General features: G+C 66.4%; 43 protein-coding genes (1 of these 43 running past the window's edge). 27 read left to right on the plus strand and 16 right to left on the minus strand.

Going from position 1 to position 53,151, the window contains the following annotated elements; all coding sequences use genetic code 11:
* Positions 1 to 1,543, plus strand: partial view of a hypothetical protein gene (locus tag M5J20_RS05175; RefSeq protein ID WP_253577185.1) — the 3' portion only. The gene continues 4,304 nt to the left of window position 1, outside the view; only the last 1,543 of its 5,847 coding nucleotides appear in the window; its start codon lies beyond the left edge, outside the window; it ends in the stop codon at positions 1,541 to 1,543.
* A gap of 69 nt (positions 1,544 to 1,612) precedes the next feature.
* Here the strand turns inward: M5J20_RS05175 and M5J20_RS11425 are convergent, their stop codons facing one another.
* The 6 genes from M5J20_RS11425 to M5J20_RS05205 form a co-directional block, all read right to left on the minus strand.
* On the minus strand, positions 1,613 to 3,865 hold the full coding sequence (locus M5J20_RS11425) for a collagen-like domain-containing protein (RefSeq protein WP_302467798.1): 2,253 nt from the start codon (positions 3,863 to 3,865) through the stop codon (positions 1,613 to 1,615).
* A 396-nt stretch (positions 3,866 to 4,261) separates the two neighbouring features.
* A complete protein-coding gene (locus M5J20_RS05185; RefSeq protein ID WP_256478100.1) occupies positions 4,262 to 5,605 on the minus strand; it encodes a pyridoxal phosphate-dependent aminotransferase in 1,344 nt (447 codons plus the stop codon).
* A 216-nt stretch (positions 5,606 to 5,821) separates the two neighbouring features.
* Positions 5,822 to 6,496 carry a DUF1707 SHOCT-like domain-containing protein gene (locus tag M5J20_RS05190; protein WP_253577187.1) on the minus strand — a complete coding sequence of 225 codons (675 nt, stop codon included), beginning with the start codon at positions 6,494 to 6,496 and terminating at the stop codon, positions 5,822 to 5,824.
* A gap of 23 nt (positions 6,497 to 6,519) precedes the next feature.
* Positions 6,520 to 8,391 (minus strand): ABC transporter ATP-binding protein, encoded by a 1,872-nt coding sequence (locus M5J20_RS05195; protein ID WP_302467799.1) that lies wholly within the window; start codon positions 8,389 to 8,391, stop codon positions 6,520 to 6,522.
* A complete protein-coding gene (locus M5J20_RS05200) occupies positions 8,388 to 10,052 on the minus strand; it encodes an ABC transporter ATP-binding protein (protein ID WP_253577190.1) in 1,665 nt (554 codons plus the stop codon). The genes M5J20_RS05195 and M5J20_RS05200 overlap by 4 nt, the downstream gene beginning before the upstream one ends.
* 127 nt (positions 10,053 to 10,179) lie before the next feature.
* Positions 10,180 to 11,604: an FAD-dependent oxidoreductase gene (locus tag M5J20_RS05205; protein WP_253577193.1), complete on the minus strand. Its 1,425-nt coding sequence runs from the start codon at positions 11,602 to 11,604 to the stop codon at positions 10,180 to 10,182.
* A 279-nt stretch (positions 11,605 to 11,883) separates the two neighbouring features.
* On the opposite strand from M5J20_RS05205, the gene M5J20_RS05210 reads away from it, so the two are divergent.
* Genes M5J20_RS05210 through M5J20_RS05245 form a run of 8 tightly spaced genes read left to right on the plus strand, consistent with a single transcriptional unit; the run spans position 11,884 to position 19,125 of the window.
* Positions 11,884 to 13,548, plus strand: coding sequence for a nitrite/sulfite reductase (locus tag M5J20_RS05210; protein WP_253577195.1), 1,665 nt, complete (start codon positions 11,884 to 11,886; stop codon positions 13,546 to 13,548).
* A complete protein-coding gene (locus M5J20_RS05215; protein WP_253577198.1) occupies positions 13,545 to 13,820 on the plus strand; it encodes a hypothetical protein in 276 nt (91 codons plus the stop codon). The genes M5J20_RS05210 and M5J20_RS05215 overlap by 4 nt, the downstream gene beginning before the upstream one ends.
* Complete coding sequence (locus tag M5J20_RS05220) at positions 13,813 to 14,604, plus strand: phosphoadenylyl-sulfate reductase (protein WP_253577200.1); 792 nt, start codon at positions 13,813 to 13,815, stop codon at positions 14,602 to 14,604. The genes M5J20_RS05215 and M5J20_RS05220 overlap by 8 nt, the downstream gene beginning before the upstream one ends.
* On the plus strand, positions 14,597 to 15,499 hold the full coding sequence (cysD, locus tag M5J20_RS05225) for a sulfate adenylyltransferase subunit CysD (protein ID WP_253577202.1): 903 nt from the start codon (positions 14,597 to 14,599) through the stop codon (positions 15,497 to 15,499). Before M5J20_RS05220 ends, cysD begins: the two co-directional genes overlap by 8 nt.
* On the plus strand, positions 15,499 to 16,812 hold the full coding sequence (locus M5J20_RS05230; RefSeq protein WP_253577205.1) for a sulfate adenylyltransferase subunit 1: 1,314 nt from the start codon (positions 15,499 to 15,501) through the stop codon (positions 16,810 to 16,812). Before cysD ends, M5J20_RS05230 begins: the two co-directional genes overlap by 1 nt.
* A 16-nt stretch (positions 16,813 to 16,828) precedes the next feature.
* Positions 16,829 to 17,503 carry a sirohydrochlorin chelatase gene (locus M5J20_RS05235; protein ID WP_253577208.1) on the plus strand — a complete coding sequence of 225 codons (675 nt, stop codon included), beginning with the start codon at positions 16,829 to 16,831 and terminating at the stop codon, positions 17,501 to 17,503.
* A gap of 1 nt (position 17,504) precedes the next feature.
* Positions 17,505 to 18,437 carry a sulfite exporter TauE/SafE family protein gene (locus tag M5J20_RS05240; protein ID WP_253577327.1) on the plus strand — a complete coding sequence of 311 codons (933 nt, stop codon included), beginning with the start codon at positions 17,505 to 17,507 and terminating at the stop codon, positions 18,435 to 18,437.
* A gap of 4 nt (positions 18,438 to 18,441) precedes the next feature.
* Entirely contained in the window at positions 18,442 to 19,125 is a 684-nt protein-coding gene (locus tag M5J20_RS05245) for a GPP34 family phosphoprotein (protein WP_253577210.1), read from the plus strand.
* 9 nt (positions 19,126 to 19,134) lie between these two features.
* On the opposite strand, the gene M5J20_RS05250 is transcribed toward M5J20_RS05245, so the two are convergent.
* On the minus strand, positions 19,135 to 19,659 hold the full coding sequence (locus M5J20_RS05250; protein ID WP_253577212.1) for a type 1 glutamine amidotransferase domain-containing protein: 525 nt from the start codon (positions 19,657 to 19,659) through the stop codon (positions 19,135 to 19,137).
* 97 nt (positions 19,660 to 19,756) lie between these two features.
* Here M5J20_RS05250 and M5J20_RS05255 point away from each other — a divergent pair, with 97 nt between their 5' ends.
* Positions 19,757 to 20,851, plus strand: a complete 1,095-nt coding sequence (locus M5J20_RS05255; protein WP_253577215.1) for an HNH endonuclease signature motif containing protein — start codon at positions 19,757 to 19,759, stop codon at positions 20,849 to 20,851.
* 41 nt (positions 20,852 to 20,892) lie between these two features.
* On the opposite strand, the gene M5J20_RS05260 is transcribed toward M5J20_RS05255, so the two are convergent.
* Positions 20,893 to 22,299, minus strand: coding sequence for an AI-2E family transporter (locus M5J20_RS05260; RefSeq protein ID WP_253577329.1), 1,407 nt, complete (start codon positions 22,297 to 22,299; stop codon positions 20,893 to 20,895).
* 315 nt (positions 22,300 to 22,614) lie between these two features.
* Between M5J20_RS05260 and dnaK the strand changes: the two genes are divergently transcribed.
* From dnaK to M5J20_RS05280, 4 genes are all read left to right on the plus strand, one after another.
* Entirely contained in the window at positions 22,615 to 24,453 is a 1,839-nt protein-coding gene (gene dnaK / locus M5J20_RS05265; RefSeq protein WP_253577218.1) for a molecular chaperone DnaK, read from the plus strand.
* The gene (grpE, locus tag M5J20_RS05270; protein ID WP_253577220.1) at positions 24,454 to 25,155 is read left to right on the plus strand and encodes a nucleotide exchange factor GrpE; all 702 of its coding nucleotides are present in this window, start codon (positions 24,454 to 24,456) and stop codon (positions 25,153 to 25,155) included.
* Between the two features lie 62 nt (positions 25,156 to 25,217).
* Positions 25,218 to 26,432, plus strand: coding sequence for a molecular chaperone DnaJ (dnaJ, locus tag M5J20_RS05275; RefSeq protein WP_253577222.1), 1,215 nt, complete (start codon positions 25,218 to 25,220; stop codon positions 26,430 to 26,432).
* 15 nt (positions 26,433 to 26,447) lie between these two features.
* Entirely contained in the window at positions 26,448 to 26,852 is a 405-nt protein-coding gene (locus M5J20_RS05280; protein WP_253577224.1) for a heat shock protein transcriptional repressor HspR, read from the plus strand.
* Positions 26,853 to 26,909: 57 nt separating this feature from the next.
* On the opposite strand, the gene M5J20_RS05285 is transcribed toward M5J20_RS05280, so the two are convergent.
* From M5J20_RS05285 to M5J20_RS05300, 4 genes are all read right to left on the minus strand, one after another.
* Positions 26,910 to 27,728 (minus strand): hypothetical protein, encoded by an 819-nt coding sequence (locus M5J20_RS05285; protein ID WP_253577227.1) that lies wholly within the window; start codon positions 27,726 to 27,728, stop codon positions 26,910 to 26,912.
* A 323-nt stretch (positions 27,729 to 28,051) separates the two neighbouring features.
* Positions 28,052 to 29,818, minus strand: a complete 1,767-nt coding sequence (locus M5J20_RS05290) for a pyruvate dehydrogenase (RefSeq protein ID WP_253577330.1) — start codon at positions 29,816 to 29,818, stop codon at positions 28,052 to 28,054.
* 14 nt (positions 29,819 to 29,832) lie between these two features.
* Positions 29,833 to 31,020, minus strand: coding sequence for an alpha/beta hydrolase (locus M5J20_RS11495; RefSeq protein ID WP_253577229.1), 1,188 nt, complete (start codon positions 31,018 to 31,020; stop codon positions 29,833 to 29,835).
* Complete coding sequence (locus tag M5J20_RS05300; RefSeq protein ID WP_253577230.1) at positions 31,013 to 31,273, minus strand: hypothetical protein; 261 nt, start codon at positions 31,271 to 31,273, stop codon at positions 31,013 to 31,015. The genes M5J20_RS11495 and M5J20_RS05300 overlap by 8 nt, the downstream gene beginning before the upstream one ends.
* A gap of 91 nt (positions 31,274 to 31,364) precedes the next feature.
* On the opposite strand from M5J20_RS05300, the gene M5J20_RS05305 reads away from it, so the two are divergent.
* Positions 31,365 to 32,195 (plus strand): carbon-nitrogen hydrolase family protein, encoded by an 831-nt coding sequence (locus tag M5J20_RS05305; protein WP_253577232.1) that lies wholly within the window; start codon positions 31,365 to 31,367, stop codon positions 32,193 to 32,195.
* Here the strand turns inward: M5J20_RS05305 and M5J20_RS05310 are convergent.
* Positions 32,192 to 33,265 carry a ferredoxin reductase domain-containing protein gene (locus M5J20_RS05310; protein ID WP_253577234.1) on the minus strand — a complete coding sequence of 358 codons (1,074 nt, stop codon included), beginning with the start codon at positions 33,263 to 33,265 and terminating at the stop codon, positions 32,192 to 32,194. The two genes, M5J20_RS05305 and M5J20_RS05310, sit on opposite strands and share 4 nt — an antisense overlap.
* 79 nt (positions 33,266 to 33,344) lie before the next feature.
* Between M5J20_RS05310 and M5J20_RS05315 the strand changes: the two genes are divergently transcribed.
* A complete protein-coding gene (locus M5J20_RS05315; RefSeq protein ID WP_253577237.1) occupies positions 33,345 to 34,712 on the plus strand; it encodes a sodium/glutamate symporter in 1,368 nt (455 codons plus the stop codon).
* Here M5J20_RS05315 and M5J20_RS05320 read toward each other — a convergent pair.
* Positions 34,709 to 35,203, minus strand: a complete 495-nt coding sequence (locus M5J20_RS05320; RefSeq protein ID WP_253577240.1) for a helix-turn-helix transcriptional regulator — start codon at positions 35,201 to 35,203, stop codon at positions 34,709 to 34,711. The two genes, M5J20_RS05315 and M5J20_RS05320, sit on opposite strands and share 4 nt — an antisense overlap.
* Positions 35,204 to 35,538: 335 nt before the next feature.
* Here M5J20_RS05320 and clpB point away from each other — a divergent pair, with 335 nt between their 5' ends.
* The 9 genes from clpB to M5J20_RS05365 all read left to right on the plus strand — a co-directional run bounded on the left by clpB (position 35,539) and on the right by M5J20_RS05365 (position 45,991).
* Positions 35,539 to 38,088, plus strand: a complete 2,550-nt coding sequence (gene clpB, locus M5J20_RS05325) for an ATP-dependent chaperone ClpB (protein WP_253577242.1) — start codon at positions 35,539 to 35,541, stop codon at positions 38,086 to 38,088.
* A gap of 42 nt (positions 38,089 to 38,130) precedes the next feature.
* Positions 38,131 to 38,544 carry a DUF4265 domain-containing protein gene (locus M5J20_RS05330; RefSeq protein WP_253577246.1) on the plus strand — a complete coding sequence of 138 codons (414 nt, stop codon included), beginning with the start codon at positions 38,131 to 38,133 and terminating at the stop codon, positions 38,542 to 38,544.
* A 53-nt stretch (positions 38,545 to 38,597) separates the two neighbouring features.
* Entirely contained in the window at positions 38,598 to 39,452 is an 855-nt protein-coding gene (locus M5J20_RS05335; RefSeq protein WP_253577248.1) for a sulfurtransferase, read from the plus strand.
* A gap of 262 nt (positions 39,453 to 39,714) precedes the next feature.
* Positions 39,715 to 41,115 carry a TtfA family protein gene (locus M5J20_RS05340; protein ID WP_253577251.1) on the plus strand — a complete coding sequence of 467 codons (1,401 nt, stop codon included), beginning with the start codon at positions 39,715 to 39,717 and terminating at the stop codon, positions 41,113 to 41,115.
* Positions 41,112 to 41,651 (plus strand): orotate phosphoribosyltransferase, encoded by a 540-nt coding sequence (gene pyrE / locus M5J20_RS05345; protein ID WP_253577254.1) that lies wholly within the window; start codon positions 41,112 to 41,114, stop codon positions 41,649 to 41,651. The genes M5J20_RS05340 and pyrE overlap by 4 nt, the downstream gene beginning before the upstream one ends.
* Complete coding sequence (locus M5J20_RS05350; protein WP_253577257.1) at positions 41,641 to 42,294, plus strand: TrmH family RNA methyltransferase; 654 nt, start codon at positions 41,641 to 41,643, stop codon at positions 42,292 to 42,294. The genes pyrE and M5J20_RS05350 overlap by 11 nt, the downstream gene beginning before the upstream one ends.
* A 10-nt stretch (positions 42,295 to 42,304) precedes the next feature.
* A complete protein-coding gene (locus tag M5J20_RS05355) occupies positions 42,305 to 43,504 on the plus strand; it encodes a glycoside hydrolase family 76 protein (RefSeq protein ID WP_253577260.1) in 1,200 nt (399 codons plus the stop codon).
* A 49-nt stretch (positions 43,505 to 43,553) separates the two neighbouring features.
* Positions 43,554 to 44,588, plus strand: a complete 1,035-nt coding sequence (fbaA, locus tag M5J20_RS05360; RefSeq protein ID WP_253577263.1) for a class II fructose-bisphosphate aldolase — start codon at positions 43,554 to 43,556, stop codon at positions 44,586 to 44,588.
* Between the two features lie 95 nt (positions 44,589 to 44,683).
* Positions 44,684 to 45,991 (plus strand): FUSC family protein, encoded by a 1,308-nt coding sequence (locus M5J20_RS05365; protein WP_253577265.1) that lies wholly within the window; start codon positions 44,684 to 44,686, stop codon positions 45,989 to 45,991.
* Positions 45,992 to 46,397: 406 nt separating this feature from the next.
* Here the strand turns inward: M5J20_RS05365 and M5J20_RS05370 are convergent, their stop codons facing one another.
* Positions 46,398 to 47,336 carry a DUF2382 domain-containing protein gene (locus M5J20_RS05370; RefSeq protein WP_253577268.1) on the minus strand — a complete coding sequence of 313 codons (939 nt, stop codon included), beginning with the start codon at positions 47,334 to 47,336 and terminating at the stop codon, positions 46,398 to 46,400.
* A 311-nt stretch (positions 47,337 to 47,647) separates the two neighbouring features.
* Positions 47,648 to 48,556, minus strand: a complete 909-nt coding sequence (locus tag M5J20_RS05375) for a hypothetical protein (RefSeq protein ID WP_253577270.1) — start codon at positions 48,554 to 48,556, stop codon at positions 47,648 to 47,650.
* A gap of 52 nt (positions 48,557 to 48,608) precedes the next feature.
* Here M5J20_RS05375 and M5J20_RS05380 point away from each other — a divergent pair, with 52 nt between their 5' ends.
* On the plus strand, positions 48,609 to 49,898 hold the full coding sequence (locus M5J20_RS05380; protein WP_253577273.1) for an adenylosuccinate synthase: 1,290 nt from the start codon (positions 48,609 to 48,611) through the stop codon (positions 49,896 to 49,898).
* Between the two features lie 364 nt (positions 49,899 to 50,262).
* Positions 50,263 to 53,151 (plus strand): Rib/alpha-like domain-containing protein (locus M5J20_RS05385; RefSeq protein WP_253577276.1); only part of this gene is annotated, 2,889 nt, incomplete at its 3' end.

Raw genomic sequence — 53,151 nt, forward strand, 5'->3', positions numbered from 1 at the left:
GATTGATCCATCGACGGGTGTGGTCACCTTCACCCCGGCGAAGGACTTCAGCGGCACGCCGGACCCGGTGACCGTGCAGGCCACCACCGCGACGGGTGCTACCAAGACCACCACGTACCAGGTGTCGGTGACCAAGACGACGACCACGACATCCACGGCGACCACCACCAACACCGCCACGACCACCAACACGGCGACGACCACACAGACTGCGACAACCACGCAGACTGCCACCACCACAAACACGGCGACGGCAACCGAGACGGCAACCACGACGGAGAAGACCACCGTGACTCTGACGCCGGAAGTTGTCACCACGACGGTCACGGCCGCTCCGGTCACCGTGACCCCGGCACCGGTGACGGTGACGCCGCCGGCACAGGTCACCACCGTGACCCAGTCCGCAAAGCCGATCACTACTACGTTCACCCCGGCGCCGGTTACCGTCACCCCGGACCCGACCACCATCGTCACGACGATCCCGGCTACCCCGACGGCGATCACCACGACGCTGACGGTCACCCCGGAGCCGACCACGATCACACCGGCACCGGTGACCTCCACTATCCCGGCGGGCACCGAGGTCATCGAGATCACGATCACTCCGGGCCCGGTCACGGTCACGCCGAGCCCTGTGACGGTGACTCCGAACCCGGTGACCATCATCCAGAACGCGACGGTCACCCAGACGGCCCCGGCCGGCACCACCGCCGAGTTCACCCCGGGCGGCGTGAAGATCAACACCACGCAGGGCACGGCGCTGCAGCTTGAGGTGCAGGGAACGAACGTCGACAAGCAGTCGCTCACTCTGCAGCAGGTGCCGGGTGGAACGCTGAGCCCGGACGGCAAGACCCTCGTCATCCCGGGCGAGGGCACGTGGACTATCGACGCAGGCGGCAACATCAACTTCACCCCGCTGCCGGGCTTCACCGGCAACCTCACCGAGGTGAAGGTGAACTACTCGCGTACCGACGGCGTCCCCGTGGCCAACCCGTACGTGATCGGCGGCACCTACCGCTCCGCCGGTGCGACGGTGACTGTGACTGAGCGCCCGGGTTCGAGCTCGGAGGGAACTGTTGTTGAGCGCTGTGTCCAGAACGCGGTGCGCTCGCCGCTGCTGTACCTGATCCCGCTCGGCCTGCTCGGCTACGGTCTCAACCAGGTCGCGGGGCCGGTGATTCAGCAGGCGACGGCTCCGTTCCAAGAGGCGCTGAACCAGCTGAACGGCCAGATCCACAGCCAGCTCAACCAGCAGGTGAAGGATTCGCCGATCGGCCGGATTGGCGACGATTTCAACCGCCGCCTGTGGGAGAACAAGGACTTCGCACGCATCGCCGGTCAGGTCAACGAGATTAATGCACAGGCCAACATGCTGGCGGCGCAGTTCCAGCCGCAGCTGCAGCTGATCGGTCAGGCTGCGGGTGTGATCCTTGCGGTCACCGCCGCGGGCGCCGTGCTCTACGACTGGTGCTCCAACGACGCCGGCCAGGCTTGGACCGCCATCGGCACCGACAAGTGGGCCAACCTGGGCAAGAAGCAGTAGCTTCCCTGGGGTAGCGAAGACCGCCACCTTCTCCTTGAACGGAGAGAGTGGCGGTCTTTCGTCGTAAAGCTAGCGGCCCTGTGCTCGCAGGATTGCGTCGTTAAGGGCGGCGTCGAGGCCGAGCGCCTTAATGATGCCGATCGCTACGACCGGCAGCACCACCAGTGGGACGAGTACCGCGGCCGCGATGGCGCCGGGGGAGGAAAGCAGCTTCGTCTTCTCCCACTTCGGAGCAATGCCGGTGTCCTGGTCGCCGATCCACCACATGCCGTTCGGGCCGACCTTTACCGTGTGGCCGTTAGCTGCGACGATGCGGGTGTCGCGGTTGCCGATCCACCAGTTGCCATTACCGCCGACGTACGGATGGTTGTACACCGTGCGGGTCTCGTACTTTGGCGTCTCCGGGGTGCTCGGCTGCTTGGCACCCGGGTTCTGGGTGCTCGGCTTGCCCTGGGCGTTGATACCGGTGTCCTGGCCGTTGATGAACCAGTTGCCGTTCGAGCCGATCGTGGGCACGACGGTTGCGCCGTCCTTACCCGGGGCACCGTCCTTGCCGTCTTTGCCCGGTTCGCCCTTCGGTCCCTGGTCACCCTTGGGACCCTGATCGCCCTTGGGGCCTTGCTTGCCCTCCGCGCCTTGGTCACCCTTCGGACCCTGCTTGCCCTCGGGGCCCTGTGCGCCGGCAGCGCCATCAACACCAGGGTCGCCCTTGGGGCCCTGGTCGCCCTTGGGGCCCTGGTCGCCCTTGGGGCCGGTTGCAGGGGTACCGGTGTCCTTCTTACCGATCCACCAGTTTCCGTTCTTGCCGATGTGCGGGATCACAATGTTCCCCGAGCCGTTCTGGCCGGGATCAGCCTTCGGGCGGAGGAACTCCCAGAAGTCATCTAGGGTCTTGTTCTCGTTGCCAGGCTGCTCACGCCAAAGGTCGAATGCGCTCTTACCGGGAGCGCCGGCAGTGCCGTCCTTACCGGGGGCACCTTTGTCGCCCTTCGGGCCCTGATCACCCTGATCACCCTTGGGACCTTGATCCCCCTTTGGACCTCGCGGGCCCTCGGGACCCTGGTCGCCCTTGGGACCTCGCGGGCCCTCGGGGCCCTGGTCGCCCTTGGGGCCCTGAGCACCCGGGGCACCGTCTTCACCCTTCAGGCCGGGTTCGCCAGGATCACCCTTGGGGCCCGCAGGGCCAGTTGCCGGCACGCCCAGATCTTGGTCGCCGACCCACCAGTTTCCGTTCTTAATCTCCGGAGCGTTTACAATCTTGCCCGGTTCACCCTGAGGCCCTTGAGCCTTCACATTGGTGTTCGTATCGCCAACCCACCAGTTTCCGTCGGCGCCGATGTAGGGCACGTTGTCGGTTTGCACCGGAACTGCAAATGCATCGCCGATGTTCTGGTTCTGTCCGTAGCGGGCAACGGTCGCACCGTCGGACGACTGGCGCGGCTTGCCCTGAACCTGAACCCTCACGCTCTTCTCAGCGTTGCGGTAACCCTGCGGTAGAGAAATGCTCACTGCGCCGCCGGGATCGACAGTCACGGTTGCACCGTCCACGCGGGTGTCGTTCTGGTCGGTGACGAAACCGGTGAGGCGAGCCGCGTCACCGGTCGACAGGCCATTCACCTTGGCGCCGGTTGCCTGGATCGAGCCATTCGGGATGACAGTCTGTGCTTCTTGGACAGAGACGCTCAGGGGCTGGCAATCGTTGTTCTCGTCCGGCCAGGGTTTGACCGCGGCAGTGGTGTTGATCGAGACGCGTGCAAAGCGGCCGCTTTCATTCAAATTGAATCGAGCGTTCTGGTTACTCGATGCGGTCCAGGCGTAGAGACCAGCCGAAGACGGAGAAACCGTGAACTCGTCGCTAAAGGAACCCGCAACAATCTTGCTGCCGGATGACTTGGAAGGCGGAGTCGTATTGTCCACAGTCCCGCCGGACACAGAAGTTCCGAGCGGCGCAGCAGTGTAAGCGAACCTGGTTCCGGTCGCACCCGCAATGGCGGCTCCACCGGTCTCGACCTTGATCCGTGCTTGGACGTTGTCGCCGAAGAGACGGCCTTCCTCAGCGCTCAGCTTCACCCACGGTGTCGCCGAGTACGGCGCGTTATTCCCCGGGGTGTACTGGGTGTCAATGCCCACAAGCAGGCCACTGGCACCTTGCGGTTCAGCGTTGCGGAGGCCAACAGTTTGCTCTACGGCAGCGCTGATCGAACACGTGCCGGCGTTGGCACCCGCCGGCGGGGACTGCGGGGCGGCGACGGCCGCGGGCACGGCGACAAGGCTCGCGCCGAGCGCCAGCGAGACCGCGCCGGCCACCAGGGTTTTCTTCATAGGGGTGCTCCGATCGTGGAGAGGTACAGACATCTCTCAACGTATCGGCACCGGCCACACGAACGTGACTATTTTTGTTCGTGTCGCGAACCATCTCTGCGCGGGCGAGCGGTTCCATGTACCTGCCTAACCCCTGCCGGCCGAGCCGGCTTTCACAGACCCGCATAGTCATGCCCCCATAGTGGCCCGCTCAAACGCATCACTATGGGGGCATGACTATGCGGGTACGGCGTACCAGCGGGCCCGTCGGGTATCAGCCGAACTGGCCCCTAGCGGCGCACCGGCCTTCCGCCTCCGCACAACTTCATCTGTCGGCAACCCGCATTGGGCGCCGTCGCCACCTCAGCCAACCTGCGGACGGGCGGGAGCAACCAGGCGTCGGCAAGCAGAAAGCCCCTAGTGCTGGTGGTAATCCGCCAGGAAGTTGCCCAGGCGCTCGATCGCGTTCTCCAGCTGGGATGCCCACGGCAGGAACACCACGCGGAAGTGGTCCGGCGTGGGGTAATTGAAGCCCGTGCCCTGCACCATGAGGATCTTCTCGGCCTTGAGCAGGTCGAGCATGAAGCGCTCGTCGTCGTGGATGTTGTACATCTCCGTATCAATCTTGGGGAAGCAGTACATCGCACCCTTCGGCGCGACCACGCTCATGCCCGGGATTTCACGGAGCTTTTCGACGGCAACATCCCTCTGCTTCCGCAGACGCCCGCCCTCGGTGGTGAGTTCGTAAATCGATTGGCGGCCGCCGAGCGCCACCTGGATCGCGTGCTGGCCAGGCACGTTCGCGCACAGGCGGGTGCCGGCGAGCAGGTCGAGGCCCTCGATGAAGCCGGCGGCGCGGCGGCGCGGGCCGGTGATGATCATCCAGCCGGCGCGGTAGCCGCACACGCGGTAGGCCTTGGACAGGCCGTTGAACGTCACCGTGACCAGGTCGGGGGCGACTTCGGCCATCGAGATGTGCTTGGCGTCTTCGTAGAGAACGCGGTCGTAGATTTCGTCGGCAAGTACGAGCAGCTCGTGCTCGCGCGCGATGTCCGCGATCCCGTTGAGCACCTCGCGGGAGTACACCGCGCCCGTCGGGTTGTTCGGGTTGATCACGACGATCGCCTTCGTGCGGTCCGTGATCTTCGAGCGGATGTCCTCCAGCGACGGGTTCCACTCGTCCTCCTCGTCGCACATGTAGTGCACGACTTTGCCGCCCGCGAGCGTGGACGCCGCCGTCCACAGCGGGTAGTCGGGGGCGGGGATGAGGATCTCGTCGCCGTCGTTGAGCAGTGCCTGCGTGACCATGGTGATCAGCTCGGACACGCCGTTGCCCAGGTAGACGTCGTCGATGTCGAACTCGGGGAAGTCCGGAATATCCTGGTAGCGAGTCACCACCGCGCGGCGCGCCGGGATGATGCCCTTGCTCGTGGTGTAGCCCTGCGAGTTCGGCAGGTTAGCGATCATGTCGCGCATAATCACGTCCGGCGCCTCGAAGCCGAAGATCGCCGGGTTGCCGGTGTTCAGCTTGAGAATCGTGTGGCCGTCGCGTTCCATCTGCTCCGCGGTGGCGCTCACCGGGCCGCGGATGTCGTAGAAGACGTCCTTCAGCTTCTCCGCCTGGTCGAAGTGGCGGTGCTTCTTCACGGATTTCGCGCGCTGCTCGCTGCTTTGCTCGCTGCGCTCCGCGGCCTCGCGCGCGGGCGGTTCCGCGATCGGCTCGGCTCCTGCGGTGACCCCGGTTTCTGGGTTGCTGCTCATGCGCATCATTCTAGGCGTCACACCAGTCACACGAAGCACAACGGGGCCAATGCTTGCCGACGCTCAATTGCGTCATTTATTGGATTCCGCGGATCTATGTGTGCGCCGCACAATTATGTGCGCCGATCCCACAATGTGGCGCATTACAAAAAAGCTTTGTGCGACCCCGCGCCCGGGCCTGGCGTCGGCCGGGCATCGGGCACCGAACCGGGGGCGCTAGTTGCCCTTCGGCTTAAAGCGGTCGAGGGTGTCCTGCGCCATGCCGAGGGCGTCGTTGGTCAGGCGGTCAATCTGCGCCTTGCGCTCCAGCTTGCGCTGCGCCTGCTCGTAGGCGTGCGACGCTTCGAGTTCGAGCGCCTTCGCCTTCGCCACTTCGCGGCGGCCGCGCTCGAGCTGGCTCAGCGTGGGCATATACCAGTCGTCGGGGCCGACCTTCATCACGTACAGCAGCACAAACAGCGTCGGAATGAGGAGGACCGCGAAACCGGAAAGAACGGACGCGCCGAGCGCCTCGCCGAGACTAATGAGCCCGACGGCACCGATCGTGCCCAACCAGAACGCGCCCGCGCGCTTGCGCTGGCCAGCGCGGCGGACCTGCATGATCTCCGGCGCGGTGTACACCTGCAGCTCGTTGCCCACGGCCGACGTGTTTGCTTGGGACCACACGGTGGAGCCAGTAGCCGTCGACAAGCTGGAGCCGAAGTCCGGGCGCTGCGGAATGTCCTGGAACAGCGGTGCGAGATCGGCGTGGAAATTCGCGGCGGCGACGGCCTTGCAGCGGGTGTCGTACTCGTCGAGGCTGAGGCGGCCCTCACCGAAGGCCTTGCCGAGGGCACTCATGGCTTCGGTGCGCTCGGCGTCGGACAGGCGGAGATTATGCGGGTGGCTCACGTGGCACATCTTAGCGGGCGCGTCTACTCCTCCTCGGCGAACTGGGTTTGCTGCAGCTCAAAGTAGGCGCCGCGGGCAGCTATCAGCTCCTCGTGGCTGCCCTGCTCGACGATGGTGCCGTCGCGCATGACGATGATCAGGTCGGCGTCCCGGATCGTCGACAAGCGGTGCGCGATGACGAACGACGTCCGGTCCGCGCGCAGCGCCTTCATCGCCTCCTGCACTAGGACCTCGGTGCGGGTGTCCACGGATGAGGTCGCCTCGTCGAGGATCAGCAGCGCCGGCTGCGCCAGGAATGCGCGGGCGATGGTGATCAGCTGGCGTTCGCCGGTGGAAATGGAGCCGCCGTCTTGGTCGATCTCGGTCTGGTAGCCGTCGGGAAGCGCGCGCACGAAGCGGTCCACGTAGGTTGCGCGTGCGGCTTCGATGACTTCCTCGTCGGTGGCGTCGAGGCGGCCGTAGCGGATGTTGTCCATGATCGTGCCCTTGAACAGCACCGCATCCTGCAGCACCATGCCGATCTGTTCGCGCAGCTGGGCGCGGGAAAGGTCGCGTACGTCCGTGCCGTCGAGGAGGATGGCGCCGCCGTCGACCTCGTAGAAACGCATGATGAGGTTCACCAGCGTGGTCTTGCCGGCGCCGGTCGGGCCGACAATCGCGGCCGTCTGGCCCGGCTCCACGCGCAAGTTCAGCCCGCGAATCAGGGGCTCGGTGCCGGGCTCGGGCTCGCCGTACGTGAACTCGACATCGCGGAACTCCACCAGCCCGCGGGCGCGTCCCTCGATGGCAGCGTCGGCCGCGTCGGGCTGCTCTTCGCTTTCGTCGAGAAGCTCGAAAATGCGCTCGGCGCTGGCCACGCCGGACTGCAGCATCTGCATCATGCCGGCGATCTCGCCGAGGGGCTGGTTGAACTGGCGCGAGTATTGGATGAACGCGGTCGCGTCGCCGAGCGTGAGGCGCCCCTGCGCGACTTTCACGCCGCCGAGCACCGCGATGGCCACGTAGCTGAGGTAGGAGATGAACTGCATGATCGGGTGCATGGAGTTCGCCAGGAACTGCCCCTTCTGCGCCGCGTCCGCGAGCTCCGCGTTCCGACGTTCGAATTCCCCGCGCATCGCTTCCGTCCGCCCGAAAATGAGCGCGACATCGTGGCCCGAGAAGCTCTCCTCGATGTGCCCGTTCACGTCGCCGGTGGCCTTCCACTGCGTGCGGAATTGGCGCTGCGACCGCGTGCCGACGATACCCATCACCACACCCGTCAGCGGTATCGCCAGCAATGCCACCAGCGCCAGCTGCGGGGAGATGGCGAACATCATGACGATGATGCCCACGAGCGTGATGATCGCGTTGAACAACGAGCCCAGCGATTGCTGCAGCGCCCGCTCCACGTTGTCCACGTCGTTGGTGGTGCGGCTCATCACGTCGCCGCGCTGGCGGGTGTCGAAGTAACTCAGCGGCAATCGGTGCAGCTTCGCCTCAATATCCTGGCGCAAGCCGTACATCGCGCGCATGGTCAACCGGTTCAGCACCGCGCCCTGCGCCCACATGAGTACGCCGGACACCACGTACAGCGCCAGCACCGCGGTAATCAGCGTGCCCAGGCGTTGAAAATCGACGCCCTCTGCAGCGCCCTGCATGCGGGCGAGCCAACCGTCGAAGATTACGTCCACGGCGAAGCCCATCACCCTCGGCGCGTACACGCCCAGGATCACAGACACCGCGTTCATGACGAACACGGACGTGAGCGCCAGCTTGTACGGCGCGAGCAGCCCGATCAGCCGTTTCGCGGACGGCCAGAAGCGCTTCGCCTTGCGGGGCGCCTTGTTGGAGTAATCATCGCCCGCCATCTTCTCTTCGTACTCGGCGAGCTGCTCGTCGGTCATCTGCTCACTCATGCGTCCACCGCCTCCTGGCTGCGAGCGATCTCGCGGTAGGTCTCGCTGACACGCATCAGCTCCGCGTGGGTGCCGCGGTCCACGATTTCGCCGGCCTCCATCACGAGGATCTGGTCCGCCTCGGTGATGCTGGCCACCCGCTGCGCGACCACGATCTGCGTCATGGTTCCTGTGGCGTCCGCCAGAGCGCCACGCAGATTCGCCTCGGTGAGGGCATCGAGGGCGGAAAAGGAATCGTCGAAAAGCATGATGCTCGGGCGTGCGACCAGTGCGCGCGCGATGCACAAACGCTGCCGCTGCCCGCCGGAGACATTGGTGCCGCCCTGGGAAATGGGCATGTCGAGCGTATCGACGAACGTTGCCTGCGCCGTGCCCAGCGCCGCCCACAGCTCCTCGTCGGTCGCGTCCGGGTTCGCGGTGCGCAAATTACTTGCGACGGTGCCCGAAAACAGCCACGGCTTCTGCGGAACCATAGCGACGCTGCCGCCCACCGCGATGGTGCCGCTAGTAGGGGCGTAGAGCTGGGGGATGAGGCCGAGCAGGGTGGACTTGCCACTGCCCGTCGCGCCAATGATGGCCGTGGTGGTGCCGGGTTTGGCCTCGAAACTGATGTTCTTCAGCACGGGCGCTTCGGCTCCGGGGTATTGGTAAGACACGTCGTCGAAAAGCACGGTGCCCTCGGGGGCAGGGGAGATGGGTGCGGCCTCGCGCGGGGAGTGGGAGAGGACCTCCTGCACGCGGCGGGCGCAGACGATGGCGCGCGGGAGCATCATGAGCATGAACACGCCCATCATCACGGCCATCAGGATCTGCATTAGATACTGCATGAATGCGGTCAGCGCGCCGACCTCGACGAGGCCTTCGTCCACGCGGTGGCCGCCGAACCAGAGGACTGCCGCGGTGGCGACGTTGAGAATCAGCATGATGACGGGGAACATCAGCACGTACACGCGGCCGATGTTCAGGCTCAAGCGCGTAAGGCTGGTGTTCGCCTCTTTGAAGCGCTCGGTTTCGTGCTCCTCGCGGACGAACGCGCGGATGACGCGGATGCCCGCGATCTGCTCGCGCATGATGCCGTTGATGGCGTCCAGACGGGTTTGGAACTGCCGGAACATCGGCATGAGGACGGCCGCGAAAATGGTCACCGCCACGCCCAAGACCAGTACGGCGGCAATGACCAGCCAGCTCATGCCCGCGTCCTGGCGAACCGCCATGATGATGCCGCCGATGGCCATGATCGGCGCCGTGACCATGAAGTTCAGGGCCAGCAGCAGCGTCATCTGGATCTGCTGCACGTCGTTGGTGCCGCGGGTGATCAAGGTGGCGGTGCCGAAGTGGTCCATGTCCTCCTTGTTGAAGGCGGTCACGTGGTCGAACAAGGCCGCGCGAACGTCGCGGCCCGTCGCCATCGCCGCCTTGGAGGCGAACCAGGTCGCGCCGATCGCAGCGATGACCTGCACGAACGCGACCACAAGCATGACGAGGCCGGTCGCCCAGATGTAATCGACATCGCCCTTGGCTACGCCGTTATCGATGATCGCGGCGTTGAGATCCGGCAGGTACAGCGTCGCCAGCGCGGTGATGAGCTGCAGTACCACCACCGCCGCGATCTGCGGGGTGTACCGCCGGGCGTAGCGCCCGATGATGTTGATGAGGTCCACAAGGGGGAGATGGTACTACTGCGCGGGCGGGGCTCATGTCGATGCGATCGACACGTTCGCGCGATATGTCGATTTCGGGCGAGAAAATCGACACGTCGGCGCCCCAACGCCGCCCCCCGAACCGCCCCTAACCCTTGGTGTGGGTGGTGTGGGCAAGCATGTCCTCCCACTCCACGAGCTTCTTGCGCTCGCGCGGGTTGGTGCCGCAGGATTCGCCGGCGGCGCGCTCGGCCTCGTCGAGGCGGTACCAGCCGTCCCAGGTCGCGTAGTCCACGCCGCGGGATTCGAGCAGCTTGAGCACGGCGTCCGGGTCGTCGTTGGTCGGGGCGGCGAGCTTGCCGGCGAGGGCATCGGCGACCAGCATGTCGGTGGTCTCCTTGGCGTCGGACTTGGTGTTGCCGATCAGGCCGACCGGGCCGCGCTTGATCCAGCCGGTGACGTAGAGCTTGTCCACCGGCTGGCCGGCGGCCGACGCACCAGCGTCGCCCGCGCCGGAAAGCTCGGAATCTGCGCCGGTGACAGTGCCGTCGGAAAGCACGTGTCCGCCGTCGTTGGGGATCACGTGGCGCTCGAAGTCGAAGGGCACGCCCTCGACGGGCTCGGAGCGGTAACCCACGGCGTGGTACACCTGCTGGACCGGCCAGTCGGTGAACTCGCCGGTGGCGCGGATGCCGCCCTCGCCGTCGAGCTCCTGGCGCTCGGTGCGGATGCCCACGGTGTTGCCGGCGTCGTCGAGCAGCACCTCGACCGGGTTCTCGAAGAAGTGGATGTAGATCTTGTGCGGGGAATCGTCCGGGTCGCGCATCGCGTACTGCTCCAGCACGGAGCACACGAGGTCGACGGACTTGTCCGCGCGGCGGACTTCCTCGGACAGCGAGTCGTAATCGATGTCCTCCGGGTTGACCAGCACCTGGATGGTGGGGGACTCGTCGAGCTCGCGCAGCTCCTTCGGCGTGAACTTCGCCTGGGCGGGGCCGCGGCGACCGAACATGTGCACCACCTCGGCCTGGTTGGTGCGCAGCGTCTCGTACACGTTGTCCGGGATCTCGGTGACCAAGAGCTCGTCGCCGGTCTTGGCCAAGATGCGGGAAATGTCGAGCGCCACGTTGCCCACGCCCACGACGGCGACTTCCTTGGCGGAGAGGTCCCAGGAGCGCTCGAAGCGCGGGTTGCCGTCGTAGAAGCCGACGAATTCGCCCGCGCCGATGGACTTCTCGCCGCCCGGGATGAGCAGCTCGCGGTCGCGCACGGCGCCCGTGGAGAAAACGACAGCGTCGTACAGCTCGGTGAGCTCCTCGACCGTGATGTCGCGGCCGACGGTGACGTTGCCGATCAGACGCAGGCCGTCCTTGTCCATCACCTGGTGCAGGGACTTCACGATGCCCTTGATGCGCGGGTGGTCCGGCGCGACACCGTAACGGATCAGGCCGAACGGCGCCGGCATCTGCTCAAACAGGTCGACGTGCACGTCCACCTCGGGGTTCTTCAGCAGCAGATCGGAGGCGTAAATCCCGGCAGGGCCGGCACCGACGACGGCGACGCGCAGGCTCATAAGACGATCGTTTCCTTTCATCGCAACAGATACTTCCCGCCAATATAGCCGATAGACCGCATGGTCTGTAAATCGCGGAGAATTTGATGCAGGCGCACCGTTTCGCACGAAAGTGTCGCCTTTCGCGCGCCGACGATCATTTTATGCACCTCTAAACTACAAGCTCACAGCCCATAGCATCGAAACCTTCTTGCGGTAGACAAGGCGGTACGGCAAGCTGCGTTGCAATCGTCGTGAAGCGATAGTGCAGTAGACAGCTAGGTCTAGGAGGAAAAGCCTGTGAGCGCACCAACGGTGAAGCGCACCCGCGCAGCCAAGCCGGAAGGCCAGTGGCTCGTCGACGGCCCCGCGCCCCTGAACCGGGACGAGGAGATCAAGCAGGAATCGGAGATCTGGGCGGTCAAGCAGCGGGTCATCGACACGTACTCCAAGCTCGGCTTCGACGCGATCGACCGCGAGGACCTCTACCCGCGCTTCAAGTGGCTCGGCCTGTACACGCAGCGCAAGCAGAACCTCGGCGGCGAGCACACCGGCGCGGACAACAGCGTGCTCGAGGACAAGTACTTCATGATGCGCGTGCGTTTCGACGGCGGACGCTGCACCACCGCCCAAGCCCGCGCCGTCGGCGAGATCTCGCGCGACTACGCGCGTTCCACCGTGGACCTCACCGACCGCCAGAACATCCAGCTCCACTGGGTGCAGGTGGAGGACGTGCCGGCGATCTGGGAGAAGCTCGAGGCGCACGGCCTGAGTACCTGGGACGCGTGCGGCGATGTGCCGCGCGTGGTGCTGGGCAGCCCGGTGGCGGGCATCGCGAAGGACGAGATCATCGACGCCACCCCGGCCATCGAGCGCATCCAGGAGATCTTCCTCGACGACGAGTTCCAGAACCTCCCGCGCAAGTTCAAATCCGCCATCTCCGGCAACGCGCGCCAGGACGTGGTGCACGAGATCAACGACCTCGCCTTCATCGGCGTCGAGCACCCCGAGCTTGGCCCCGGCTTCGAGTGCTACGTCGGCGGCGGCCTGTCCACTAACCCGATGCTCGCGCAGTCGCTCGGCGCCTTCGTCACCCTCGAGCAGGTGCCGGACGTGTGGGCGAACGTGGTGCGCATCTTCCGCGATTACGGCTACCGACGCCTGCGCAACCGCGCGCGCCTGAAGTTCCTCGTCGCCGAGTGGGGCGTCGAGCGCTTCCGCCAGATCCTCGAGGAGGACTACCTCGGCTACGCGCTTCCCGACGGGCCGCACGCGCCGAACAATCTCGTCGACCGCGACCACATCGGCGTGCACGAGCAGGTCAACGGCAACGTCTACATCGGCGTCAAACCCACGCTCGGCCACATGTCCGGCGAGCAGCTCATCGCCGTCGCGGACACCGCGGAGCGCTTCGGCGTCACCCAGCTGCGCTTCACCCCCTTCAAGGAGCTTTTGCTTATCGACGTTCGGAAAGCAGACGTCGAAAAGCTCAAGCTCGAGCTCGAGGCGCTGGGCCTGACCAGTGAGCCGAGCGAGTTCCGACGCGGCATCATCTCCTGCACCGGCTTGGAGTACTGCAAACTTGCGCACGTGACCACCAAGTCCCGCGCGATCGAGCTTGCCGACGAACTGGAGCAGCGCTTCGGCAACCTCGATTCCCCGATTTCCATTTCGCTCAACGGCTGCCCGAACGCGTGCGCGCGGCACCACGTGTCCGACATCGGGCTGAAAGGCCAGATGGTCGCCGGGCCGGACGGCGAGAAGGTCGAGGGATTCCAGGTACACCTCGGCGGCACGATCGGCGAGGGTGCGAACTTCGGCCGCAAGCTGCGCGGCCACAAGGTGCTGTCCTCCGAGCTCACCGAGTACGTGACCCGCGTGGTGCAGAACTACGTGGACCAGCGTGCCAGCGGCGAGACCTTCCGCGCCTGGGTGCAGCGCGCCGAGGAGGATGACCTGCGATGAGTTTCCGCCGCGCGCCCAACCCCAATCGGAACCACCCCACCTTCTGCCCCTACTGCGGCGGCGAGGACCTGTGGCCCAACGAGGAGACCGATTTCGCCTGGAAATGCGGCGAATGCCTGCGCGTATTCGAGGTGAAGTTCCACGGCCAGGATGACCCTGGACGGGCCCCGGCCGCCGCGCTTTCCACCCCCGATGCCCTGCAGGCATCGCTGTCTCGGGCGGGCCGCACTGCAGTACTGCGAGCAACCGGAGATACTGGCAAGAATGAGTAACACAATCAACCTGCTGCCCTCCGGCGGCGGCGCGAACTACCGCGACCCGGCGGTCAGCCCAGCAGGGCCGACCACCACGGCCCCGCTGGACGAGGCGACCGCGGAGCGCAACGCCGAGTTAGTGGAGCGCTTCGCCGCCGAGCTGTACAACGCCCCCGCCGACACCATCCTCGCCTGGGCCCACGAATACGCCCCGGGCCCGCTCGTGGTGACCCTGTCCATGGAGAACACCGTGCTCGCGGAGCTGGCTGAGCGCCACCTGCCCGGCGCGGACTTTCTCTTCCTCGACACCGAGTACCACTTCCCGGAGACGCTCGACGTCGCCGCCGAGGTGGAGCGCCGTTACCCGGGCCACCGCCTCGTGCGCGCCACCGCGCAGCTGACCCGCGCGGAGCAGGACGAGGTGTACGGCCCGAACCTGTACCTGCGCGAGCCCTCCGCCTGCTGCCGAATGCGCAAGGTGGAGCCGCTGGCGGTGCACATGAGCCCGTACGTCGGCTGGATCACGGGCCTGCGCCGCGCCGACGGCCCGACCCGCGCCGAGGCGCCCGCCCTGTCGCTGGACGCCACCGGCCGGCTCAAGATCTCTCCGCTGGTGACCTGGTCGCTGGAGGATACGGAGGCCTTCGAGCGCGACAACGACTTGATCATTCACCCGCTGACGCGCCAGGGCTACCCGTCGATCGGCTGCGCCACCTGCACCATGCCGGTGGCCGAGGGCGAGGACCCGCGCGCCGGGCGCTGGGCATTTGCAAACAAAACGGAGTGTGGACTGCATGAATAACCAACTTTCCCCGCACCTGAAGGATTTGGAGAACGAGTCGATCCACATCCTGCGCGAGGTGGCCGGCCAATTCGACAAGATCGGGTTGCTGTTCTCCGGCGGCAAGGATTCTTGCGTCGTCTTCGAGCTCGCGCGTCGGGCGTTCCAGCCCGCAGCGATGCCGATTGAACTCCTGCACGTCGATACCGGGCATAACTTCCCGGAAGTTATTGAGTTCCGTGATGCGCTCGTCGCAAAGCATGGTGCCCGGCTGCGCGTGGCGCATGTGCAGGATTGGATCGACCGCGGTGACCTGGTCGAGCGCCCCGACGGCACGCGCAACCCGCTGCAGACCGTGCCGCTGGTGGAGACCATCGCCGAGGTGGGCTACGACGCCGTGCTCGGCGGCGCCCGCCGCGACGAGGAACGCGCCCGCGCGAAGGAGCGCGTCTTCTCCGTGCGCGACTCCTTCGGCGGCTGGGATCCGCGCCGCCAGCGCCCCGAGCTGTGGGATCTGTACAACGGCGGCAAGCTGCCGGGCGAGAACATCCGCGTCTTCCCGATCTCCAACTGGACGGAGGCGGACGTGTGGGAGTACATCGGCGCGCGCGGCATTGAGCTGCCGTCGATCTACTTCGCGCACGACCGCGAGGTGTTCAACCGCGGCGGCATGTGGCTCACCGCGGGTGAGTGGGGCGGCCCGCGCGACGGCGAGGAGCTTCAGACCCGCCGCGTGCGTTACCGCACCGTCGGCGACATGAGCTGCACCGGCGCCGTCGATTCGGACGCCACCACCATCGACGAGGTGCTCGCCGAGATCGCCACGTCCAACCTCACCGAGCGCGGGGCAACGCGTGCCGACGACCGTTTGAGCGAGTCCGCAATGGAGGACCGCAAGAAGGAGGGCTACTTCTGATGGCTACGACTGATTCCGGCGCCGGCGCACGAGCGACGGACGCCCTGGCGCACCGCGAGACGCTGCGCCTGTGCACCGCCGGCAGCGTCGACGACGGCAAGTCCACCTTCGTCGGCCGCCTGCTGCACGACACGAAATCGGTGCTCGCCGACCAGCTCGCCTCCGTCGAGCGCACGTCCGCCGACCGCGGTTTCGACGGCCTCGACCTGTCGCTGCTCGTCGACGGCCTGCGCGCCGAGCGCGAGCAGGGCATCACCATCGACGTGGCGTACCGCTACTTCGCCACCGACAAGCGCACGTTCATCCTCGCGGACACGCCGGGCCACGTGCAGTACACGCGCAACACCGTGACCGGCATGTCGACCTCCCAGGTCGTGGTCCTGCTTGTCGACGCCCGCAACGGCGTCGTCGAGCAGACCATCCGCCACCTCACCGTCGCGCACCTGCTCGGCGTGAAGACGGTGATCCTCGGCGTGAACAAGATCGACCTCGTCGACTACTCCCAGGAGGTCTTCGAGCAGATCCGCGCCGCATTCGAGGCGAAGGCCGCCGAGCTGGGCATCGAAGAGCCGATCGCCGTGCCGATCTCCGCCCTGCGCGGTGACAACATTGCCGAGCGTTCCGCCAACACCGACTGGTACACCGGCCCGACCGTGCTCGAGCTGCTCGAATCCATCCCGGTGCACTCCGGCCGCGCCCTTGAGCTGCCCTTCCGCTTCCCCATCCAGTACGTCCTGCGCGAGCACGCCTCCGACTACCGCGCGTACGCGGGCAAGATCACCGCGGGGAGCATCGCGCTTGACGACGCCATCACCGCGCCGGGTGGCCGCCAGACCACCGTCATCGGCATCGACACCGCCGACGGCGAGGCCGAACGCGCCCAGGCCGGCGACTCCGTGGCGCTGCGGCTTGCCGACGACATCGACCTCACCCGCGGCGACCTCCTCGCCGCCGCCCCGCGCCCGGAGGACGTGCGCGAATTCGCAGCCACCGTCGTGGGGCTGACCGAGAAGGAGCTCACTCCGGGCAAGGCCGTGAAGCTGCGCTACGGCACCTCGCTGGTGCGCGCGCGGCTGGCCAGCGTGGACCGCGTGCTGGACATCGACTCCGCCGCCGACGACGTCGTTGCCGGCGAGACCGAAGCGTCGATCGGTGTCGGCCTCAACGACATCGCCCACGTGACCATCCAGGTCGCCGACGAGCTGCCGGTGGAGGAGTACGCCGCCCGCGGCGCCGTCGGCAGTTTCCTGCTCATCGACCAGGCCAGCGGGAGCACCCTCGCCGCCGGCTTCGTGGGGACCCGCCTGCGCTAAGCAGGGGAGGAAAACGATGGCCGCGCTGATCACGCTCTCGCACGGGTCCCGCCACCCGGCGGCCCGCGCCGGCATCCAGGCGCTCACCGCCGCGGCGGCAACGCGCCTGGGTGTTGCGGGCGTCGATGCGCACCTCGAGTTCACCCGCCCCACCCTCGAGACCGCCGCCCGCGCGCTCGACGGGCCCGCCGTGGTCGTGCCGCTGCTCTTCACCGAGGCGTTCCACGCTACCCACGACGTGCCCGCGCACCTCGCCGCCGCCTCCGCGCACGCGCAGCTCACCCTCGCGCGCGGCCTCGGCATGGGCGAGGACATCGCAGCGCTGCTCGCGGAGCGCCTGCTTCACGACGCCCCTCCCAACGCCCACGCCGTCCTCTATCCCGTCGGCACGTCCGACAGGGCGCAGGCGGAGGGGTATGAGGCGCTGGCTGCGAACGTCGGAAAGCGAAGTGCAAGGGAAGTGAGCGTGGTGTCCGCGACGCGCGGGGACCTCGCCGAGCTGGCGCGGTTGCGCGGTGACCTGCACCTGCTGCCGCTGTTCGTGGCGGAGGGGCTGCTTTTGGATAAGGCGCGGGAGGCTGCCCCGCGCATCGCGGCGGCAACCGGGGCGCGCGTGACGTGCTCCGCGCCGCTCGCAACTGACTTGGCCGCGATCGTGGCCGACCGATTCTTGGAGGGGTGTCATGCGTAACCTGACCACGCTGCTGCTCATTGCTGCCGCCGGTCTTGCCGCCCAGCTTGTCGACGGCGGTCTCGGCATGGGCTTCGGCGTCACCTCCACCACCATGCTGATCATGCTCGCTGGCCTGACCCCGGCGGCGGCGTCCGCGGTCGTGCACACCGCCGAGCTGGGCACGACGCTCGTGTCCGGTGTCGCGCACTGGCGCTTCGGCAACGTGGATTGGCGCACGGCGTTCGCGGTGGGTATCCCGGGTGCGATCGGCGCGTTCACCGGCGCCGTTGTGCTCACACAACTGTCGATGGAGCACGCGCGGCCCATCATGTCGGCCATCCTCGCCGCGATCGGCGTGAATCTGATGCTGCGCTTCGCGCGCGGGTTGACCAGGCGCAAGCTCTCGCCGCAGCCGCACACCAAGCGCTTCCTCGGCGCGCTCGGCCTGTTCGGCGGCTTCGTCGACGCCACCGGCGGCGGAGGCTGGGGGCCGGTGACCACGTCCGCGCTGCTCTCCGCCGGCCGCAGCGAGCCGCGCCGCGTCGTGGGCACCGTGAACACCGCCGAGTTCCTGGTCACGGCCGCTGCGACTGCCGGTTTCGTCGTCGGCATGTGGAACGACCTGCTGGCGAACCTCGCCGCCGTCGTGGCGCTGCTGATCGGCGGCGTGATCGCGGCGCCGATTGCCGCGTGGCTGGTGACGCGCCTGAATCCGATCCTGCTCGGCGGGGTCGTGGGCACCTTGATCACCATGCTGAACCTGCCCGTGGTGCTCGCCGCGCTGGGCCTCGACCACCACTTGTGGATTCCGCGCCTGCTCATCCTCGGCATCGGCGCCGTGCTGTCCTGGCGCGGCGTGATGAAGGCCCGCGCAAACTCGAAGGCTGCCTCCGAAAAGGAGGGCGCGACCGCCGAAACTCCGGTCAGCGTCGCCGCGACCCCCGTAAGCTAAGCGCATGCTGATCTCGGAACAGGTTTTCCTGCTGCTCACCGCCGACGGCGGCGGGGGCGAGGCGTGGGTGTCCAGCTACCGTCGGTACGCACTCGGCGCCGCGGCGCTCGCGGACTTGGCCGTGCTCGGGGCGATCGAGCTTTCCGACGAACGCCGCCCCCGCGTCACCCCACTCCCGCTCGTGCAGCCGCTGCCGACCAAGTTCCTGGCGCACGCCCACGCAATGATTCAGCGCAGGCCGAAGCGCCGCGCGCAGACGTGGATCGGCGACACGCGCTTCGGGCGCATCGACTACGCGGCGGACTCACTGGTTAAACGCGGCGTGCTGGAGGAAAAGTCGCGCGGTTTCCTCTTCGTGCAGTGGCAGCAGTATCCGGTGCGCGACGCGTCCGCCGAGCTGCAGCTGCGCGGCCGTGCCCACCAGATCTTCCGCGGGCAGGCGCACGAGACGGTCAACGAAGGTGTCGCGTTGCTCCTCGTCGACGCCGTCACCGGCACCCGCAACGTGCTGAAACAAGAAACGCGCGACTTGCCCCGCAAGGAGGTCAAGCGCGCGCTGGACGAGATCTACTTTTCGTTGACCTCGCCCGAGCTCAACCGCACACCGCCGGAGGTGGCGGTGGCGATCCGGCGCATCAACGACGCACTTGTGATGGTCGTCCGCGCCGCGCAGAGCTCGTCGTCGTAAGTCGGAGCGTTACTTCGCGAACTCCTCGACGAGCGCCTTGTTGAACGCCGGCAGGTCGTCCGGGGTGCGGGAGGAGATGAAGCCGGAGTCGATGACGACCTCCTCGTCGACCCAGTTCGCGCCGGCGTTAACGAGGTCGGTCTTCACGTTCTCGACGGAGGTGAGCTTCACGCCCTTGAGCACGTCCGCCTCGCAAAGAATCCAGCCGCCGTGGCAGATCACGCCGATCGGCTTGCCTGCGGACTGGAACGCTTTCACCAGCTCGACCGCGTCCTTATCGATGCGGATCGTGTCGGCGTTGACGGTGCCGCCGGGGAGGATAAGAGCGTCGTAAGAAGCGGCATCGGCCTCAGCGGTCGTCGTGTCGACGGCGACCTTCGCGCCCTTCTTGCCCTCAATCTCGCCGGTCTCGGTGGAAATAACGTGGGTGGTGGCACCCGCGGCCTCGACGGCCTCCTTCGGGCTGGTGAGCTCCGAATCCTCGAAGCCGTCGGTAGCGATAATTGCAATGGTCTTGGTGTTCAAATCAGCCATGGGCCCCACCGTACGTGAAAACGCGCAACTGGCGTGCGCACTGAAATGTACATTCGGGCTCTTCCCAGGTGGGCGGGCCGCGGTTAGCGTCGGGGCCATGAATTTGATGTCGATCCTCGAGGCCATGGCCAGCCGCCCGCTGGACCTGCTGGCCGGGTTCGACGTCGCCCAGGCCGTGGCGCTCGGGGTGGAGCCGTCGAAGGCGCGGGACTGGGCCGAGCTTTCCGACGTTTACCTAGGGGCCACCAACGCCCACAAGCAGCAGGCGAAGGCCGTGAAGCTGGTCGCGGAAGCGGGCGTGACGCTCGATGAGCTGACGTTCCTGGAGCGGCGGCTGAAGAAGGTTGCGCCCCGCGAGCGCGGCGCCAAGCGGCTTGACGTGCTGCGAACGGTGGCGACCGAGCGGCCGAAGAACTACAACGCGTTCACCCGCCTAGTAAAGGCCGCGGTGCCGGTCGAGCCGAAGCCGCCGAAGAAGGGCGCCTTCTTCGGCCGCTCGCGCCTTGGCATGCGGGCGGTGATGCTGTGGATGGACGAGCACCGCGCCGCCGAGTGGGAGCACTTCGCGCGCCAGAACATCGATCCGGCGCAGCCCGCCGCGCCGCAGATGCTCGACAACCTCGATGCACTGTTCTCGGCGAACACGGACGGGGACGACGAGAAGGTGGTCATCCCCGTCTCCGCCCCGCAGCCGGTGATCAACGTGCCGCTGGGGGACTGGGTGGAGATCCTGGAGGGCCGCGGCGACGAGGTGGTGCTCGGGCTTACCGACGGCACCACCATCACCGGCGCCGAATTCCTGGAGCGTTTCGTGGCTACCGCGGAGAACCACCTGCAGGCGGCGCTGTTCAAGCCGGGCTACGGCGCAGTGAACCTGTACGACACGAGCCGCTTCGCCAACGACAAGCAGCGCACGCTGGCCAGCATGGTGAATCCGGTGTGCCCCTGGCCGGGCTGCAAGTCGCCGGCGGTGCACAACCAAGCCCACCACGTCATACCGTGGAAGCAGGGCGGGCCCACAAACTTGAGCAACCTCGTCATGGTGTGCAGGTACCACAACTATGTCAATGATGATGACGTCGGAAAGCATGTGCGGGGACGAATAGAGATCCGCGACGGCGAGGGTGTGTGGGTATCGCCGGGCGGAGTTCCAGTGCACAACGACTACCACCCCTACGGCGCGATGCGGTAGGGGTGGCAGGAGGCGTGCTTTTCAAGCGTCGTTAAGCGTCGTTAGGCGTCGTCCTTGTCCAGCTCGCGCTGGCGCTCCTTGTCGGAGGACTGCTTCTCGTCCGGGTCCATGGCGCGGGAGCGGCCGGGGACCTCGTGGTCGTAGGTCTTCTTCGGCGCTTCCTTGCCCACCGGCACGCGGGTCGAGCCGAGGGAATCCTTCACCGGCGCGTCGATGTCCGGCTTCTCGCGCTTCGCCATGCGCACCATGTGGCGGCGCACCGCGAAGAACGCCTCCTTGGAATCGAGCGCCTGCGACTGCTGGGTGGCGATCTGGATGTCGTCGGCAGTAATCTGCCCCGCGCGCAGCGAGACCATCTCGGCCCAGTAGCGGAACCACACGGCGGCGACTGCGGCGACCGGCACCGCGAGGAACGCGCCGATGATGCCGAACATCGTGCCGCCGAGCGCGACCGCGAGCAGCACGATCGCGGCGTGCAGGCCCATCGCGCGGGACTGCAGGATCGGCTGGAGCACGTTGCCCTCGATCTGCTGCACGGCGATGACGAGGATCAGCACGAAGATCGCGTTCCAGAAACCGTTGGACACCAGCGCGATGATCACCGCGAGGGCGCCGGCGGTGAACGCACCGACGATCGGGATGAAGCCCGCGAAGAACGTGATTACCGCGAGGACCGGCCACAGCGGCACGCCGAGCAGCAGGAGGCCGACACCGATGAACACGGCGTCAACCATGGACACGATCGCCTGCGTACGGATGAAGCCCGCCAGCGTGTTCCACGAGCGCATAAGCACCTCGGTCAGGTGCCAACCCGCGCGCACGCCGGTGTACTTGCGCAGCCACGGCAGGAAGCGGTCGCCGTCCTTGAGGAAGAAGAACGTCAGGATCAGCGTCAGCGCGAGCGTGGTGCCCACCGACGCAATCGTGCCGATGCCGCTGAACACGCCCGACGCGATGTTCGACGCCTGGCCGCGCACGAAGCCCGTCAGCTGCTCAAGGCCCTGCTGGACCTTGTCCGCGTCGAAGATCTGCGGGTCGAGCTTCTCGTCGATGAAGTCGAGAATCTGGCGCACGCCCTGCTGTGCCTGCTCATAGAGCTGGACGCCCTGCGTGCGCACCGTCGGCGCCATCGCGGAGAACAGGCCGATGATTGCGCCGAAGAACGCGATCAGCACGATGAACACCGCAAGCGCGGACGGCACCTTGTGGTTGCGCAGCCAGCGCACCGGCGGCCACAGCACGGTGCAGAAGATGAGCGCCAGCAGGATCGGCAGGATGCCCATCCAGATCTGGCCGATCATCCAGAACAGCAGCGCCGTCGCGGCCACCACGATGATGAATCGCAGCGCCCACGCGGCGGCGGTGCGACCATCGGCGGCGATGACATCGCCGCGGTCGATCGGCTCGTCCGACAGCTCCTGAGCTGCGTCGGCCGGCGTGGGCATCATGCGAATGTCGTCGACGGTGGTGTCGAGCGCGCCCACGTAATCCTGTTTCTTGTCAGTCACACGAAGTATCTTGCCACAGATCGCACTTTTCGCTTATCGACGCCTGATTTTCACCGGCACGTATGCCGCCGCCGAAAAAAGTTGAGTGAACCGGGAACAACTTTGGCTCTGTGCCGTTATAGATATTGAGCGTGCTCGACTCAAGGGTGTGATTGCCCGAACCGCTCCGCTGGTACAGTGGCGGTCGTGAGGTTGAGCCGAAGCGCTTCAACTTTATTAATGAATCCCACTTCAACAGGAGGAACTTCAAACACCATGGCACGAGCAGTAGGTATTGACCTCGGTACCACCAACTCCGTCGTCTCCGTCCTCGAGGGCGGCGAGCCGGTAGTTATCGCGAACGCTGAGGGTTCGCGCACCACCCCGTCGGTTGTCGCGTTTGCGAAGAACGGCGAGGTGCTTGTCGGCCAGTCTGCGAAGAACCAGGCTGTCACCAACGTCGACCGCACCGTGCGCTCCGTGAAGCGCCACATGGGCTCCGACTGGTCCATTGACATCGACGGCAAGCAGTACACCCCGCAGGAGATCTCCGCGCGTACGCTGCAGAAGCTGAAGCGCGACGCTGAGGCTTACCTGGGCGACGAGGTCACCGATGCAGTTATTACTGTCCCGGCGTACTTCGAGGACGCGCAGCGCCAGGCCACCAAGGAGGCCGGCCAGATCGCGGGCCTGAACGTGCTCCGCATCGTCAACGAGCCGACCGCGGCTGCGCTCGCGTACGGCCTGGAGAAGGCTGACAGCGAGCAGACCATCCTCGTCTTCGACCTGGGCGGCGGCACCTTCGACGTGTCTCTGCTCGAAATCGGCGACGGTGTCGTCGAGGTGCTCGCCACCGCCGGCGACAACGAGCTGGGCGGCGACGACTGGGACAACCGCGTCGTCGAGTGGCTGGTGGACAAGTTCAAGGCCCAGAACGGCGTCGACCTGTCCAAGGACAAGATGGCCATGCAGCGTCTGCGCGAGGCCGCGGAGAAGGCGAAGATCGAGCTGTCCTCCCAGCAGCAGGCCACCATCAACCTGCCGTACATCACCGTGGACGCGGAGAAGAACCCGCTGTTTTTGGATGAGACCCTGTCCCGCACCGAGTTCCAGCGCATCACCTCCGACCTGCTGGACCGCACCAAGGCACCGTTCAACCAGGTGATCAAGGACGCGAACCTGTCCGTCTCCGACATCGACCACGTTGTGCTCGTCGGTGGTTCCACCCGCATGCCGGCCGTGACCGATCTGGTCAAGGAGCTCACTGGCAAGGAGCCGAACAAGTCCGTGAACCCGGACGAGGTCGTGGCTCTCGGCGCTGCGCTGCAGGCCGGCGTGCTGCGCGGCGACGTGAAGGACGTGTTGCTGCTCGATGTCACCCCGCTGTCCCTCGGCATCGAGACCAAGGGCGGTGTGATGACGAAGCTGATCGAGCGCAACACCACCATCCCGACGAAGCGCTCCGAGACCTTTACGACGGCTGAGGACAACCAGCCTTCCGTGCAGATCCAGGTCTTCCAGGGCGAGCGCGAGATGGCGTCCGCGAACAAGCTGCTCGGCTCCTTCGAGCTGGCCGGCATCGCTCCGGCACCGCGCGGTGTCCCGCAGATCGAGGTCACCTTCGACATCGACGCAAACGGCATCGTGTCCGTGTCCGCGAAGGACAAGGCCACCGGCAAGGAGAACACGATCAAGATCCAGGACGGCTCCGGCCTGTCCCAGGAGGAGATCGACCGCATGATCAAGGACGCGGAGACCCACGCCGACGAGGACCGCAAGCGCCGCGAGGAGCAGGAGACCCGCAACAACGCGGAGACCGCCGCGTACCAGATCCGCAAGTTCATGGACGAGAACTCCGACAAGCTGCCGGAGGACCTTAAGACCCGCGTGACCGAGTCCGCCGACGCTGTGGATGAGGCGCTGAAGGGCGATGACCTTGAGGCGATTAAGGCAGCCGTCGAGAAGCTGAACACCGAGTCCCAGGAGCTGGGCAAGGTGCTGTACGAGGCTGAGGCGAACGCCGGTGCTACCCAGGCCGAGGCCGGCGAGCCGGTCGACGACAACGTGGTGGACGCCGAGGTCGTCGAGGACGACGCCGCCGAGGAGGACAAGTAAATGACGAACCCCAACGTGAACCCACCGATGCCCGACGACCCTGGCGCACCGGAGAACACCGACGAGCAGTACGTGTCCCCGGACCAGGCTGAATCGCTTGCCGACGAAGCAGCCGAAGCCCACGCCTTCGAGGCGGCCGCCGACCCGGAGTCGGGCGCGGACGCTGAGGACCCTCTCACTGAGATCTCGGACGCGGAAATCGCCGACGCGCTCGAGGCCGATTTGGAGGGGATCGGCGACGGCATCGTCGCTGACGCTGACGGCGACGGCACGGTGAGCGACATTGAACTGCAGCTCGCCGAGCGCACCGAGGATCTGCAGCGCCTGAGCGCGGAGTACGCCAACTACCGGCGCCGCACCGAGCGCGAGCGCTCGCAGATTGTCGACCAGACGAAGGCGAAGTTCGTCGAAAAGCTGCTTCCGCTTCTCGACGATCTCGATCTCGCCGAGCAGCACGGAGACCTCGCCGAGGGCCCGCTGAAGTCCTTCGGGGACAAGCTGCGCTCCACGCTGGAGGGCCAGAAGCTGGCCGCCTTCGGCGCGGAGGGCGAGGCCTTCGACCCGGAGATCCACGAGGCGGTCCAGGACCTGTCCTCGGGCGACACCAAGGTCATCGGCACCGTGCTGCGCAAGGGCTACCGCCTCGGCGACCACCTCGTGCGCAACGCGATGGTGATCATCGCCGATCCGGTTGCGGAGTAGTACCCACGCCGCGGGCGAGCGGCACACCCTTGAGAAACATGTAAGCGAAAGGAGGATGCGAGATGGCTATGCAACAAGAGTGGGCCAATAAGGATTACTACGGCGACCTCGGGGTATCCTCGAGCGCCTCTGCCGCCGACATTAAGAAGGCGTACCGCAAGCTCGCGCGCGAGAACCACCCCGACTCCAACCCCGGCAACAAGACGGCCGAGGAGAAGTTCAAGCGCGTCGCGGAGGCGTACGACGTCGTCGGCGACGAGGCGAAGCGCAAGGAATACGACCAGTTCAAGTCGATGATCGGCTCGGGCGGGTTCGGAGGGTTCTCCGGCCGCTTCGGGGGACAAGGAGGTTCCGGGTTCCCGGGCGGGTTTCGCACGACCTCGACGCAGAGCGACTTCGACATCGGAGACCTCAACGACATCTTCGGACCCGGGGCTGGCGGACAAGCTGGAGACGGCGGCCTTGGTGATATCCTCGGTGGCTTCTTTAACCGCGGCGGCGGTGCTGGGCGCAGCGCTCGGCCGTCGCGGGGGGCGGACGTCGAAACCGAAATAAGCATCGACTTCCGCGAGGCCGCCAAGGGCACCACCTTCCCCGTGGAGCTCACCGGCGAAGCCCCGTGCACGACGTGCCACGGTTCGGGTTCCAAGTCCGGCAAGACCCACACCTGCGAGGTCTGCTCCGGCAGCGGCTACATCCGGGAAAACTCCGGCGCGTTCGGCATGGCCCGGCCGTGCACGAACTGCGGCGGCACAGGTGAAGTCATCGAGGATCCGTGCGCGACCTGCGGCGGCACCGGCACCGTGCGCCGGACGCGTTCCATCACGGTGCGCATCCCCGCCGGCGTCGTGGACGGGCAGAAGGTGCGCCTCGCCGGCCAAGGCGAGGCCGGGCCGAACGGCACCCCGTCCGGTGACCTCTTCGTCACCGTGCGCGTGAAGCCTGATGCGGTGTTCACCCGCAGCGGCGACGACCTCGAGATCACCGTCCCCGTCTCCTTCGGCGAGCTGGCTCTCGGCGGCACCATCACGGTGCCGACGCTGGACAAGCCCGTCAAGGTGAAAGTGCCCGCCGGCACGCCGAACGGGCGTACTCTTCGCGTGAAGGGGCGCGGCATCCAGCGCAAATCCGGCACCGCCGGCGACCTGCTGGTGACGGTCGAGGTCCGCGTGCCCAAGGACCTGGATGCCAGCGCCATGAGCGCGCTGCGCACCTACGCCCAGGCGGAGAAGGACTCCGGCTTCGACCCGCGCGCCGGGTGGGCCGGGGCCAAGTAGCGGGAGGTGAGTGGCATGGCAGACGAAAAGTACTACGTCATCTCCGCCGCCGCCGAGCTCACCGGCATGCACGCGCAAACGCTGCGCCAGTACGACCGGCTCGGCCTGGTCACGCCGATACGCACGCGCGGGGGCGGCCGCCGGTACTCCACCCGCGACATCACGATGCTGCGCCGCATCCAGCAGCTCTCCCAGGAGGAGGGCGTGAACCTGGCGGGCATCAAGACAATCATCGAGCTGACCGAACGCATCGAGACGCTCGAGGGTCAGCTCGACACCCAGAGCGCCAAGGTGGAGGAGCTGCAGCGCCAGCTGGTGTCGCGGCGCACGGGCGGCGAGCTGGTGCACGTCCCGCGCTCGACGCAGATCGTGCTTTGGGACGACAGCGTGAGGCGGCGCCGCAAAACCGCCGAGCGGTAGAGAAAAGCCCGAACGGGAGTGATCCTGTTCGGGCTTAAGCTTTCGTCGGAAAGCGAGTTACTTGCGCACGATCTGCTGGTGGTCGTCGCGGTTCAGCACGGAGCGGGCACCGGCTGCACCGGCGAGGGAAGCGATCACGGCGCCGATGATCAGGCCTGCGAAGGTCCACCAGGTGCCGACGGCGGCCTGGTCGGAGATCTCGTCGGCCTTGCGGGCGGCGTCGTCGGCCATCTCGTTGGCCTGCTGCTTCGCGTTGTCGATGTCCTCCTGGGTCACGTTCACGTTCTCCTGGACCTCGTTGCGCGCCTCGTTGATGGCGTCCTCGAGCTCCTGGCGGGTGACGTTCTGGGACGCGTACTCACCAGCCGCGCCGACGGTGGTGCCGGCAGCAGCGCCGAGGGCGGAACCAGCGGAGCCGAGCAGGGAGCCGACGCCGCCGATCACGGAAGCGCCGAGCCAACCGGCGAGGATCAGGGATGCGATAAGCGAGGTCGCCCAGGTAGCGAAGCCGTGGAACAGGCCCGCGCGCACGCCGAGCGCACCGGAGACGTAGCCGGCGGCGGCGAAGGCCACGGCGAGGGAGATCAGCGCGAAGATGCCGGTCGCGATGCCGGAGGAGCCCTGCAGGCCCATCGCGGCAGCGCCGACGCCGAGCAGGATCATGATGCCCAGGAAGGTCACCACGCCGGCGAAGATCGCGCCCCAGGACACGTTGCCGTTGGAGACGTTGTCGGAGCCGGTGCCGATCCACGCTTCCTGGCCGATGTGGTCCTCAGTCTGGTACGCGGTGGAGGTCGTCGCGGCGGCCGGAGCTGCCTCGCGGGTGGTCGTGGTGCGCTTCACGCGCTTGACCTGCTTCGGGTTCTGGTTGGTCATGGGAAATCCTTTGACAGTGAAGTTTCACGGCAGGCCGTGTGCCTGCCACTCCAACGACCGTACGGAAGTTGATGATTCAAAAAAGTCTCAGTTTGATAACACTAACCTCGCTTCCACGCTTTTCGACGTTCGCCTTCTCCCGTATCTCGCCTCCCATTCCTGCCATCGTCGCTGGACAGCGCGGTTTTGGCGCACACGGGCGCGCAGTGAGGACGGCGCTAGCGTGCGATTGCTCACGTTTGCAGCCCTGAAAGCGACCCACGCCACACAAACCCCGGCATGGAAAACCCCAAGCAGCGTTGGGCTGCCCGGGCTTAAAGAACCTACTTGAACTCGATGGACGCCGCGCCGCCGATGTGGCGCAGGTTGGACTTAGCCAGGTCGAAGAGGCGGCCGACGCCGCCCTCGAGGAACGCGGTGCGGGCGCCGGACTTGGCGAAGCCCTTCATCATGTCCCAGGTGATGTCCGGCGGGAGGGACAGCGCGTTCGGGTCGGTGACAATGTCGACGAGCACCGGCCCATCGAAGGCCAGCGCCTCGGCGAGGACCGGCTCGAGGTCGTCCGGATCCTCGATGCGGTAGGACTGGATGCCCACACCCTTGGCGATCTCGGCGTAATTCGCCTCCTCGTGGTCGGTGCCGAAGTACGGCATGCCGGCCACCATCATCTCCAGCTTCACCATGCCCAGGGAGGAGTTGTTGAAGCAGATCACCTTCACCGGCAGCTGGTGCAGCTTGATGGTCAGCAGCTCACCCATGAGCATGCCCAAGCCGCCGTCGCCGGACCAGGAAATCACCTGGCGGTCCGGGAACGCGGCCTGCACGCCGATGGCCATCGGCAGGGCATTAGCCATGGTGCCGTGGAGGAAGGACGCGGCTTCGTCGCGCTTGCCGTTCGGGGTGAGGTAGCGCGAGGACCACACGTTGCACATGCCGGTGTCGACCGTGAAGTAGGCGTCTTCGTCGGCAAGCTTGTCCAGCACGGACGCGGCCAGCTCGGGGTGGATCGGCTTCTTCGCCTCGGAAGCCTTGTGGGTGTAGTGCTCGATGACGTCGTGCAGCAGCTCGTAGTGGCGCTTGAGCATCTTGTCGAGGAACTTGCGGCTCTTCTTCTCCTCGACGTGCGGGAGGATGTTCTCGATGGTGCTCTTCACGTCGCCGACCACCGGGTATTCGACGGTGGTGCGGCGGCCGATGTGGGTGCCGTCGATGTCGATCTGCGCGACGTTCTCGTCCGGCAGCCAGTCGGTGTAGGGGAAGTCGGTGCCGACCATGATGAACAGGTCGCACTCCTCCATCGCCTCGACGCAGGAACCGTAGCCGAGCAGGCCGGACATGCCGACGTCGTAAGGGTTGTCGTACTCGAAGAACATCTTGCCGCGGAAGGTGTGGCCCACCGGCGCCTTGATCTTCTCGGCGAGGGCGAACACCTCGTCGCGGGCGTCGCGTGCACCGTAACCGGCGAAGATGGTGACCTTCTCGGCCTTGTTAATCGCCTCGACGAGGCGGGCGGCCTCGTGCGGGTCCGGGTAGACGCGCTTGCCGGCGCCGGTGGCGTAGACGCCGTCGGCGGTGTGCGGGCCGTCGGCGACATCGGCGGCGAACACGTCGCCCGGCACGACCATCACGGACACGCCGTTGCCGGCCAGCGTGTTCTGCAGGGCGTTGTGCAGCACGCGCATGCCCTGGTCGGCGTTGTGCGCGACCTCGCAGTACGAGGAGCACTCCTGGAAGAGCAGCTCCGGGTGGGTCTCCTGGAAGAAGGAGGAGCCGATCTCGATCGTCGGGATGTGGGACGCAATGGCGAGGACCTTCGCGCCGTTGCGGTGGGACTCGAAAAGGCCCTGCACAAAGTGGGTGTTGCCCGGGCCGCAGGACGCGCCGCACACTGCGAGCTCGTCGGCGGCGAGGGAATCGGCGCCGGCGGCGAACGCGGCGGCCTCCTCGTTGCGCACGTGGATCCACTCGATGTCGCTCTGGCGGACGGCGTCGGAAAGCGGGTTCAGCGAGTCACCCACCAGACCGTAAATGCGCTTCACGCCTTCCTTCTCAAGGCGCTGCACCAACTGCGTGGCGAAGTTCGTCATGATGCTCCTTTTATTGGTCACATATTTGCACCCGCCGATGCTACTGAAGTTTCAACAAGCTGTCCGTGCGCCGCGAGCGCGCTCAGGAACGCCTCGTCGGTGAAGTACGCCCCGTGGTCCCCGCGCACGCCGCCGACCACCTGCGCGCCGTACGCGGCACTACTCGGCGACGCCCCCAGCACGCCCCGCGTCCCAGACCGCAGCGCCAGAATCGGGTCCCGATCCGCGTCCACCACGTACACCTGCGCGTCCGGGCCAGCCAGCGTCAGGTCCGCGGCCGACTCACCGGCGACGCCGGGGCTGCCGAGGAGCCACAGGTCGTCGGCAAGCAAGCCGCGCTCGGCCGCCGCCTGCGTGGCCACGCGCGTGCCGTACGAGTGCGCGACCACAGTTTTCTGCGCCTCCGGGAACCGCTCCTCGAGCGCCGCCTGGAACAGGGCCAGGTTCGCGGAGCCTTCGCTTGCCGACGCCGGGCTGATCGCCAACCCAACCTCCTTCGGCGGCTGATAACCCTGCCACACGACCACGGCGGCACCGGTGCGCGCGGCGATGCGCTGCGCTTTCTCCACCTCGTGCGCGAGGTCGGCGGGATCGCCCGTGGTCGCACCCGCCACCATCGTGATCACGCGCGCGGGATCGGCGGTGTTGCCGACCATCACCGTCGTCGACCGCGGCCCCGCCTCCAGCACGAGCCCGCCCGCATCCTTAACCACAGCGCGTGCAGACGCCGGCAATCCAGCCACGTGGCGCGCCGACAACGCGTGCAAGTCCTCCCCGGGGTGGTTCGCCAGCGCGTCGAACCCCTCCCCGCGCGCCCGGTTGAGCTCGCGCGCGAGCTGCGTATCCAGCTGCAGCGAGAGCTGGTTCAGCCACACGATCAGGCGGTAGTGCTGGTAGCGCACGGCGGTTTCGGCGGCGGCGTCGAGCATCGCCTGGGCCGCGGCGGCGGCCTCGAGGGCCATGCGCATGCGCACCAGCGACGCCGCGCGGGTGTCCAGCGATTCGGCGAGCGCTGTGGTGCGGCGAAGCGCCGCATCGGCGGCGGGGCCGGCGAATCCGGTCGCGGCGAGTTCCGCGGCGGCGCGCCGGGCATCATCCGCGCGAGCCGCGACCTCGCGCTGGGCAAGACCGAGCGCGTCAGCGGCGGCGCGCAGCTCGGCCGGGTCCAGCTGCGGCGCGTACGCGACGGCGGCGACGTTACCCACGGTGCACCCCCAACGCGGCGGCGAGCGAGGCATCGGCGCGCTCCACAGCGGAGGCGAAGCCGGCGATGGCGCTGAGGTGGGAGGAGAGGGCCTGCAAGGAAGCGTCGTAAAGCGAGTGCTCCCTGCTCTGCGCGGCGGCGAGCGCGGCCCCGGCCTGGGACGGGGTAAGACGCGCGACAGGCAGCGGGGAAGTGTCGGGGAGGTGGGCGAGGGCGGAGCGTGCGGTGCGGGGGCCGAGTTCGATGAAGGTCATGCGGCAACAGTGGCAAGCGGCGGCGAACGCGGCAATGGTGCGCGGGCAAACTGTGGATAACCCGGCGAGAAATCAAACTAAAGTTGTCCACATGAAACTCGCCTTATTGCAAACGGTCACTGGCGGCGACGTACGCGAGAACATCGCGCTGCTGACGCCCCTGATCCGCGATGCCGCGGCCGCTGGCGCGACGCTCATTGTGCTGCCGGAGGCCGCCAGCCAGGCCTTCGACCAGGGGCGATTGGACACGCAGGCCGAGGAGTTGGACGGGCAGTTCGCCACCGCGATGCGCAAGCTTGCCGACGAACTTTCCGTCACCATCGTGGCCGGCATGTTCCGCCCCGGCGATACCAATAAGGTCGACGGCAAGGAGCTCAACCGGGTGCGCAACACCGCGCTGATCACCGGCGGCGGGGTGCACAAGGGCTACGACAAGATTCACGCCTACGACGCGTTCGACTACCGCGAGTCCGACACCGTGCAGACTGGCAATGAGCTGGTCACCTTCGTGCACGAGGGCGCGGTGGTCGGCGTGGCGATCTGCTTCGACATCCGCTTCCCCGAGCAGTTCAAGGCTCTGGCCAACCGCGGCGCCGAGGTGATTCTCGTGCCGACGAGCTGGGCGGACGGCCCCGGCAAGCTGGACCAGTGGCGCGCGCTGACGGTGGCCCGCGCACTGGACACCGGCGCGTTCATCGTCGCGCCCGGCCAGGCGCGCCCGGACTGGGAGACGAAGGCCGGCGAGGACTCTGGCCCGACCGGCATCGGCCACTCCGCGGTGGTGAACCCGCAGGGCGTGCGCCTCGCCGAGGCGGGCTACGCGCCGGAGACGCTCATCGTCGACATCGATCTCGCGGAGGTCGCGCAGGCCCGCAAAGCGCTGCCGCTGCTCACCATCACCAACGCCACCGAGATGCGCTAGATCCGCACGAACCAGCCGGGGTCCGCGTCGTGCGCGACCACCTGCGCGCCAGGCACCAGCCCACGCAGCTCGGCGAGGTCCGCCTCGGCGCCGCACAGCACCACGTCCCCCGCGTCCGCGAGCAGCTCGCCGAGCGGCGCCACAACACGCTCCACGCTTGCCGACGCCCGCCTCGTGACCACCTTTCGCCACTCACCCTCGCGCTGCGCCGCCAACGTGACGGTCAGCCACGGCTGCGCGGCGGCGAGTGCGGCGAACGTGCCGGCGTCGTAGATGTCTTCCGGCGCGTCTCCTGCGAGGATGCAGTGCGTCTCGGGGCGCGTGCCGCGCTCCAGCAGGGAGAACACCAAGGCGCGCGCCGCCGCCGCGCCCGTGCCGATGCCCACGATCACCGCCCGCTCACCCTCCAACCGCGGGGCCGCGCCGCGGGGCGCGCCGAGGGTGAGGTAATCGCCGACTGCGAGGTCGAAACCCCCGGCGTCAGCACGCGGGACGTGGAATTCCAGCTGGCCGTAGCCGTTCGCGGGCAGCGCCGGGATGACGCCGCGCCACACGCCCTGCCGGCCAACCTGCATCGCGGGCAGCACTTGGCCGGGGAGGTAGGCGACGGGCATGCCGGACTCGCAACGCACGAGCGCCACACCGCTTAGCGTCTGGGTCACATCCGTGACCTGCGCCGCGACGGCGGGAGCGATGCCGGCGAGGTCCGCGGCCTCAGTCGCCTCGCGCATCACCTCGGCGGCGGCGATGAGAACGTACCGGGCAACATCGTCCGCCCCTGACGCATCCGCGACCATGCCCGCCACCGCCGGGTACTCAGCCGCCGGGAAGCCCACCCGGCGCAAATCCAGCGCCCACGCGCGCATGCGCTCCGCGACCGCGTCCGTGAGTTCGGGGGTGGGGGAGTGGGTGAGGGTGAAAACACAGGCGTCGAGAAGCACCTGCGGAACCTGCGACGCGCCCTCCGGGAACATGCCCGCGGCGGCCGGCCCGTACGCGCCCACGAGGCGCTCGAACACCGCGGCGCGCAAGCGGGCGGCGTCGGCGGTGAGCGCGGCGGGGATCTGCATAGGGCCAAGGGTACCCACCTGCGCACCCCCTCCATTAATGTGCGGAAGCAGTGCAATCCCGATGAGAAAGGTGGCCGACGTGGAGTTCACGCCATACACCCTGCTTACCGACGTCGGCTGGATCTCCGTCCTTCTCATCGTCGGCAACGTGCTGCGCAACCGGCTGCTGGTGCTGCAGAAACTGCTGCTGCCCGCGCCGATCACCGCCGGCCTGCTCGGCCTGCTGCTCGGCCAAGAGGTGCTCGGCGTGATCACCTGGTCGCCGCAGGTGGGCACGTACACCACGCTGCTCATCGCGGTGGTGTTCGCGTCGATGGCGTACTCGATGGAGCTCGGCGGCTCCGTCGCCTCCGGCGCCCGCAACATGTGGGGCTACTCCACCGCCATGTTCATGGGGCAGTGGGGCCTGTTCATCCTGCTCGGCATCTACTTCTTCGCGCCGGTCATGGGCACCGACCCGTGGTTCGGCATGATGCTGCCGGTCGGCTTCGTCGGCGGCTTCGGCACCGCGGCGGCGGTCGGCTCCGCGCTGGAGGAGATCGGGCTCGAAGGTGCCTCGTCGCTCGGATTCACGTCCGCGACCGTCGGCACGCTCATTGCCATCATCGGCGGCGTGATCATGGCCAACTGGGGCATCCGCACCGGGCGCGCGTCCCAGCTCGCCGGCGAGCTGCCGGAGGACCTGCGCACCGGCTACATCGTCAACGAGTCCGAGCGACCGTCGATCGGCAAGGCCACCACCAACCCGTCCTCGATCGAGCCGCTCGCGCTGCACGTCGGCTTCATCGTGTTCACCGTGCTCATCGCCTACACCGTGAACACCCTGATCAAGGGCCAGTGGCCGAACGTGTCCATCCCGCTGTTCGCCATGTCCTTCGTCATCGGCCTCATCGGGCGCGGGCTGCTGCGCGGCTTCAACCGCTCGAACTACCTGGACCGCGACACCGTGACCTCCATCTCCGGCGCCGCCACCGACTACATGATCGCCTTCGGCATCGCTTCCATCGTCCCGGCCGCGCTCGCCGGCTACTGGCAGGCCCTCATCGTGATGTTCCTGCTGGGTACCCTCTTCTGCGTCGTCTGGATGCTCTGGGCCGCGCCGCTCTTCTTCGGCCGCAACTGGCTCGAGCGCGGCATCTTCGGCTGGGGCTGGGCGACCGCCGCCGTGGCCACCGGTATCGCGCTGCTCAAAATGGTCGACCCGAAGCTCAAATCCGGCACGCTCAACGAGTACGGCGTGGCCTACGTCGGCTTCGCGCCCTTCGAGATCGGCATGACCATCCTCGCGCCCATCGCCGTGATCGCCGGCATCACCACGAGTTTCGGCTGGGTCGTCTTCGCCATCGCCGTCGGCGTCGTCATCATGGCGTTCGCCCTCCGCTGGGTCCCCGCGGAGAAAACAGGGCACGCGCCGGAACACGGTGCTTCACGACGCTTAATTTCCTAAGCCCACAAGTGGTCGAGCTTAGTGCCGTGTTGGGCGCGAAACACCGCGCTCATCATCTGGAGTTTTTTGCGGAACTTGTCGGTGAATCCGTCTAACTTTTCCGCGACCTCGACCGGCACAATCTCCAGGATTCTGCGGTGGAGCTCGAAAGCAGCTGCCGAGCGTGGATCGTCTGCGCCTCCGGCAGCGGAGAAGGCAGCCAAGCCCAGCAACACCAATTCGATCTCGTCGGTGGTGAGCTGCAACGGAAATGCGCGCTCGCCGCGTTCGATCCAGTAGCAGCCGCCGAAGCCTGGGCCGCTCTTGATTTTGAAGTCGGCGCCTCTCAGCTGTGCCACATACTTCCGGATCGCGCTCTGGCTGACGCCGAGCTCGCTCGCGAGTTCCGCCGTCGTAAAGCGCGAGCCCCATTGCATGAGCTCGAGCATTCGCAGGCCCCGCAGCGCCGTGGGAACGCGCTCGTGCGGTGCTGGTTCGCTGGTGTCGGACATGATTCGAGTTCATCACGGTTCTTGGCACTCGGCGTGCGAACGCGTGCACATTTCAGTGGACATTGGGGGCGCGATGGCCGGGGGCAGGTTTCGGGGAAGCGGTTTTCCCTTTTATGAAATGGGGTAATTATTGGTATTCGCGGATCTATGTGTGCGGCTCACACATAGAACTGCCGAATCCAGCATTTGACGCATTTCATCGAAAGGTTTGCGTGTCGCCGCCTCCGGGCCCTGCCCTGGCGCCCAGAACTGAGTGGAACAGACTCAACTCTTTGCGCGTTGTCTCTAGTGACATCACTACAAAAGGCATTTGAAACTAAGGAGCAACGCGAACCATGGGATCTTTCAACCCCACAACGAAAACGCAGCAGGCTCTTCAGCAGGCGCTGCAGAAGGCGTCCGCGGCGGGCAACCCGGACATCCGCCCGGCGCACCTGCTGGAGGCTGTACTTACTCAGGAAGAAGGCATCGCGGCGCCGGTGCTCAAGGCAACGGGCGTGGATCCGGAGACCGTCGCGAAGGAGGCGGCGCAGATCGTCGCCGGGTTCCCCAAGGCGGAAGGCCAGAACATGGCCAACCCGAACTTCAACCGCGACGCGCTCAACGCGATTAACGCTGCGCAGGAGCTGGCGGGCGAGCTCGGCGACGAGTTTGTGTCCACCGAAGTCCTGCTCGCGGGTATCGCGAAGGGCTCGGACGAGGCCGCGGAGCTTTTGAAGAAGCGCGGCGCGACGTACGAGGTGCTCAAGGGCGCCTTCCCGTCCGTGCGCGGCGCGAAGAAGGTCACCTCGCAGGACCCGGAGGACCAGTTCCAGGCTCTGGAAAAGTACTCCACCGACCTCACTGCGCGCGCCCGCGAGGGCAAGATCGACCCGGTGATCGGCCGCGACGCGGAGATCCGCCGCGTCGTCCAGGTGCTGTCCCGCCGCACGAAGAACAACCCGGTGCTGATTGGTGAGCCGGGCGTCGGCAAGACTGCCGTCGTCGAGGGTCTCGCGCGGCGCATCGTCGCGGGCGACGTGCCGGAGTCGCTGAAGGGCAAGACGCTGATCAGCCTGGATCTGGGTTCGATGGTTGCGGGCGCGAAGTTCCGCGGCGAGTTCGAGGAGCGTCTGAAGGCGGTGCTCGACGAGATCAAGTCGTCGGACGGCGAGATCATTACGTTCATCGATGAGCTGCACACGATCGTCGGCGCTGGCGCGACCGGTGAGGGCGCGATGGATGCGGGCAACATGATTAAGCCGATGCTGGCCCGCGGCGAGCTGCGCCTCGTCGGCGCGACCACGCTGGATGAGTACCGCAAGTACATCGAGAAGGACGCGGCGCTGGAGCGCCGGTTCCAGCAGGTGTACGTGGGCGAGCCGACGGTGGAGGACACTATCGGCATCCTCCGCGGCCTGAAGGAGCGCTACGAGGTGCACCACGGCGTGCGCATCCAGGACTCTGCCCTGGTGTCGGCCGCGGAGCTGTCGAACCGCTACATCACGAACCGTTTCCTGCCGGACAAGGCGATCGACCTGGTCGATGAGGCGGGCTCGCGCCTGCGCATGCAGATCGATTCCTCCCCGCAGGAGATCGACGAGCTGGAGCGCGTCGTGCGCCGCCTCGAGATCGAGGAGATCGCGCTGGCGAAGGAGTCCGACGAGGCATCCCAACAGCGCCTCGGCGCGCTGCGCCAGGAGCTGGCGGATCAGCGCGAGAAGCTCGGCGAGATGAAGGCTCGCTGGGAGAACGAGAAGGGCGAGGTCAACCGCGTCCAGGCCGCGAAGGAGGAGTTGGAGCGCCTGCGCAACGAGTCCGAGATCGCGGAGCGCGAGGGCGACTACGGCAAGGTGTCCGAGCTGCGCTACGGCCGCATCCCGGAGCTGGAGGCGCAGGTCGCTGAGGCGGAGGCGCAGGCCAGCACGAAGACGATGCTGGTTGAGGAGGTCACGCCTGACGTGATCGCGGAGGTCGTGTCCTCGTGGACCGGCATCCCGGCGGGCAAGATGATGCAGGGCGAGACCGAGAAGTTGCTCAATATGGAGTCGGTGCTGGGTGAGCGCGTCGTCGGCCAGCGTGAAGCGGTCGTCGCGGTGTCTGACGCGGTGCGCCGCTCCCGCGCGGGCGTGGCGGATCCGGATCGGCCGATCGGTTCCTTCCTATTCCTCGGCCCCACCGGCGTGGGCAAGACGGAGCTGGCGAAGGCGCTGGCGGAGTTCCTCTTCGACGATGAGTCGGCGATGGTCCGCATCGACATGAGCGAGTACGGCGAGAAGCACTCCGTCGCCCGCCTCGTCGGTGCCCCTCCGGGATACGTGGGCTACGACGCAGGCGGCCAGCTCACCGAGGCTGTGCGCCGCCGCCCGTACTCGCTGGTGCTTTTCGACGAAGTGGAGAAGGCCCACCCCGATGTCTTCGACGTGCTCCTGCAGGTGCTCGACGAGGGTCGCTTGACTGACGGCCAGGGCCGCACCGTGGACTTCCGTAACACGGTGATCATCCTGACCTCCAACCTGGGCGCGGGCGGCAACCGAGAGCAGATCATGGAGGCGGTGAAGCGGCACTTCAAGCCGGAGTTCATCAACCGTCTCGACGACGTGGTGGTCTTCGAGCCGCTCAGCCAGGACCAGCTGGTGGGCATCGTGGAGATCCAGCTGCAGGATCTCGCGGCGCGCCTCGCCGCCCGCCGCCTCACGCTGGAGGTGTCGGACGCGGCGAAGCACTGGCTGGCGGACCGCGGCTACGACCCGGCCTACGGCGCCCGCCCGCTGCGCCGCCTGATCCAGCAGGCGATCGGCGACCGCCTGGCCAAGAAGCTTCTGGCCGGCGAGGTCCGCGACGGCGACATCGTCCACGTCGACGTGGCCGACGGCGGCGAGGAGCTGGAGGTTGCGGCGCGGTAGTAATACCGCCGTCGGCAAGCGTGGTGCCCTAGACTGCTTGCCATGCAGCCGACCACCACGATCACCACCCGCGTTGCTGTCCCCGGTGTCGAGGACGAGCAGCTCGCGGCGCACCAGCTGAGCCCCACGCACTTCGTGGTGGCCAGCGTGCCGTTCGTGGATACGTCGCTGGCGCTCGGCGACATTGTCGAGTGCGTGCTGGTCGGCGGGCAGTTCCACGTCGACCGCGTGGTGGTGCGCGGCGGCGCGTCGACGGTGCGGATCATGCCCGAGACGGACGAGCCGCACCAGATCGCCGAGACGCTCCTGGCGTTCGGCTGCCGCGTCGAGCTCGGCCCCGGCGGCATGCTGGCGGCCAGCATCGGCGCGGACTGCCCGCGCGAGGGGATTATGGAGTGGCTGGACGGGCTGGAGTCGGACGGCACGATTCAGCAGGCCCCCGGCTTCATGGCCTAAGCTCCGATTTCCTCGGACTGTGACCTCGCGGGTTGCTGGCTAGACTGGCGCGCATGAGCGTCTTTGTCTCCGCCGAAGCCCTGCACGAACGCATCCAAACCGGTAAGAAGCACACCATCCTCGCCGCCCTCTGGGAGTTCAAGGAGGGCAAGGCGTGGTCGAAGTTCCAGTCCGAGCACATCCCGACCGCCCTGTTTTGCGAGCCCGCGTCGCAGCTCGCCGGCATGCCCGGCCGCGCGAACGGCCGCAACCCCATGCCGCACATCGACGTGGTCAACCAGGCAGTGAAGCAGTGGGGCATCGAGCCCGGCCGCCCGACCTACATTTACGACACCGGCAACGGCCTTTTCGCCGCCCGCGCCTGGTTCGTCCTGCGCTGGGCCGGCATCGAGGACGTCCACATTGTCGACGGCGGCTTCGCGGCCTGGGATGCCGCGGACCTGCCCACCGTCGCCGGCCCGGGCAACGTTGTTGTCCCGCGCGAGGTGGAGATTTCCCCCGACCACCTGCCGCTCGCGTCCATCGAGCAGGTCCGCGATTTTCACGGCACGCTTCTCGACGCTCGTTCCAAGCGCCGCTTCGAAGGCCGCCGCGAAATCCTCGACCTGCGCGCCGGCCACATCCCGGGCGCGATCAACCTGCCGGTGTCCGAGCTGTTCAACGAGATCGGCGAATCCAGCGAAGTAAAGGTCAAGAGCCCGGAGGAGATCCGCGCCCGCCTCGCCGAGGTCGGCATCACCGAGGACACCGACCCGGCCAGCGTCATCGTCTACTCCGGTTCCGGCAACCACTCCGCCCTGCTGCTCGCCGCCATGGATCACGCCGGCCTCCCGGTGGTCACCCACTACGTGGGCGGCTGGTCCCAGTGGGCCGCCGACAACCGCAACCCCATCGAGGTCGATGTCTAGTTCGGGTTTTGCGCGGACGCTTGAATCGTCGGCCGCGAGTGCACGGGGCACCGGTGAGTTGCTCAGGCAATGCGTCAAATTCGTGATTCCGCGGATCTATGTGTGGCTCGCGCACATTTATCCGCGGATTCCAAAATGTAGCGCGAAGAGCATTTCGGTGTGCCCCAAAATGCAATCTGTGACAGAGCGATCGGCGGGCCAGACTAGGGGACCCCGCGCCCTCAGCGCCGAGTGACAGTTTGGGCAGTAACATCTTTGCCCGATGGCATACCTACTTATCCTCCTCGCGCTGATCGCGCTCGCAGCCGGCATCTGGCTCTGGAACGCCGATGCCCGCGAGCGCCGCGCCGCGGTGCCCGCGCCCCGCGAGGACCTTGAGACCAGCACCGTCGAACCGGAGCCCGCTCCCGAAGCACCCGCGCCGGTACCGCCGTCCGAGGACGAAACGACGCCCGGCATCGAGCCCGTGCTTATTGACGATTCCCCCGAGCCCGTTGAGGATACAGTCTCCCTGGAGGTAGACACCCAGGGGGGTGAAGCGGTCGAACCCGCGCAGTCGGGGTCTACCCGGTGGGTGCCGGCAAGCACGCCGGCCGCGGCGCAGGAGTTCGACGTCGCCGACGAGGCAGAATACGAACTGGACACGCCGGTGCCGCTGGAGGGGGAGTTCGAGCTCGACACGCCCGAGGAACCCGAGCCTGAACCAGCCGAGGAGCCCGCGCACGCTGAGCCCGCGCACGCTGAGCCCGCACCTGCACCCACACCACAAGCGAAACCACAGCCGTGGCAGCACCGCCGCTCGGGTTTGCAGCTGCCGGGGGCGAGCCGCCGGGAGCGTAGGTCGTGGGCGGAAGCGAACGGGTTCACGTTCGCCAAGCAGGACGATTTCCTGACAGGCGAGTGGCAGCGCGGGGCAGCGTCGACGGGCGCGCCGGTGCGCGACATCGCGAGCGGCCACGTGTACGGGCACGACACGCACGTGATGGACCTCGGCGACGCAACGGTGATCGCGATGGCGACGGGCGAGGTCAGCGACATGGTCGTAGACATGCGCCGTGCGAGCTACGCCGCACACTTCACGGCCGCCTCGTCGGACGACCTGGTGGAGGTCGCCAACGAAGAAGGCTTTACCGTCTACGCGACGGAGGCGGGCCCCGCCCAACGATTCATCGACATCCGCGTCCGCACCGCACTCAACGAGCTGCCGCCTGCCGTCCTCGCCGCGTGGTTCGAGGGCGAGTGGGCGCTCGCGCAGCTCGCGGGCAACGGCCACTCCACGCCCGCGGACTGGGACGCCACGCTCGCCCCGCTCGCATTGCTTGCCGACGCCGCCCGCACCCTCCCGCCGCGCGACCCGAAACCGCTCGACCTCGACGCAATCACGCCGGAAGCCACGGCGGAGGTTGTGCCGGTGGAGAGGGTGGAAGCGGACGTCGAAAAGCCAAAAGTCCAGCGTCCCGAGGAGCCGCTGGAACTGCCGACCCGGACCACCGGGGCGGTGCGCGGGCCGGTGGAGCTGCGCGCTGTCGGCGGGGACGAGGTTGAAGCCATCGCGGACGGCACGGCGCCGGACGCAACGGGTGATCTGACCCGGGCGCGCCGGGCGCAGACCCCGCCGTCGATTTTCCAGGACGCAACACCAGAAAAGGAGCGAAAACGATGAGTGAGAAGAAGCAGCGCCTCGCTGAGCTGGTCAAGGAGCTGGCGGTGGTGCACGGGAAGGTGACGTTGTCCTCGGGGCGGGAGGCGGATTACTACGTCGACCTGCGTCGCGCGACGCTCCACCACGAGGCGTCCCGGTTGATCGGCGATCTGCTGCGCGAGTTGACGGAGGACCTGGATTACGTGGCGGTCGGCGGCCTGACGCTGGGCGCGGACCCGGTGGCGACCGCGGTGATGCACGCGGACGGCCGCCCGATCGACGCCTTCGTCGTGCGCAAGGAGGCGAAGAAGCACGGGATGCAGCGCCGGGTTGAGGGGCCGTCGATTGTCGGCAAGCGGGTGCTCGTGGTGGAGGATACGACGACCACCGGCAACTCCCCGCTGACCGCGGTGGAGGCCTGCCGCGCGGAGGGTGCGGAGGTCGTGGCGGTGGCGACGGTCGTCGATCGCGCGACCGGTGCCGCCGAGGTCCTCGCCGACGCCGGCCTCGAGTACCGCTTCCTGCTGGGCCTCGAGGACCTCGGGCTTGACGCTTAACGACGGCCGCGGCCCGACCGAGTGGCAGGAAGGCCGCCACGGCGTCGGCCCCTGGGAAGGTCCGTGGCCCGAGGACCCGCGTTTCGACGCTCGTTTTCTCGCCGACGGCGACTCGAGGAACGTCGTCGACGCGTACCGGTACTGGTCATTGGACGCGATTGTGGCGGACCTGGATACGCGGCGGCACGACTTCCACGTGGCGATCGAGAACTTCGAGAACGACATGAACATCGGCACGGTCGTGCGCACCGCGAACGCGTTTCTGGCGCGCGAGGTGCACATCGTGGGCCGGCGCAGGTGGAACCGGCGCGGCGCGATGGTGACGGACCGCTACCAGCACATCCGCCACCACGAGACCGTGGCGGACCTGGTGGCGTGGGCGCGGGCGGAGGAGCTGACGATCGTGGCCATCGACAACACGCCCGGCTCCGTGCCGCTGGAGACGGCCGAGCTGCCGCGCCGCTGCGTGCTGCTCTTCGGCCAGGAGGGCCCCGGCGTGACGGACGCGGCGCAGGACGCGGCCGCGATGACCTGCTCGATCGCCCAGTTCGGGTCGACCCGCAGCATCAACGCGGGGGTGGCCGCGGGCATCGCCATGCACGCGTGGGTGCGCCAGCACGCAGATCTGAGCCAAGCGTGGTAAACCGGTAACCATGCCCGAAACCTGGTCGCACCGCGCTGACCTGGCAGCTTCCGCCATCGACGAGCGCCACGCCTCGCGTCTTTGGGGCATCCCGAAAACCAACCTCGCCATGGCGACGTGGCCGCCCGGGACCAAGGACAAGGTGTTTCTGCACTGGCACTACTGGTGGCAGGCGCAGTACCTGGACTGCCAGGTGGACGCCGCGCTGCGCCGCCCCACCAAGTCGCGCCGCCGCCGCATCGGGGACACCATCCGCGGCATCCAGCGCCGCCACAGCGGCAAGCTGACCGCGAACCAGCACAACGACGACAAGGCGTGGATGGCGCTCGCGTGGAACCGCGCGCTGCAGCTGGACGGGCTGAAGCGCACGAAGGCGCTCGACGAGCTGGAGTTCGACGTGCTCGCCGGCATCGACTCTGTCACCGGCGTGCTGCCGTGGCGGGTGGGGGAGACGTACTACAACATCTCCTCCAACGCGCCGGCCGCGATCCTCTTCGCCCGCACCGGCCGCCTGGACAAGGCGCGCCAGATTGTGGACTGGATCTTCGACAACCTCGTCACCGAATCCGGCCTGCTCAACGACGGTATCCGCATGCGCATGCACGGGCCCGAAGTCGTGGAGAAGATCTACACCGCGAACCAGGGCACCGTCCTCGGCGCGAGCCTGGAAATCGCGCTCGCCCTGCGTGCCGACGTCGGCCTGGAGCGCGACGAGCCCATCGACTCTTTCGAGTACTCCGAGCGCGCCGACGCCTCAGTGTTCTACATCACCCACATCCGCGCGATTGTGCAGGCGGTGGCGCTGCACCTCGCCAGCCCGCAGGGCGTGATCTTGAGCCCCGAATCCGAAACTGGCGAGGGCGACGGTGGCCTGTTCAAGGGCATCCTCGCCCGCTACCTCGCGGACGTGGCGGTGCGCCTGCCAGCCGACAGCCGCGAGAACATGGCCACGAAGAAGGTCGCCGCCCGTCTCGTGCTCGCCTCCGCGCAGTCGATGTGGTCGCACCGCCTGGAGGTTGACGGGCTGCCGATCTTCCCCGCGGAGTGGAACGAGGATGCGCGTTTGCCGCACAATTACGGGCTGGGACCGGCGTCGATAAGCGAGGCCGTAGGCCTGCTCCGCATCGACGAGCGCGACCTGTCCGTCCAGCTGTCTGGGTGGATGCTGCTGGAGGCGGCGGCCGCGGTCGCAGCTGCAGGGCTGGCGTAAAAGGGGCATACTTGGGGGTGTAACTGGCTCCCACGAAGGAAGGTCACCTATGCCTATTGCAACCCCCGAAGTCTACGCCCAGATGTTCGATGCCGCTAAGGCTGGCGGCTACGCATTCCCGGCCATCAACTGCACCTCCTCCGAGACCATCAACGCCGCCATCAAGGGCTTCGCCGAGGCGGAGTCGGACGGCATCATCCAGTTCTCCACCGGCGGCGCCGAGTTCGGTTCCGGCCTGGGCGTGAAGAACAAGGTCGCCGGCGCAAAGGCGCTCGCAGCGTTCGCGCACGAGGTCGCCCAGCACTACGACGTGAACATTGCGTTGCACACCGACCACTGCCAGCTCGAGGTGCTCGATGAGTACGTGCGCCCGCTGATCGCCATCTCCCAGGAGCGCGTGGACCGCGGCGAGCTGCCGCTGTTCCAGTCCCACATGTGGGACGGTTCCGCAGTGCCGATCGACCAGAACCTCGAGGTAGCGCAGGAGCTGCTCGAGAAGGCCCACAACGCCAACATCATCCTCGAGGTTGAGATCGGTGTCGTCGGCGGCGAGGAGGACGGCGTCGAGGCGAAGGCCGGCGCGAACCTCTACACCACCGAGGAGGACTTCGAGAAGACCATCGACGCGCTCGGCACCGGCGAGAAGGGCCGCTACCTGCTGGCAGCCACCTTCGGCAACGTCCACGGCGTGTACAAGCCGGGCAACGTGAAGCTGCGCCCGGAGGTCCTGGACATGGGCCAGAAGGTTGCGGAGCGCAAGCTGGGCCTCGAGGCCGGCGCGAACCCGTTCGACTTCGTCTTCCACGGCGGCTCCGGCTCCGAGAAGGAGAAGATCGAGGAGGCGCTGCGTTACGGCGTGGTGAAGATGAACGTGGACACCGACACCCAGTACGCGTTCACCCGCCCGATCGTGTCCCACATGTTCGAGAACTACTCCGGCGTGCTCAAGGTCGACGGCGAGGTTGGCAACAAGAAGGTCTACGACCCGCGTTCCTACATGAAGAAGGCCGAGCAGGGCATGTCCGAGCGCGTGATCGAGGCGTGCCAGGACCTGCACTCCGTGGGCAAGAGCGTGTCCAAGTAAGCGCTAAGCTCTGAAAGCACCGGGTTTATCCCCGGTGCTTTTTGCTTTTCGACGTTCTTTTCACGGAGCCGGTATCCCACATGCCCCAACAACGAATGAGCACCCGCGACCGCCTACGGGCAGTCGACAAATCCGTGCAGGCGCGGCTCCGCCGCGTGCGCCGCGGGTTCATCCCCATCATGCAGACGGCCATCGCTGCCGGTGTGGCCTACTGGATCTCGAAAGACCTGATCGACCACGAGCGCCCCTTCTTCGCCCCCATCGCGGTGGTGCTGATCATCGGCGTGACCAGCGGCGACCGCATCTCCAAGGCCGCCGACATTGCGCTCGGCTGCATCCTCGGCGTGCTCGTGGGTGATCTGTTGTTCTACCGGCTCGGCGACGGCGGCTGGCAAATCGCCGTCATTGTCGGCGGCTCCCTGCTCATCGCGTCGTTCTTCTCAAAGTCACAGCTCTTGATCAACCAGGTGGCCATTGGCTCGATCCTCATCGCCACGATCATGCCCCCGGGCGCCGAGGTGACCGGCATCGACCGCACCATCGACGCCTTCGTCGGCTGCACCGTCGCCCTGCTGACCTTGGCCCTCATCCCGACCGGCCCCATGGCCTCCGCCCGCGCCGAGATCTCCCACATCATGGGGCTCATGAGCTCCGTGCTTGACGACGTCGCCGAGGGCCTGCGCACCGGCAACCCCGAGTGCATCCGCGAGGCCCTCGACCTGATCCGCGGCACCCAGTCGCGCATCGACTCCATGTCCGCCGCCATCCAGTCCGGCGAGGAAACCTCCAAGCTCTCCCCGTTCCTGTGGGGCCAGCGCCGCTACATCAACTCCCTCGCCCTTGTGATCCCGCCGGTGGACAACGCGGTGCGTACCACCCGCGTCCTCGCCCGCCGCGCCCTCGTGCTTTGCGAGGACGACGACACCGTCACCGACCTCCAAATCTCCCTCATCGACGAATGCTCCCAGGTCTGCCTCGAAATCTCCGAGATGTACGACATCGACGCCGCCCGCGGAAGGCGTGGTAGGAGTACAGCCGGCGACGTTGAAGCTGGTGGTGGTGCCGGTAGTGACGACGGTGCTGGTGGCGACGGCGCGGGCGCGGGTGCGGGCGGCATCGACGGGCGCGTCGGCGGCCAAGCGGTCATGATCCCCCGCTTAGTTAACCAGCTGCGCGGCGTTGCTCAGCGCTCCGGCATGGAGGTTGTGGAAGGGGCTTACGCTGGCGGCGGGAGCGCCGACCGCCCCGAACCGGTCCTCTCCGCCTACGCGATTCTCGCCCAGACCCGTTCGCTGGTCGTCGACTTGCTGCAAGTGTGCGGCATGTCCCGCGAATCGGCCCTCGCGGCGCTCGCCCCCACCTCCACCACGCCCCACGTCCCACCGGAGCAGTTCGAACTGTAGCGCGGAGGGTCCCCGGCGGGCCCCGCGGGCCCCCGGCGGGCTCCGCCACCTCCGACAGGTTGTCAGCAGATGTAGCGACCTGGGGATTTGGGGGCCGAAGAGAAAGATCTTGTCAGCAAATGTAGGGGTGCCACTCCGGCCCCTGCCACAGACTGCATTCGGGGCCCGAAAAGGGATCTTTTGGACCCGAAATGCATTCTGTGGCAGCCCGAAATGCATTCTGTGGCAGGAACCGGCCCGGCCGGTGCCGCCCCCGGCCCGCCGCCAACGGTGCTGTCGCCGCCAACGGACCCGCCGCCGCCACGACGCACCCACAAATACGAAAGAACCCTGGGGGGAAGCTTCCCACCAGGGTTCGTATCTAAGAGGTGTTGGCGCCCAGAGCGCTTACAACCTCGGTCGCTAGTTAGCGGACGTCAGCGTCGCCCTCAGCACCCGGGACGCGGCCCTCGGCGTCGAAGTCAGCAGCGGTGCGGTCGTAGTCAGCGGTGCCCTCGACAACGCCGTCGGTCTCGAAGCGCTCCTTGCGGACCTCCTCGGAAACGCGCTCGGTGTCGCGGACGGTCTCCTTCTCGAGGGAAACCTTCTCAACCGGCACGGACTCCTTGGACACGGTGACGCGGTCCTCGTGCAGGGTCACGGAAGCCTCAGCCTCGCCGATCTGGCCGTCGAAGTTAGCGCGGTCAGCGTCGGTGATCGGCTCGCGGACAACGCGAACCTCTTCGCGCTCAACCGGAACCTCAACGGTCTCGGTCTCGGAAACGACGTACTTGCGCAGGCGAACCTGGCCGGACTCGACGCGCTCGGTGCCAACGTTGAGCTGCTCCTCGGAGCGGATGATGGTGTCGTTGTCGGTTGCGACAGCGTCACGACGCTCGGTCTCAACGAAGTCGCGGCGGTCAGCGTCAACGTCGGTCTCAGCGTACTCGCGCTCACCAGCAGCGTAGCCAGCTGCAGCGCCAGCGCCTGCGGCACCAGCAGCAGCCGGAGCGCCGAACTCAGCGCCGGTCTGGTAGGTGGTGACATCCTGGGTCTCGGTCAGGCCGTAGTGGCGGTAGAACGCCTCCTGGTCCTCGGTGGTGAGGTGGCCGTTCTCGTCCAGGTCCGGAGCGTCCTCGATGCGCTCCTTCGGGAATGCGAGGTGCAGCTCGCCGTCACGCAGGGTGTGGCCGCGCAGCGGGACGATGGAGTCGCCGCCACCGAAGAGGCCGTGGTTCACGGAAACGAAGTCCGGCTGGCCGGTGGTGTCGTTGACGTAAACGTCCTTCACGCCACCAACCTTGTCGCCGTTGACGTCGTATGCGGTCGCGTTTGCCAGGTCCTCAATGCGGTTGTAGTCAGCCATGATTTCTCCTAAGTGGTCTATCTCGTCCACTCCGGTGATTCGGAGCGGATCCCGTTTGGGAACAAGCCCCAACGTAGCCACGTTTTGAAAAGTGCCGCCGGGCCGACCGGGAAATTGTCGGTATCAAACGAAAGTTTTACCGACACAATTCCAGATTTCAGGTATACCGCGTGGAACACCGTCCCTACCTGCGAGTTTGCACTCGCTTTCCGACGCACGGCTCCCCGCCCACAGGAATTACCCATCTCTTTTTGATTACGAATCACCAACAAAGCGCCACAAAAGTCACAGTGTGATCTTAATCACATAGGTCAAAATTGGGCGTTTCTGACGCTCTGGATGTCGCGCAGATGGCGGTAAAAGGTGGCGCGGGAAACGGGCCGGGGCTTCTCCTGATCGTCGATACGCACCGCGATCTGTTCGCCGCCGGTCTGGACCGCGCGACCGGAAAGCACGCGCGAACCATCGGTTTGACCTGCGGGAACGGACTTGCCGCGGGTTATCCAGCCCAGGCCCGGCGTGGATGCGAGCCATTCGAGCTGCGCGGGAGAGCGCCGCGAGGGGGAACCTTCGCTGATAAGTGGAGTGGTCAGTGGCGCGCACGCAATTCCTGGAGCGTCCATGGTGGGTACGAGGCGCGCTCCGAACTGGCCGTGGAAGCGCGCGGAGGGGGCGGAACCGTCGCGGAACACCAGAGTTTCGGAATCCACGACGATCTCGCCGACGAACTCCTCGCGCCCGCCGAACCGGTGAATAGAGGCGGAGCCGGCGACCACGTCGCCGGTGTCGGTGCGGATACAGGCCGCGGGTGTGACTGGGGCTTCGAGGGCGAAGGAATGAACGTCGTTAAGCGAAGAAAGTCCCCAGCAGACGGCGGCGGGGGAGGTGGGGTCGGAGGGGATGTAGGCGACTTCGACCCACATGGTGTCGGCGCGCATGAGGCGGGTGAGGATGGCGCCGAGGGCGGCGTCGGTACCGGAAACGATGACGCGCAGGGCCTCATCGGGCTGCTGCGGCGCGAACTGCGGCTCGCCGAGGTGCGCGACGTCGGGCGCGGCCTGAATCTCCGCGAGCGAGGGGGTCGGATCGGCGGGGAGCGCCTCGCGTGCTGCGTCGTCGAGGAAGCGGAGGTCCTTGCGCGTGGGCACTGCGGGCAGCGCATAATGCTCGGCGCCGGGAAGGATGTCGCTGGTACCGCACGCGCAATGAATGAGACGCATGCAGGTCACGCTACAATATGCACGGTTGCAGGCCCTATATAAGGAGTGGAACATGTCCGCCATCGTCATCGTGGGCGCCCAGTGGGGCGACGAGGGGAAAGGCAAAGCCACCGACATCCTCGGCGGGAAGGTCGATTATGTGGTCAAGCCCAACGGTGGCAACAACGCGGGCCACACCGTGGTTGTCGGCGGCGAGAAGTACGAGCTGAAGCTGCTGCCCGCCGGTGTGCTCTCGGAAAACGCGGTGCCGATCCTAGGCAACGGCGTGGTGGTGAACCTGCAGGCGCTGTTCGAGGAGATCGACGGCCTCGAGGCGCGCGGCGCGAACGCGTCCCGCCTGCGGATTAGCTCGAACGCGCACATGGTTGCGCCGTACCACCAGACGCTGGACCGCGTGCAGGAGCGCTTCCTGGGCAAGCGCGCGATCGGCACCACAGGCCGCGGCATCGGCCCGACGTATGCGGACAAGGTTGCGCGCGTGGGCCTGCGCGTGCAGGACATTTTCGACGAAAGCATCCTCCGCCAGAAGATCGAATCTGCGCTGGATGTGAAGAACCAGATGCTGGTGAAGATGTACAACCGCCGCGCCATCAGCGTGGATGAGACCATGGACTACTTCATGGGCTACGCCGACCGCCTGAAGCCGATGGTGATTGACGCGGAGTACACGCTGAACAAGGCGCTCGACGAGGGCAAGCACGTGCTCATGGAGGGCGGGCAGGCCACCATGCTGGACGTGGACCACGGCACCTACCCGTTTGTGACCTCTTCCAACCCGACGGCCGGCGGCGCGTGCGTGGGTTCCGGCATCGGCCCGACCAAGATCACCGGCGTGTTGGGCATTGTCAAGGCCTACACTACGCGCGTGGGTGCGGGACCATTTCCGACGGAGCTCTTCGACAAATGGGGCGACTACCTGCAGGAAGTCGGTGGCGAGGTGGGCGTGAACACCGGCCGCAAGCGCCGCTGCGGCTGGTACGACTCCGTGATCGCCCGCTACGCCTCCCGCGTGAACGGCTTCACCGACCTGTTTCTGACCAAGCTGGACGTACTTACCGGCATCGGCGAGATCCCGATCTGCGTGGCGTATGACGTGGAGGGCGAGCGTTTCGACGAAATGCCCCTCACCCAATCCCAGTTCCACCACGCGGAGCCGATCTTCGAGACCATGCCGGCCTGGGACGAGGACATCACCGGCTGCAAGACTTTCGACGAACTGCCGAAGAAGGCGCAGGACTACGTGCTGCGCCTGGAAGAACTCTCCGGCGCGCCGATCAGCTACATCGGCGTGGGCCCGGGCCGGGACCAGACAATCGTGCGCAACGACATTCTGGAGCGGTAGGGGGCGCGCGCTTTACGACGATAGGGACCGACGCTCCGGCGCTCGGTACCTTTTTCCTTGCTTGAAATGACCATAGTTTCTTGTATCGAAAATTTAGCTTTTGGGCGCTTTAAACAATTTCTCGCAATAATGCAAACTTGATAGCGCTTTAAATTCGCTGTAGTGTTGTGCTGTACACGACGTTGTTGCCTTGTGTCTATGCGAAGGTGACGCTCCAGTCAGAGTTGCTTCGGCCTCGCTGGGGTGCGGAAGGATGATCCGCCAACGTCAATCCCACACGCTCCAGGAAGGACCTATGTCTCAGGCACAACCTGCACGCCGTAATTCCGCTCGTCGCCGTGGCACATCCGTGGCGGCGGCTGCAATGTCTGTAGCTCTTGTGTTGCCGTTTGGGCAGCCGATTGCGCAAGCGGCCCCAACTGAAACCCTGGCCGCGCAGGGCAACAACCGCGCGCTCCCATACAACCTCGACCCAAACTGTCAAGCCCCCAGCGCAGGTACTGGCTACTCCTACGGCCCGAATGCTGACCTGGCTAACGCTGTGAAGGCGGACGCGATTGCGAACGGGTACGTCCGCAACGGTGTTGACACGACGAATGCCAAGAACACCATTTCTGGCCACGTGTTCATCGGTGGCTACGGCACCATTACGAACAACCAGTCCGCGAGCAAGCTTGCCGTTCCGGAAGGTACGAAGGTGTACATGCAGTGGCGTTCCGCCACCGGTGTGCTTTCCCCGATTTACGTCACTGAAACCCACACCATCCCGGGCGATGCGTTCGGTGCCGGCTACTCCGGGTCTTACGCTTTCGACCTGCGCGAGGGCTTCTACGACAACCAAGGTAACCACCACGTTTTCGGCGCCTACAACGACCAGTTCTACCGTGTGTGGGTTGAGCCGACGGTGAATGAGCGCTCGGGCAATATCATGTACCCCGTCCGTGCCGGTGATGGCATTCGCCCTTACTTCCGCACCGCATTCGGTGGTACTCGCAACACGGGTCAGTTCCAGCTCATCGGTGTCAACCAGCAAAGGGTCGATCGCTGGGTTGCGGAGCTGCCGATTGATTTGGCGACGAACCGCAATTACATGAAGTCCGCCAACGTCGTCGAGATGAACTTCGTTGGTGAAGGCCCGGGGGCGAACACCGGCAAGAACCGCGTCGCGGGTCGCGTGTGGATGGAAGGCGGCCAAGGTGCCGATGCGTCCAACGGTATGACCGGCCCGTCCTACCAGCCGAGTAAGTTCGGCCAGGACGCTCCGGCGGCAGGCTACAAGGTCTACCTGACCACGCTGACCCAAGAGGGTGTCAAGGGGCTCGCGGACATCTCCAGGGTTGATGTCGAGCTGCGTTCTGCAGAGACGAAGAAGCGTCTCCTTGCTCACCCCGAGTGGCTGGAGAAAACCTACGTTGGCACCACCGATAAGGATGGCCTGTATTCCATCGACGGCATCGAGTCTGCCGGCCGCAGCTTTGCCGACGTCACACGCGACGTGTACATGTGGGTCGAGGATCCCAACGGCGTGATCATGCAGGCGGCTTCCGGGTTTGTGCACGCGGAGTTTGGCAACGCTGTCGGTGCGAATAACTGGAGCCCGACCGTGGTGCCGTCCCGTTTGGTCGGCGCAGTTATCAACGAGAACTTTGCGATTCAGTCGACTCCGTATGAGTCCAACATCCAGCTGTTTGTTCGCGGCTTTGACGAGCTCGACTTCCCGGCGGAACCTGGCAACACGGCCGAACTGATCATTGACGGCACTGTGCCGCTTCAGGAAACCCGCATTGTGTGGACCAAGACGGATAAGCAGGGCAACACAATTGTTGTCGATCCCTCCGGTGCGCCGGTTAAAAGCGGCGGGAAAAACGTCACCGTTCCGACCGATGCCCCGGGCACCCCGGTGCTGAAGTGCGGTGATGAGGCGAAGGCGAATCTGACGGTTCCGGCGGGTGCCGAAGACGGTGACCTGTACACTGCGTACCTCATCGTCGGCAGCGACGTTCGTGCGTCCGATTCCTTCATCGTTTCGTCCGGTAATGCCTCCAAGTTCAAGCCGGAATACGAGGGTGTCGTTTCGGCAGAGGCGACGGAGTCTGCAGCGCCGGTCTTCTACACCGAGAAGAACGGTGTTAAGGGCGAGCGTGTGAACAACTCTGAGGTGCCGGTGAAGGAGTACACCCTGGCACCGAGCGCGCCTGAAGGTGCCAGCGTTGATCCCAAGACGGGCGTAGTCACGCTGCCGAACAGCGCTCGTGGCGGTGACAAGAACGTCGTTGTTCCGGTACTGGTGGTGTACGAAGGCAACACCCGTGACCTTGCGCTGGTCGAGTTCGCACCGGTGCCTAACGAATCGGACCGATTCGAGCCCGTGTACGACCAGGTTCAGGTTGATTCCAAGACTTCCTTCGAGGTTCCTGCACCGAAGTGGCAGGACACTAAGCAGCAGCCAACCGAGAACCCTGGAGCGAAGTTCTCCATCGACTCGAAGACGCTGCCGACCTATGAGGGCGGCGGCAGGGAGAAGCCTGCATTCAGCGACGTGAAGGTCGATCCGGAGACCGGCAAGATCACCATCAAGTCCGCTGAGCACTGGGGTGACTACCAGATCCCGGTCACGGTGACGTACCCGGATAAGTCTTCCGAGGTCATTTACGTTCCGGTGCACGTGAACTCTCAGGCTGATGCGTTTACTCCTGTCGCGGAGAACCCTGTGCTGGAGAAAAACGCAGCGGTTCCGGACGCCTCCGGTGTGATCACGAACAAGACCGATCTGCCCGACGGTACCGAGTACAACTGGGTCACTCCTCCCTCTACCGAGGCACCAGGGACGTTCGAAAACGCTATTCGGGTGACCTACCCCGATGGCTCTACCGAGGATGTGCCTGTCACCATCAAGGTGACGGGCATGGCAGACCAGCACGAGCCAGTGGGTAAGGACATCACCGTCAATCAGAATGGTGAAGTGCCGAACCCTGAGACGGCCATTGAGAACCCCGGCGATTTGCCCGAGGGCACGAAGTTCCACTGGCTGGAAAAGCCGAAGGTTGAAACGGTCGGCGAGTATCCCGTGACCGTTATCGTGGATTACCCTGACGGGACGCACGACGAGGTTACGGTCACGCTGCAGGTGACGCCGGCCTCGCCGGTGGTGAAGCCGGGTACTGAGGTTGAGCAGGTGCCGGCTGGTGGTGAGCCGAAGAAGCTGGACGATACGGTCATGAACCCGACTGAGGGTATGACTGGTGTGGTCCGG

Source organism: Corynebacterium stercoris (assembly GCF_024160105.1).
GTDB classification, from domain to species: domain Bacteria; phylum Actinomycetota; class Actinomycetes; order Mycobacteriales; family Mycobacteriaceae; genus Corynebacterium; species Corynebacterium stercoris.

What these genes read in the sequence shown, in the direction of transcription:
- M5J20_RS11425 (WP_302467798.1), bottom strand. Translation starts at nt 3,865, where the DNA reads ATGAAGAAAACCCTGGTGGCCGGCGCGGTCTCGCTGGCGCTCGGCGCG.
- M5J20_RS05185 (WP_256478100.1), bottom strand. Translation starts at nt 5,605, where the DNA reads ATGAGCAGCAACCCAGAAACCGGGGTCACCGCAGGAGCCGAGCCGATC.
- M5J20_RS05195 (WP_302467799.1), bottom strand. Translation starts at nt 8,391, where the DNA reads ATGAGTGAGCAGATGACCGACGAGCAGCTCGCCGAGTACGAAGAGAAG.
- M5J20_RS05205 (WP_253577193.1), bottom strand. Translation starts at nt 11,604, where the DNA reads ATGAGCCTGCGCGTCGCCGTCGTCGGTGCCGGCCCTGCCGGGATTTAC.
- M5J20_RS05215 (WP_253577198.1), top strand. Translation starts at nt 13,545, where the DNA reads ATGAGTTTCCGCCGCGCGCCCAACCCCAATCGGAACCACCCCACCTTC.
- M5J20_RS05220 (WP_253577200.1), top strand. Translation starts at nt 13,813, where the DNA reads ATGAGTAACACAATCAACCTGCTGCCCTCCGGCGGCGGCGCGAACTAC.
- cysD (WP_253577202.1), top strand. Translation starts at nt 14,597, where the DNA reads ATGAATAACCAACTTTCCCCGCACCTGAAGGATTTGGAGAACGAGTCG.
- M5J20_RS05230 (WP_253577205.1), top strand. Translation starts at nt 15,499, where the DNA reads ATGGCTACGACTGATTCCGGCGCCGGCGCACGAGCGACGGACGCCCTG.
- M5J20_RS05235 (WP_253577208.1), top strand. Translation starts at nt 16,829, where the DNA reads ATGGCCGCGCTGATCACGCTCTCGCACGGGTCCCGCCACCCGGCGGCC.
- M5J20_RS05245 (WP_253577210.1), top strand. Translation starts at nt 18,442, where the DNA reads ATGCTGATCTCGGAACAGGTTTTCCTGCTGCTCACCGCCGACGGCGGC.
- M5J20_RS05250 (WP_253577212.1), bottom strand. Translation starts at nt 19,659, where the DNA reads ATGGCTGATTTGAACACCAAGACCATTGCAATTATCGCTACCGACGGC.
- M5J20_RS05255 (WP_253577215.1), top strand. Translation starts at nt 19,757, where the DNA reads ATGAATTTGATGTCGATCCTCGAGGCCATGGCCAGCCGCCCGCTGGAC.
- M5J20_RS05260 (WP_253577329.1), bottom strand. Translation starts at nt 22,299, where the DNA reads ATGATGCCCACGCCGGCCGACGCAGCTCAGGAGCTGTCGGACGAGCCG.
- dnaK (WP_253577218.1), top strand. Translation starts at nt 22,615, where the DNA reads ATGGCACGAGCAGTAGGTATTGACCTCGGTACCACCAACTCCGTCGTC.
- grpE (WP_253577220.1), top strand. Translation starts at nt 24,454, where the DNA reads ATGACGAACCCCAACGTGAACCCACCGATGCCCGACGACCCTGGCGCA.
- dnaJ (WP_253577222.1), top strand. Translation starts at nt 25,218, where the DNA reads ATGGCTATGCAACAAGAGTGGGCCAATAAGGATTACTACGGCGACCTC.
- M5J20_RS05280 (WP_253577224.1), top strand. Translation starts at nt 26,448, where the DNA reads ATGGCAGACGAAAAGTACTACGTCATCTCCGCCGCCGCCGAGCTCACC.
- M5J20_RS05285 (WP_253577227.1), bottom strand. Translation starts at nt 27,728, where the DNA reads ATGACCAACCAGAACCCGAAGCAGGTCAAGCGCGTGAAGCGCACCACG.
- M5J20_RS05300 (WP_253577230.1), bottom strand. Translation starts at nt 31,273, where the DNA reads ATGACCTTCATCGAACTCGGCCCCCGCACCGCACGCTCCGCCCTCGCC.
- M5J20_RS05305 (WP_253577232.1), top strand. Translation starts at nt 31,365, where the DNA reads ATGAAACTCGCCTTATTGCAAACGGTCACTGGCGGCGACGTACGCGAG.
- M5J20_RS05310 (WP_253577234.1), bottom strand. Translation starts at nt 33,265, where the DNA reads ATGCAGATCCCCGCCGCGCTCACCGCCGACGCCGCCCGCTTGCGCGCC.
- M5J20_RS05320 (WP_253577240.1), bottom strand. Translation starts at nt 35,203, where the DNA reads ATGTCCGACACCAGCGAACCAGCACCGCACGAGCGCGTTCCCACGGCG.
- clpB (WP_253577242.1), top strand. Translation starts at nt 35,539, where the DNA reads ATGGGATCTTTCAACCCCACAACGAAAACGCAGCAGGCTCTTCAGCAG.
- M5J20_RS05330 (WP_253577246.1), top strand. Translation starts at nt 38,131, where the DNA reads ATGCAGCCGACCACCACGATCACCACCCGCGTTGCTGTCCCCGGTGTC.
- M5J20_RS05335 (WP_253577248.1), top strand. Translation starts at nt 38,598, where the DNA reads ATGAGCGTCTTTGTCTCCGCCGAAGCCCTGCACGAACGCATCCAAACC.
- M5J20_RS05340 (WP_253577251.1), top strand. Translation starts at nt 39,715, where the DNA reads ATGGCATACCTACTTATCCTCCTCGCGCTGATCGCGCTCGCAGCCGGC.
- pyrE (WP_253577254.1), top strand. Translation starts at nt 41,112, where the DNA reads ATGAGTGAGAAGAAGCAGCGCCTCGCTGAGCTGGTCAAGGAGCTGGCG.
- M5J20_RS05355 (WP_253577260.1), top strand. Translation starts at nt 42,305, where the DNA reads ATGCCCGAAACCTGGTCGCACCGCGCTGACCTGGCAGCTTCCGCCATC.
- fbaA (WP_253577263.1), top strand. Translation starts at nt 43,554, where the DNA reads ATGCCTATTGCAACCCCCGAAGTCTACGCCCAGATGTTCGATGCCGCT.
- M5J20_RS05365 (WP_253577265.1), top strand. Translation starts at nt 44,684, where the DNA reads ATGAGCACCCGCGACCGCCTACGGGCAGTCGACAAATCCGTGCAGGCG.
- M5J20_RS05370 (WP_253577268.1), bottom strand. Translation starts at nt 47,336, where the DNA reads ATGGCTGACTACAACCGCATTGAGGACCTGGCAAACGCGACCGCATAC.
- M5J20_RS05375 (WP_253577270.1), bottom strand. Translation starts at nt 48,556, where the DNA reads ATGCGTCTCATTCATTGCGCGTGCGGTACCAGCGACATCCTTCCCGGC.
- M5J20_RS05380 (WP_253577273.1), top strand. Translation starts at nt 48,609, where the DNA reads ATGTCCGCCATCGTCATCGTGGGCGCCCAGTGGGGCGACGAGGGGAAA.